We start from the raw sequence: 57,671 nt of genomic DNA, 5'->3' as shown, positions 1-57,671 counted from the left end.
CTCATTGAAGTCAACGGAATAAAACTCTATGCTTACCACGGTTGCCTGGAGGAAGAAGGAAAGATCGGCGGAAACTACATAGTAGATGTTCGCATGAAAACTGATTTCCAGCAGGCAGCTTTGAGTGATGAGTTGAGCCAAACCATCGATTATGTGCATATCAACGCGATCGTTACACAGGAAATGGCTATCCGTTCCAAATTGATCGAACACGTTGGCCAGCGCATTGTTTCACGTATTGAGCGGGAAATCAACGGATTGATTGCCTTGCGAGTGAAAGTTACCAAGATTTGTCCTCCCATAAACGGGGATGTAGATAACGTAGCGATTATTATTGAGTCGGGAACTTTTTAAAAAGATTCAAAGTTCAAAGGTTTCAAGAGTTCAAATAGAAAGGAAACATCTTCGCTATTTTCATTGGAATTAAAGAAAAATTACTATTTTTGCCGGCACAAGATGGTCTCGTGGCCGAGCGGCTAGGCACCGGTCTGCAAAACCGTATACTCCGGTTCGAATCCGGACGAGACCTCGAAAAGCTTCGCATAACCGCGAAGCTTTTTTGTTTTACAACATATTTAAACCGTATACTCCGGTTTCCCGTAAAGATTTTCCGTTTTGAAATGGTGTAGGTACGCGACGCATCGCGTACCTACAAGAATGAAAACCAAAACGATTTATAACAAAAAAGCACCCGTCAATGGACGAATGCTTCTTTCACTTTGTTTCAGTATACGTGTAATTATTAGCGTCTTAATTCGAACAATTGAATGTCCCTGAAGCTTTTTCCGTTTTGATCTTTTCCTGTAACGATCGCAGCATAACTTCCGTTCGGTGCTTCGTCTCCGGATTTATCTCTACCGTTCCATCCCTCGCGTTCGCCAGGAATATTTGAACGGAACATTTCACGGTTGTTTTGATCAATGATTACCAATTGGAAATCGCGGATATTCTCAGCTTCTACGAAGTAATAATCATTACTTCCATCAGAGTTCGGTGTAAAAATACTCGGGAACTTCGTCACTTTTGCCTGTAGATCAGCAAAAACCGGTTCTTTCGTATTCTCCGGATGCTTCACAACCGGCGTTTCTTTATCTTCCTTCTTATCAACAGGAGATTTTTTCGAATCCGTTGTTCTATCTCCTGGTTCTTTTTTACCGTTGTCGGCAGGAGTTGTTCTGTCTTCCTGTTTCGATTTATCAGCCTTTATTGTTTCAGCAACATGATCATCAGCTATAATGAATCGATCATCCGGTTTCTTGTATTCCTTGTCAGTTGGTTTTATTGCCTGCTGAATATCATCCGATGATTTATCGTCCACCACTTCCGGTTTGGTATAAATAGTATGTGGTGCGAATTTCGTGTTCTCCGGTTTGTGCTCGTCCTGACTTGCTACAGTCGTATTTTGAGAAATTTCCTTCGGAGAATCTGCTTTTTGATTCACTGTTTCTTCACCTGAATTCAAAGCAACAACAGTAGTGACCACACCTACAGTTCCAACTGCAGCTGAGCCAATGATCCATTTTGTCAAAGCAGAAAGACCTTTTGTTGCAACCGTTGCCGTTGAAGCAACACCTGCAGCAGCCATCTTAGCCTGAACACCAGCCCACAGATCCGGCCTTACCGGAGCAGTCTGGTTTTCAAATGCCTTCGAAAACAGTTCTTGTATATTATCTTTTTCAATCACGTTCTAATAATTCTAATTGAGTGCGTAGAAAAGCCCGTGCACGCGAGTATTGTGATTTGGAGGTATTCTCCGTTACTCCCAATGTATCTGCTATTTCTTTATGCGAATAACCTTCTATTGCAAACATGTTAAATACAATCCGGTATCCGTCAGGCATTTCATCGATCAACTTCATCAATTGTGCCAGGTCCATTCCATCAAACTGATGGTCTGTAAAGGATACTTTGTATTGAACCTCTTCGACTTGTACGTCATCCAATAACTTTTTGTTCTTCCGGATAGTATCCAAAGCTGTATTGACTACAATTCTTCTGATCCATCCTTCCAGAGATCCTTCCATTTTGAAATCCACAATCTTCTGAAAAACCTTTACAAAACCATCTTGTAATACGTCTTCAGCTTCCTGGTTATTTCTCAGGTAACGCTGGCAAACTGCCAGCATCTTGGGAGCAAACTTATCAAACAACGCCCGCTGTGCTTTTGAATTTCCTTTGGCGCATTCATTTACCAATGTTAAATCATCCATAGCACTTGCTGTATCAATAGACTCTAAACTACCAAAAAAGGTTGCACGAGGCAGGTTTCTTCAAAATAAAAAATTAAATTAGTCGTACTTTAGCACCCCATGAAAATAAGTATTGCCTCCTTGTTACTGATTGCCGTATCAGCGACATCTGTATATTCTCAAAAAATAGCCCTTCTTCCGGGATCTTATTCTGCTTATCTTCAATTGAATGAGACCACCCAATTGCCCGTGCATTTAACTGTGGAGAAAAAACAGAAAAGAATGCTGCTGGTTATTCACAATGCGGAAGAGCGCATTGAACTTACCAACGGAATTAAAAAAGGAGATACGATTGTTTTGCCTTTTCCAAGTTTCGATTCCGAATTGAGATTCATTACGGACAAGAAAAAGGAAATTCGCGGATTCTGGTTCAATTATAACAAAGGTGCAAACTACAAAATTCCTTTTTTCGCAAACTTCAATCCAAAACCCCGGAAAAAAGATGCACCGGGCGGTGATTTAAACGGAAAATGGGAAACGCATTTCTCTCCGAAAACTACGGATGAAGAAAGTGCTTTGGGAATTATCGATCAGAAACAAAATCACATTACCGGTACTTTCCGCACAGAAACCGGAGATTACCGCTTCCTGGAAGGAGTGATTGAAAATTCGAAATTCTATCTTTCTGCTTTTGACGGTTCACATGCTTTCTTATTGAATGGTTCCATCAAGGATCACCGTGTGCAGGGTTATTTCTACAGCGGCAAACATTATTCTACGGATTTCGTAGCCACTTATAACCCGGATTTTGAACTACGCGATCCGGATTCCATTACGGTACTTAAGCCAGATCACACTCCTTTCAGTTTCAACCTGAAAACAGTTAACGGAACGGATTATTCCTTTCCGAATGCCGAAACACGGGGAAAAGTTGTGATTATTCAAATCATGGGAACCTGGTGTCCGAACTGCATGGATGAAACCAATTACTACAAAGAATTGTATGAAAAATACCATTCAAAAGGATTGGAAATCATTTCGATCGGATATGAAGCAGCAGATTCTTTCGAAGAACAGGCAAAGAAAATCCTTACTTTAAAACAGCGCAAAAATCTCGACTTCACCTTTTTGGTAGGAGGGAAAGCTTCCAAAGGAATTGCTTCCGATCAATTTAAAATGCTCAACGAAGTCATTTCTTTCCCAACATCTATTTATATCGGAAGAGACGGCGAAGTAAAACGCATCCATACCGGGTTCAATGGTCCGGGAACAGGAGATGTTTATACGGAATACGTGAATAAAACGAATGCACTGATCGAATCCCTGCTGGGGAAAAATTAATTCAACCGGATTCTTTTCGGATTGTCTGAAAGTTCCCAGGCAGTGTAGAAAACCAATCGTGCTACTTTTTCCACTTTGGAGAAGATGATTTTCTCTACATCATCCGTTGGCTGGTGATAATCTTCGTGTACTCCGCTGAAATAGAAAATCACCGGGATGCTGTGCTTTGCAAAATTGTAATGGTCCGAACGGTAGTAGAATTGATTCGGGTCTGACAAACTGTTGAACTTGTAATCCAACTTTATGCGCGTATATGTCTCGTTTGCTTTTTCATTCGCATCGTGCAAATCGTTGCTCAGCATATTCGACCCGATAATGTAAATGTAATTCGTGTCCTTTTCATGACCGATATCGTTACGCCCGATCATATCGATGTTTAAATCGGCAACAGTATTTGCCAGCGGAATAACGGGATGTGAAGAATAGTAATCCGAACCGAGCAACCCTTTTTCTTCCCCTGAAACCGGCATAATCAGAATGGAACGTTTCGGACCTTCCCCGTTTTTCTTTGCTTCCATAAATGCTTCGGCCAACTCCAACAAAGATACTGTTCCGGTTCCGTCATCATCCGCACCATTGTAAACAACTCCGTGATCCACACCGATGTGATCGTAATGCGCAGTAATCACCACTACTTCTTTTGAAAGTACCGGATCACTTCCTTCTATATATGCCAATACATTCGAACTTGTCAACCGCTCTTCCTGGGTATTCAATTCTCCGCTTACCGTAAAAACAGGTTTTGCCGGTTTCGCAATTTTTCCCTTTCCCGACAGGAATCCGTTTGATTTCTTCTTCAAAGGTTCCAGGGAAGATTGGTTCACAAACAGGATGGGGAATTCTTCTTTTCGTTTTTCATCTGCCAGGTACATGGTTTTCGTGGTTACGTAATGTTCCATGTATTCATATAAAGTAGTATATTGATCGGAAACCAGTATAATTCCTTTCACTTGTTTCGGCAGATCTTTTTTAAGTGCAGCAACTTCTTTACGCACTTCCAGGCTTTTCATCACGTACACTACGTAACACGGTTTCTTTTCCGCCTGTTCCAATTGATCTACCGTATAAACAGGAAGATTATCCAAAGTAGTTCTGGATTTACAGGCGTAATAAATAAAGTCTGTTTTGAAATTCAGGTTCAAACCGTTTAAACTCAGAGTTCCTCCCGGCGTACTTTCTATGACATCGAAATATTGTTCATAACCCGACATTCCCGGAGCAACAGAACATCCCAGTTTTTTAAAATAAGCACTCAGGAATTCAGCTGTCATTTTCTGACCTTGTTTCCCGGTTTCTCTTCCCATATATTCATCGGAAGCTAAAACGGTGAGGTTCTTTTTCAGATCTGCTTCATTAATATAGGAACTGTATTTTTTCGCTATATCAACCTGCTGGGAAAAGCAAACGCATAAAGCACTTGAAAATAGTAGACTGGTGATTCCTTTCATACCTTATTTATATAATTGAAAAGTGAGAAGTTAAAAGTCCTTTTTCACTTCTCACCTTTTAACTTTTAACTTATACCGGGATTTTATCAATTCGTTTCTGGTGTCTTCCTCCTTCGAAAGCCGTATTCCAGAAAATATCCACCATTTCCAACGCTTCCTCCACGGAAACAAAGCGTGCAGGCAATGTCAGGATATTAGCATCGTTGTGTTCACGTGCCAATTGTGCAATTTCTTTCTTCCAGCAAAGTGCTCCGCGAATTCCCTGATGTTTATTAACAGTCATGTTAATTCCGTTGCCGCTTCCGCAAATCACAATTCCTTTTGATCCTTCATTGGCTTCTACATGATTTGCAACCGGGTGACCGAAATCTGCATAATCAATGCTTTCTTCGCTGTAGCATCCGTAATCCTTTACTTCGTAACCTAAGGATTCCAAATGTTTAATAACTTCTGATTTCAATTGAAATCCTGCATGATCTGCTCCGATCGGAATGATTTGTGACATAATACTGAAAGTTTTGTCAAAGTTAAGGCTTATCAACAAATGGAACAATCAATTAACAACAAGAAAAAATGCATTCGCTGAAAGGCTTGATTTCCTTGATAGTACAAAAAACAGTTTTACACACCTTTTAATTCCGGATTGTCAATATCTGTTGGAAAGATTCAATAACTATTTCTAGGATATCCGAACTATTTCATCATATGTACAAGTTTTTGAATGAAGCACCCAAAAGTTTGGTGAAATTATCGCTCTTTTATCCCCATGTTAAACACATATTAACAGCGTTGAAAGGAAGTATTTTATACACATTAACAATTCCGCCTCAATTGTTGATATCTGCGTAAAGTATTGTCACAGAACTTCAAATCGACGTTTTCAATTGTCAATAAATCCATCGAATGAACTCATAAGTTTAAAAAACGAATCTTTCGGATGAAAGTTTTACACGAATTAACACCCCTAATAGATATAATAGATTTCTTTTTAAAAAAGATTTTTATTCTATTTATTTTGTTTCTCCTCCTTGAAGACTAATTTGCACAATTCATAGTTAAAGTTTATATTCGAATAGACGAACGAAAGTTAGGCGTCTACTAAATATTTAGAACAGATTGTAATTAACGGTTAAAATTAATTACTTTTGACTCCAAAGCTGTAAAGAATGACGAAGGCTAATGTGTTAGTTGTAGAAGATGAATTCATTGTTTCGAAGGATATCCAGTCAAGTTTGAAAAAGCTTGGGTACCACGTTGTTGGTGCAGCTCCTTCGGGTGAAAAAGCATTGGAATTATTGGAAGCAAATCAGCCTGATATTGTCTTGATGGATATCATGTTGAAGGGAGAAATGAACGGGATCGAAACAGCTGAAATTGTTCGTAACCAATACTCCATTCCGGTAATTTACCTTACAGCTTATGCGGATGAAGCCACTTTATCCAAAGCAAAAGTTACCGAACCTTACGGGTATATTCTAAAGCCTTTCAAAGAAATCGATTTACATACGTCGATTGAAATGGCACTTTATAAACACAAAAAAGAACAGGAAGTAGAACGCGAGCGCGACATGCTTTATTCGTTGGTTGAAAACAAGGAAAAAGATTCCCTGAATGAGTTCATTTTTGTAAAATCCAACAGCAAATTGGTGAAATTAAATATGAACGATATTTATTTCATCGAAGCATTAAAGGATTACGTAGTTATTAACACCAACGAAACACGTTATACGATTCATTCCACGATGAAAGATATCGAAACGAAATTGGGTACGGACCAGTTTATTCGTGTGCACCGTTCGTTCATTGTTCGCCTGGATAAAATTGCATCGATCGATTTCCCGAACCTGCAGCTGGAAAATGATCGCAAACTCATTCCTATCGGTGGTTCCTACAGAGATGAATTGACGAACCGTATCAAAATGCTTTAACGAACAGCTGGTTCACAGTTTCTGAAATACATTTCCCTCAATAATTGGTTGCGTATACACTTTCATAAGAAGTGGTATTGAAATATTCAGTAGCATTGGTAAAAATTGCTTGCTTATGAAAATTCGTCTACTCTCCATTTTATCTCTTGCTGTTTTTACAGCAACCGCCCAAAATAATCCCGACCGGATTTTACATGTCAAGTTCGAAGACGGAACAGCCGTATATGCAAAAGACGGAAAATTAGTTTCCGAATTTGCGTCATTTCCTGAACTGGCACAATACGGGTATTGGGAACCGTTTTACAACATTCCGGAGGAACTTTTGGATACCTATTACCTGAAAGCAAAGCAAAACCTGAAAAAGAACCTTTCGGACCCGCACACACTGTTCGAATTTCATCTGAATGCGAATGCAGACATTCAATCGGTGAAAAAGGAATTGGAAACACGTTTGTATGCGGTTAAATACGTTAGTATTCCTCCTAAATTGAGCGTTCCGGCCGTACCGAATCTTCAACCGACCCAACTTTACTTATACGACCAGGATCCGGGAATTCATGCGCAGGAATTTTGGAATGCTTATTCGATTTATGGAGCGGGTGTGAAAGTGTGTGACGTAGAATACCTCTTCAACGAGAACCACGAAGATCTTCCTGCTGTCACTATCATCGGACCGCAACCGGAAGATCCGGGTTACGGACCGGATCACGGAACAGCTGTTTTGGGTGAAATCGCTTCTTTGAATGACGGCATCGGAACAACCGGGATTGCTTATCAAAGCCAATTGTATTTTGCGGGAGCATACATCAATGAGGTGTATTACCTGGAAGAGGCGTTGATCAGTACGTTGAGTCAGCTGGACCAGGGTGATGTTGTTTTGATTGAGCAACAGATCATGGCTTTTGAAGGAACGCCAGACGAAGGATTTGCACCTGTTGAATGGTACGAACCTTTTTACGATGCAATCCAGCTGATTTCCGGAAATGGTTTGATCGTAGTGGAAGCAGCAGGAAACGGGAACCGTAACCTGGACGATCCGATGTTTACAGTTGATAATGGGGGGCACTATCCTTTCCTGGAGGAAAACTGGTCGGAAGCTATCATGGTTGGCGCCGGAGCAGTTGGAATTGATGATACTCCGCGTTCCCGTTTGTGGTTCTCCAATTATGGAAGCCGCATCGATTTACAGGGAAACGGGGAAGGAGTTGTGACAACGGGTTACGGTTCTGCCTACGCAGCTGAAGGATTAAACAAAGAATATTCGGATGATTTCGGAGGAACTTCCGGGGCTTCGCCGATCGTGGTCGGAGCAGTAACACTTTTGCAGTCGCTTTCCAGGGATTTAACCGGAAACAGCTTATCGCGGGATGAGATTGCGAACATATTGGTAACTACCGGAAAACCACAGGTAGCCGGAGTATTGTTCCCGGTTACTGAAAAAATAGGCCCTTTGCCGAACATTTTTGCGGCAGGAAACTATTTAACAGACCATTTGGGAGTAGAAGCTTATAATGAAAATGCCTTTTCCGTTTTCCCGAATCCGAATACCGGTTCTTTCTCTGTCTATATTCCCAGCGGGACAGTAAACCAACTGACCCTGAGAGATGTTTCGGGGAAAGAAATTCAGATCGACCGTGTAAAAACAGGTATGGGATTTGAGTTAAGAACGAATAATCATTCGTCCGGACTTCAGGCGGGGATTTATTATCTATCGGTAATTTATAAAGATGGAACGGTAGTTACCAAACCGGTCCAGATTCTTCCATAATTTACGTTTATATGTTTAAAAAGCAGGGGATTTAAATTTTAAATCCCCTGTTGTTTTTATAGGGGTTTTCTTATTTTTAATCCATGGAAAATCTAATGATCACTTCCGACAAAAACCTGCTGGATGTAGCTTACATCACCGATTTTATTTCTAAAACGTATTGGGCCAAAGACCGCAGCCGGGAAACCATGCAAACCTGCATTGATAATTCGCTGAATTTCGGTGTTTTCCTGGACGTGAAACAAATAGGATTTGCGCGTGTTGTAACGGATTACGCGCAGTTTGCTTATTTATTGGACGTGTTTATTGACGAAGCACATCGCGGAAAAGGATATTCGAAACGGTTGATGGAACACATCCTGGAAAATGACTCTCTGAAGAATGTCAAAGTATGGCGCCTGGCTACTACGGATGCACACGGGCTTTACAAGCAGTTCGGGTTCACGGAATTATCGAAACCGGAAAACCTGATGGAATTATTCCGCTAGAAAATCAAAAATTTTTCGGCTCCGCCGGGAAAATAAACAGATCAGAAATGAAAAGAAGACTTTTACTTATTCCGGTAATTCTGTTCCAGATAATCAGCTGTTCTGATTCCGCAAAAAAGGAAAATAACCAGTTCAAAACAGAACAACTTTATAAAGGATATTCCACTAGCGGCGGATATTTATGTTACCTGAAAATTTCACCGGATAACAAAGTGCTGTTTACCTACCAAACAGAAGGAAACAGTGCGTACGGAGAACATTCCGGGACCATCAAAGCCATCAATGATTCAACGTTCCGCATCAGGTGTAAACTGACATTCGGACAGTTTGTGTGTAAAGCACCGAACCTGGATTCTTTGATGATCTTCGTTGATCCACCGTCACTGATCGATAAAAAATCGATCCTGGTACAATACGAGAATGAGGATTTGATGAACCAAAAAAGAATGACTGGTTCGCAGCTTGCTTTTGCCTTCGATGAAAGGCTGTTTAACGAATATACGCCGGCATCCATTTTAACCGATCATACCCATCCGATCACCAATGAACCATTAATAGTCGAAGCCGTTTTTGGAAGTGCCTATGATTTTGTACAGGGAGATGAGGTGAATTTTGACGTCGTTATTTCGGGAGATTCCTTGTACACGGTCGAAGAAGATGCGGTTTTTCAGACAGGAGCATTCCGGCTAAAAAAACAAAAAAATTTAAAGTAATTTACACGAATTTGGCTATCAATCCGTTCTGAAACAGGATATTTACAGTTTACGACAAAAACCAAAAACCATGAAGCGAACCCAACTGATATACATTTTACTTACGCTGATCTCTGTTTCCTGCGGCGCACAGGTTCAAGCGGATTCACCGAAAACAGAAACCGTAAGAACGATCGCACAGCCAAAACTGGTCCGCAGCCAGGGAACGGACGAATACGCCAATGTGCATTGTTCGCTGGAAGACAAAAACGGGAACCTGTGGTTTGGTACAACCGGAGAAGGGCTTTATAAATACGACGGAAAAGAATTTACGAATTTTCTGGTAAAAGATGGGTTGAGCAGCAATCATGTGTGGTGTGCTTATGAAGATAATACCGGAAAGCTGTGGTTCGGTACGGACGACGGAGTTTGTTGCTACGATCCTGCATCTCCTTCAAAAGGCTTTACGACTTATCGTTTGGAAGGTAAAATCTCTGCTGTGGATTACAAACACCAGAAAAATCCCGTTCACGCCATCTACCAGGACAAAAGCGGACAATTTTGGTTCGGAACAGATCATGGCGTGTTTAAATCGGTGTTACAGACAAACAAAGAATCCTCAGAAAACGAATGGTCATTTGTTCCGTTTTTTAGCGGGAACAATTTGATCGTCAACCCAAAAAACCTGCATCTGAGAGGTATTTCAGCAATTATCCAGGACCAATCAGGGAAAATGTGGTTTGCTTCCTGGAACAATGAAGGCGCCTGCTCTTTTGACGGAAAAGCGCTGACCAATTTCGAACCCAACGGCGACAACATGGTGTATTCCCTGCTGGAAGACAAAGCAGGAAATTTGTGGTTCGGAACTCGGGAGCACGGAGTTTGCAGATACGACGGAATCGGTCCGCAAAAATCCTACACCAATTTTGCAGATATTGCCACATTCAGTACCAGCAGTATTGCTTCCATGGTCGAAGATAAAAACGGACAGATCTGGTTCGGAACAGAATTCGGAAGCGGATCTCTTGAAGATAAAAAGGGCGGTGTATGGCGCTACGATCCGAAATCCAATGCCTTCACCAATTTCACCGTGGCAGGCGACGGATTGACAAACAATTCGGTTTTTACCGTTTTGAAAACACGCTCCGATGATTTCTGGTTCGGGACCCGCAACATGGGTTTGTGTAAATTCGATCCGGCAGCGAAAGGAAAGAAATTTGTGGTATTTTCAGAATAAAGAGAAGATGAGAAAAGTCAGCGCGATAGTAGTTTTTGCCCTTGCAGCAATCCTTGTTTCCTGTGAAGGAAAATCCGGAGATGCGGATAAAAAAGCGGATAATATTTCTACAACGTATTCTTCGGACGTTGAAAAGTTGGGAAAGCTGATTAACCTGAAAAAATACAACCCGACGGAAGTAACATTTAAGCACACGGTAATCGATAATTCCGGTGAGAAAGACCGTGTTTCGGTTCCGGGACCATCCGATTATTCGCTGCAGGCGGTGCTTTATTTTGATTCTGCAACCTTCGAAAGCATGCTGGATGTAAGCAGGAAATCAAACTATACACCAACCGATTACAGCCAGGAAGATTTTCAGTTCGATTTTCTCAGCAAGGAAATTTCCGAAGAGTTGGATCGGTCAAACAAAAACTACCACGGCCTTCCGGATCTGTTTTTCGGATCAGGCGGAAGTATCTGGATGCTGGACAAAAAAGTGCTGCTTCTGAGTTCAAGCCGATAAGATCAAAGCATAAGAATAGTATCTGCGGTAATCTATTAAATCTGCGAGCTTTTAGCTCACGCAGATTCTATTGATTTCGCGGATTTATCATGATTCATTCTGTTTCATTACTTTTGTCCCATAAAATAATATCCGCATAGCCGGAAACCTGCGACTACCGAACCTGAATCATTCATTTTGCCGGGGAATTTTCCAGAAAGGAAAGTCGTGTTTGATTAACAATTTAAACAACAAAAAATGGCAAAAAAACTAGACAAAATTATTGTGATTGACGTGGAAGCCACGTGCTGGAATTCCGCTCCACCAGTGGGAATGACCAACGATATTATCGAATTCGGGATTTGTCTGCTCGATGTTCATTCGGGAGAGATTTCCGATAACCGTGGAATCCTGGTGATCCCGGAACGTTCGGAGATCAGCGAATTCTGCACGGAATTAACAACCATTACTCCGGAGATGATCCGCCGGGAAGGAATTTCTTACAAAGAAGCGTGCGCGATCATTCGAAAGGAATACGACGGACAGAGCAGGGCGTGGGCCAGTTTTGGTGCTTACGATCTGAAACACATTCAGCGCCAGTGTTCCGAATTAGGTGTCGGTTATCCGCTCGGACCTTCACACATCAACGTGAAAACACTTTTCGCCCTGAAAAACAAACTGGGTCATGAAAAAGGAATGGACGGAGCACTTCAACACCTGCAGATCAAACTGGAAGGAACGCATCACCGCGGAGTTGACGATGCAAGGAACATTGCGAAAATTCTCCGGACGCTGTTGTAATGATTCTTCTTTCAGGAAAAAATCCTCACTCTGTTTCTCATTGAATCCGAAACGATCAGCCGCGGCTGACTGCTTTGAATTTTCGTCCTGAGATATTCTGAAAGAAGTTATTTTTAGAATAAATATTCAATATGCGACTGAACCCAGCAATTTATTTACCCCTTTTCCTGGTATTGTTTTCCTGCGGGAATCCGACCCCGAAAGAAGAGAAGGCAAGCACCACTAAATCGGAAGCTGTAAAACAGGCAGAACCAACTCCTAAAGAATCCAGGGAAGTGGAAAAACCGGACAAATCGGCCGTGAATTTGAAAAAGCAATTTGCGGGTTATGAGTTCCGGTTCGGGTACAAAAAATACGACCCGGATAGCTTCGATAATCCGGGCTATCTAACCGTTCTCCGCGACGGAAAAATCATTTTCGAAGACACCTTTGAAGGCGAAGGAGACGTTTCTGTGAAGTCCCTGGGGAATCACAAACTAGCCGGGAAGAAACTCGTTTTTACGCTGAATTACGGAACAGCTGCCTGTGATTATACCCAAACTTCCAACTATTATGTGGTCGATACCGATCACAAGGTTCATGGGCTGAAGAATTGCTATTCTTCCTGCGGCGGAGATGGGTATGCCTGTCATATTTTCACGCATATTTTCCCGGAAGATTCACTGGGCAAGCCGAATACGATTTTCTTCGCCGAAGGATTTGTCTACAACGAGCACGACCAGGAAGACCAGATCGATACCACACAGATTTCTTTTTCGAAAGGATCGTTCAAAATGAAAAAACTGACAAACCACCTGAAACAGGAGAACTAAAACGATGTTCTGGAAAACCGGTTCTGATTAATTAGTCCGCAACCGAAACCAATTCCAGGTCAATTGTGCGTTTTTTCGGGCTCACTTCCGAAATCTTTACACGCACCGAATCCCCGAAATGGAACGTTTTCCCGGTTTTCTGGCCAACTATCGTCATGGTCTTTTCATCGAATGAAAAACGGTCTCCCGGAATTTCCTGCAGCGGAACCATTCCTTCACAAGCGTTTTCGGTCATACGCACAAACAGCCCGAATTCTGCCAACCCGGAAACAATTCCGTCGAATTCTTCCCCGATCTTGTCGTGAACAAACACGACCTGGAAGTACTTATTGGATTCGCGTTCTGCTTCCGTCGCTTTGCGCTCCGTGCGCGAAATGCGCTTACAGATATCTTCCAGTGCCTGGTTGTATTTGTGCGGGCGGTGTTCCAGGCATTCCAGCAGAATACGGTGTACCATCAAATCCGCATATCGACGGATTGGTGAAGTGAAGTGCGTATAATATTGGAAAGCCAACCCGTAATGACCGATGTTGTCTGTGTCGTAAGTGGCTTTAGCCATGCTCCGGATTGCCATTTGCTGAATGATGCTGTATTCGTTTTTCAAACGGATATCGTTGAGCAATTTATTGATGCTTTGCGCTGCTTTCTCCGGGCTCGTAAATTCCAGGGAATAGCCGAATTTATCTAAAAATAAACTGAATAATGCGATTTTCTCCGGATCCGGCTTGTCGTGAACGCGGTAAACGAACGGCACGGGATCTTTCCCTTTTTGCGGCATCCCGACATACATCGCAACCCGTTTATTGGCCAAAAGCATGAACTCTTCAATAAGCTGATGCGCGTCTTTCGAAACCTTCACTACCACATCCACCGGTTCTTTGTTTTCATCCAGTTTGAAACGGATTTCTTCCGAATTAATCATCAATGCACCATTCTTAAATCGCTCTTTTCGATAGATTTTTGCGATATTATCTAAAATGTGCAATTCTTCCTTGTAGGGACCTTCTGCTCCTTCCAGGATTTCCTGTGCATCTTCATAAGCAAAACGGTGATCGGAATGAATGACTGTTTTCCCGAACCATTCTTTGTATAATTTTCCTTTTTCATCCAGTTCGAAAACTGCTGAGAAAGTAAACTTATCTTCCTTCGGTCGTAGGGAACAAACCATGTTTGAAAGCTGTTCCGGAAGCATCGGGATCACGCGGTCTACCAGGTAAACGGAATTTCCGCGCTTGTAAGCTTCCTTGTCCATAGCAGAATCGGGCTTCACGTACTGGCTCACGTCTGCAATGTGTACACCGATTTCGTAGTGGCCATTTTCGAGTTTCCGGATCGACAAAGCATCGTCAAAATCCTTGGCGTCAACCGGGTCGATGGTAAAGGTCAGGATATCGCGGAAATCACGTCTTTTGGCAACTTCCACCGGATCGAGCTCAAGAGTTACCTGTTCAGCTTCGCTCATCACGTCGTCACCAAACTCGATAGGAATTCCCTGGCTCACCAGGATAGAAATCATCTCGTTGTCGTGGATCGAATTTCCGCCCAAAGTCTGGATCACTTCCCCGAAAGGAAACTCCGCAGATTTCGGCCAAACGGTAATTTTTACCAGCGCTTTATCCTTGTTTTTGGCTTTATTCAATTTCTCGAACGGAATGTAAATCTTCACGCCCGTTTTGGTATTGTCCGGAATTAAGAAAGCGTGTTTGTCGTAAATGTGAATCGTTCCCACGAATTGAGTCCGTTCACGGGAAACCACTTCCATGACCTTTCCTTCCGGCCTGTTGCCGCTCTTTTTGGTCAATGCAACACGAACAATATCTCCGTGAATAGCATGCCCGATGTTGTGCGGAGCAATGAAGATATCCGGTTCATTTTTTCCAACGGTCACGAATCCGGAACCACGCTGTGTAAGCTCCAGTTCTCCTTCGATAGTTTCGGTCGTATTGGAATAGCCATAAGTTTCGTGTCCGCTTTTACGCAGGAAACCTTCCGTTTCCAGTTCTCGCAGCAAAGCCACCACCAGTTTGCGGGACTCGCTGTCGTGAATATGCAGCAAACTGCACACCTGTTTGTAATTCAAAAGGGCGTCCTGGTGCTGTTCAAATAATTTTCGAATAATATGATATAGTCCGGTCTTTAACTTCTTGGTCGATTTATCTTTTACTTTTTTTGTTGGTCTTTTTTTACCCATAATTTGTCTTGTACTGTAAAAATACGAAACCGAAACGACATTCAGCGGTTTGAAACCTCCAACCCAAATTATTGTTTTACAAATGTCAAAACCGTTCCTGAAGAAGAAGTAATGAAATAAACACCGGCTGTAAGTTTACTTAAGCTAATAGTGTTACCGCCAGCTGTTAACTGTTCGGTTTGAATAATCTTTCCGGAAATATCTGCGAATTGAATGGTCACACTTTCCGGAGTTTCTATGAATAGATTTTCGAGGACAGGGTTCGGATATATCTTCAGGCCATTTTGTTCTTCGGATTCCAATCCTACAGTTGTTACAGTAATACAACCCGATGTTTCCGTACAACCGTTTACGGTGATTTCCACCGCGTAATTCCCATTAGTTGCCGGAGTAAAGGATTGTGCTGTTGCCCCGGGAATAGGAGCATTGGCATTGTCGCAGTCCAACCACTGATAAGTTGCCCCGGTTTGATTGGAACTCAAAGTAATTCCGTTAACGGAAACGAGCGTATTCACAATGACGGTGAGGTTTAAAGTAACAACTGAATCACAGCCATTCGCTCCTCCATTCGGAATGGTATGGGTTGCGACAGTACTTGTAGCGTATGTTTGCCCATTTCCGTTCGTCCAGGTAAAAGGGCCGCAAACCGTTTCAGAAACCGTTGAAGTTGCCAGCGGAATCACAGTCAAATTCAAGGTAATAACGGAATCACAATTGGCGGAATTTGCAAGTGTAAATGTAGCGGTATCGGTTGATGCGCTGTAAGTGATGCCATCAATCCAGGTGTAAGGGCCGCAGGAAATAATGGAATCCGTAACAGAATCCGGTTGACAGGGTTCGAGTTTCAGGATAAAAGCGTCGTAGCTACCAACGGAAGTCAGGTTGAATATTCCTGCTCCCGGGTCAAAATCGGTTGTTCCAACTCCGAAATATCCGGTTGTGTATACATTTTCGGATGCGTCGACAGCAATATCATTTCCCGAGTCCCAGTTCAATCCACCCAGGGCTTTTGCCCAAATAAAATTTCCGTTCGGATCAAAACGGGTGATAAATGCATCGTAGTTTGCAACTGCGGTAAGGTTTTTAATTCCTGTACCCGGGTTAAAATCAATGGTCCCGAAAAAATATCCGGTTGAATAAACATTCCCTGAAGCATCTGTTGCAACGGATTCCCCTACAATGTGACCGGATGTTGCACCGATATTTTTTGCCCAGACAAAATCTCCGTTCTCATCCCACTTCGAAATAAAAAGATCATATCCTCCGGAAGAAATAGAAGTAAGATTATAAGTTCCCGCTTCCGGATCAAAATCAATCTCCCCGTCAAAAGAACCTATGGTATAACTATTTCCCGTTCCATCAATGGCGATGGATTTTCCAAGAACAAGGCCATTTCCTTCTATGGCTTTTACCCAGATAAAATTTCCGTCGGGATCCAGTTTTGCCATAAACGTTTCGAAAACAGATGCAAGAAGGTAAGAGATTCCTGTTCCCGGATCAAAGTCAATTGCTCCTGTATAATAACCGGTAGTATAAATATTCCCTGATGCGTCAACGGCAGAAGATGTAACGGTATGCTGATCTGCCCCTTCAAAGCACTTAACCCACAAGAAGTTTCCGTCTATATCTAATTTTAATACGAAAATATCACCGCTACCTGCTGTTGAGGTAACAGAATTCGTTCCCATTCCGGGATCAAAATCAACGGTTCCCTGAAAATTTCCAGTTACAAACACATTTCCGGATGCATCCAAAACGGTTGACTTTCCGGTGTCTTCAGTTGTACCTCCTATGCCTGCAGCCCAGAGAAAATTTCCATTCGTATCCAGTTTTAGGACGAAAACATCACTACCGCCAACGGAAGTCAGGTTATAAACGCCCGTTTGCGGGTTAAAATCAACGGTTTGCTTAAAAACGCCCATCACGCATACATTCCCGGATGCGTCCAAAGCAATGGAAGAACTGTTGTCATAAGAAATTCCTCCTATACTTACAGCCCAGAGAAAGTTTCCGTTCATATCCGTTTTTGAAATAAAAACATCTGCATCTCCCTGTGAGGTCAGGTTATAGATCCCTGGCCCCGGATCAAGATCTATAGTTTCCTGAAAAGTTCCGGTGGTATAACTATTTCCAGATGCATCCGTGGTAATTGCATTTCCATAATCGGAATACATTTCACCAAAACCGGTTGCCCACTCAAAAGCAACACTTTGGGAATAAAGGCTGTTGGTTGCAAAATAACCGAAGGAAAAGAGAAGGTAGAACAGTGTTTTTTTCATAGAAATTGATTTTTTGGCAGTCTCCGGAATTTTTTGAATTCCCTCTTAATTCGGGAGGTTGTGTAAAAATAAGATTTATTACCTGCGAAGATGCCTGATTTTAAGCTTAAAATTTTAACTTTGATAGAAACTGAACAAAAATTTATAACAATGAATAAGCGAATTGAAGCGGCATTAAATGATCAAATTCAAAAAGAATCCTCTTCCTCTCAATATTACCTGGCAATGGCTTCCTGGGCAGAAACAAAAGGTCTGAACGGGATTGCAAAGTTCATGTATGCACATTCAGACGAAGAGCGTTTCCACATGTTGAAGCTGATCAAATTCGTTAATGAACGCGGAGGAGTAGCTGTTGTTCCCGCAATTCCGGAACCGCCAAGAGAATACGATTCCCTGGAGCGCGTTTTTGAATTGTTGCTGGAACACGAGGTGGGGGTTTCTGAAAGCATCAACAACGTAGTTGACGCATGTTTGCAGGAAAAAGATTATTCCACACACAATTTTATGCAATGGTATGTTTCCGAACAATTGGAAGAGGAAGCACTGGGAAGAAGTATCCTGGATAAATTGCGTTTGATCGGTGGCGATAAAGGAGGTCTTTACCTGTTTGACCGCGATATGGAAGCTGCAGGAGCAGCAAAAAGTGCCGGTACTGAACAGAAAGCTTAAAGCCTGACAGTGAAACTTTTTCAGTGAATTATTCGTTGAAATAAACGAAATTAAGTACTCTATGCTCGTTCGATTACTAGGAATTGGAGCTGTTGTTGCGTTTGCTACTACTAGCGCGGTAAGTCAAGTATCGTATCGTTTTAGAAATTTTTCTATTAACGATGGACTCTCACAGAGTTCCGTGACGACTATTGTGCAGGATGAAGCCGGGACTTTGTGGCTCGGAACGCAGGACGGTTTGAACCGGTTTGACGGACAACAGTTTGAAGTATTTACCTCAGATGATACTCCCGGATTGGGAAGTTCCTATATTCACTGCGGTTTAAAAGACCAAACCGGTCAATTGTGGTTCGGAACGGCAGACGGTATTTCGATCTATGATCCCAAAAAAGAAACCTTCCGGTCGCTTCTGGCTTCAGACGATAACAACCTTTCCATCGAAAGTATTTCGGAAGAACAAAACGGCAACATTTGGGTCGGTTCTTCCACAAACGGACTGGCAAAGTACGATCGAAGCACCAAAAAAATAGCGTTCCTAACCGGTGCGATTCCTTCCAAACGCATTCATTACATCAAGTTTGTTTCGAAAGATCAGCTGGTAGTTTCCTTTGAAGATGTGGGTGTGTATGTCTACAACGTGAAAACAAAAACATGGAAACAACTCACACCGCCAAATGGCCAGAAAACGTGGCTGGTTTCCGATGTAGAACCTTTTACCGAAAGCAGTTTCGTTTTATCCAGTAACGAAGGCCTTTGGTTATTCGACAATCAGAGCTACAAACTGATTCCGTTCTTAAAGTTTATCGGGAAAGATTACGGGATCGAAGAGTTCTCGGATGTGTATGTGAAATCGGTTAACGAATTCTACATCGCAACGGTAAACAACGGGTTGATCAGCGTGAACAACACCCGTGACGGTTACCGCATTACACTCAGTAAAAAAGACATTTTCCAGAAGAACGCGATCCTGTTTAACGAGCTCAACGAATTGTTTTGCGATGAGAACGGAACGATCTGGATCGGAACACTGAGAGGTTTGAGTGGATTCAACCCGAAAAACGATTCGTTTTTTGGTGTTGGTCCTGCTGCCAACCTGAACACAGGCTTACCTTCCGAAAGTGTTTGGGGATTTGCGGAATCAACTGATTTCTCCAAAGTTTACATCGCTACCGATTTTGCCATTTCCGAATTGGACCGCAAAACTGGGAAGTTCAAGCATTATTACATTTCGAAATCCGAAGATTTCAATGAAAACAGCATTGTTTCAATTCACCACATTACAGACAATCATTTTTTGATCGGCGCCAATGACGGATTGTATGAATTGAAGATCAAGAACGGAAACGGGGTATTTAAAAAGATCAACTACAAAGGCATTTCGAATCCTTCCGGTTTTCAGCGTGTTTATAACATTACTCCTTACAAGCAGTCTCAGTTTTTCTTGGCAACAAAAGGAGGTGTTTTATTGTATGACCTTAAAACGGGAGAATTCAAACCTTTTGTATACGACCCGAAAAAGCCCAAAACCACCATTGGTGCCGGGGTTTGCCGGGTTGCCTATAAAGGATTGAACGACACTTATTATTTTGCAACGGGAGTCGGGGGAATCAATATCCTTTCGGCAGACAAAAAAGGGGAAGAGCGCATCGTTCCTTACCCGATGAACAAATCCATTCTGAAGGCAAGCCGAGACGTAATCTCCAGTATTTACCAGGAAAATGAAACAACCCTGTGGCTGGGTTCTTCCGGATCGGGATTGCTGAGACTCAACCTGCAAAGCGGGAAAGTTACGGCGTACACGCGCAAGCAAGGTTTGCCGAATAATTTTGTTTACGGGATTCTTCCTGATAAACGCGGGAACTTGTGGCTGAGTACCAACAAAGGACTATGCAAATTCAACATTTCCGAAGAAAACTGCACGAATTATTCGGAAGTAAACGGATTGATGAGCAACGAATTTAACACCGGTGCTTACCTGCTTTCCGGGAACGGGGAAATGTATTTCGGAGGAATTGAAGGATACAATTTTTTCAACCCGGAGAATTTGCAGGAACTGAAAGACAAAGTATACGTCAACTTTTTGAAATTCCGCTTCGATGACCAATGGTTGAAACCGGGCGACAAAGATGCACCGTTCAAGCAATCCTTTTTTTACCATCCGGATATCAAGCTGGGATATAACGAGCGTAGTTTTACCATCCGCTTCTTACCCACAGACTTGATAAACCGCGACCTGCTGCAATTCAAATACGAATTGGAAGGGTTGGATGAAGGTTCCGTTTTCCTGGGTTCTTCGAGTGAGATTCACTTCACATCCCTGACTCCGGGATCTTATATCCTGAAAGTATATGTGAAAAGTATCGACGGAAACTGGGTCCAGGCTTCTTCGCAAATGAATATCGAAATCGCCGCACCGTTTTGGTGGAAATGGTGGTTCTGGGTCATTGTTCTGATCGTTTTGACTTTGTTGATTATCATTTTCATCCGTTCACGAATCGATTTGGCTAGAAGAGACCAGGTTCGCCTGGAAATGAAGATCGTGGAAAGAACAAAGGAGATCCGAGCTCAGAACATGAAGATCGAATCTCAGAAAAAAGTCATCGAAGAAGAAAAAACGAAAGTAGAGGAACAAAAACGCTTGCTGCAGATCGAAAAAGATAAAACAGAAACCTTACTCCGGAACATCATCCCGGAATCTACTGCAGAAGAGCTGAAAACAAAAGGAAGAGCTTCGGCCCGGGCATACAAAACGGTTTCGGTATTGTTTACGGATTTCGTCGGGTTTACCAAGATTGCAGAAGGGTTGAAACCAACCGATCTGGTAAACAAACTGGACGTATATTTCCGCAAGTTCGATGAGATCATTGTAAAGAATAACCTGGAGAAAATCAAAACCATCGGTGATGCATACATGTGTGCCGGAGGTGTTCCGGTGAGAAACAACACCAACCCGATCGATGCGGTATTGGCCGCGCTCCAGATCCAGGATTACATGAATACCCTGCGGGAGGAAGCGTTGAAAAACGGGGAAGAATATTGGGAATTGCGCCTCGGGATCAATACGGGGGAAGTGACCGCCGGAGTAATCGGTTCGGAAAGATTGGCCTACGATATCTGGGGAGCTACCGTGAACCAGGCACAACGGATGGAAATGATGGGCGAACCGGGAAGAGTGACCATTTCGGGATCAACCTTTAAACTCATAGAACCCTATTTTGAATGTACGTATCGCGGAAAGGTAAAAACAAAGAGTAAGGGCCTGATCGAAATGTTCACGGTGGAACGCATCAAACCGGAACTTTCCATAAACGGTGAAGGACTTTATCCGAATGACCGTTTCCAGCAGATTGTCAACCTGCATTTATACAGTAGTATCAATTATTACAAAGCAGAACGGCACATCATCAAAGTGCTGGAAAAAGGTTTATCACCGATGCTTCACTATCATAGTATCGAACACACGAAAGACGTGGTGCGGGCGGTAGAGCGTTATGCTTTACTGGAAGGAGTAACCGATGAAGGGTTATTCCTCTTGAAATCCGCTGCGACTTACCACGATGCGGGGTTTGTGGAAAGCTATGAGAAAAATGAACCGATCGGAGCGCGCATGGCGGAAGAGATTCTTCCGAAATACGGGTACTCGGATCAGCACATTGCCCAGATCAAAGAACTGATCTTCGTGACACAGATTCCGCATCAGCCGAAAAATAAACTGGAACAAATCATTTGTGATGCCGATCTGGATTACCTGGGAAGAGATGATTTTCATGAAATTTCCGACAGGTTGAGAAGAGAGTTGCGTGAACACGGAAAAATTGAAGGTGACAGACAATGGGACCACATGCAGGTTGCATTCCTGAATATGCATAAATATTTCACCCCTACAGCAATTGCCAGCAGACAGGCCAAGAAGATGCAAAACCTCAAAGAAGTGGAAGAGCGCCTGGCAAGGAACGAGTATAAAGATTGATCGGGTGACTATTTGATTAGGTGAAATAAAAAAACAAGCCTATTTTTGATAAAAATTTGACGATGAAATTTGGTGTTTTCGGATTAGTGGTGTTGTTGATTTGCAGCTGCGGGAAAGATACGGTAGAACCTTCCAACAATATTGAGGGAACCTGGAGATGGCTTTCCACCGTACAGGATTCGACTTTCGGGGAAGATACGTCTACTTCTTCAAATACTCAGGTTTTAAACCTGTTGGATTACAAGAATATGGATTGGAAACGAAACGACACCACTTATTATAATGGCGTTTATATCTATGGCATGAAAATGTCGCAGACGCTGGGAGTCAAAAAACTCATGATGAAATTGAGCGGTATTTCCTATGGATTTATGCTAAACCATGTCGGAGACACACTTTGGGTTCAGGAAGACCGCGTAGGAGGATTCACCTACCGGTTCTATAAAGACTAAAAAAGGTCTTCGATTCTGCTCAGGAACCCTGGAAGATAAAACAAAACCCGTTCAGAATATCCGAACGGGTTTTTTATTGCTGTTGATTTATTTCTTAGCTGAATAAAACGCTGCTTCCGTATTTTCCTGCAACAGGATTTACGATCAATGTCGGGATCTGTGCATCATTTGTAAGGATGTACTGCTCATGGTTTGCAGTAATTACACCCAGCATATTGTTGCGGTTCAAGTTCATGATCGCGATCAGATCGGCATCCAGAGATACGGCATGCTTCACCACTTCTTTATCAAATCCGCTGTTGGGAACAACCTTCGTGGTTACGTCAATACCTCTTTCGTGGAAGAAACGAACGGCAAATTGAATGTTTGCTTTTACCTGGTGGCGCAAGAACTCATCCGATTCGTCCGGAGTAATTACGTGAACACGTGATTTAAAATAAGTAGCGATGTTGGCAACATAAGCCAGCTTTTGCTTCGTTTCTTTATTCAAATCCAACGGAACCACGATGTCGTCATAACCCGTGTCTCTGATCGGTTTTTCCTGAACAACGATAAAAGGAACCGTTGAATGTGTAATTACTTTCAGGGCATGGCTTCCCGTGATGTGCTGCCACCCGGTTTGACCGTGCGTACCCATGAAGATCAGTTCCGCGTGATTCTCCGATGCAAAATCGCCGATATCATCAAAAATATTTCCTACGCGAACGTAAGGAGTTATTTTTATTGGTCCCTTGTGCTGTTCTACAACGCCATTTAATTTTTCTTCTGCCTCACTAACAGCCTTGTCTTTTGCTACAACATGTAACAACAAGATCTCAGCACCGGTAATTTTTGCAGTGTTAATTGCATGGTTCAGAGCATTTTCCGCAACCGGGGTAAAATCATGGGGAACAATAATGGTCTTTTTTTCCATAAGGAGTATTTGTGGGTTTTATATAGTAGTGCAAATGTAATCAAAGCATTAGAAGCATGATTCTATTTCCTGATTCAATATTAAAAATAAGACGTTAATAAAACAATAAGTCGTGGTTTTTTCTCACTTTTGTAGGATTACAAAAAAGGAGAAAAGATGCCAATAATCGGGAAATTACTGAAGAAGACTACCGAATTCTCGGCGCGGAGAAATGCGTTGAAAGGACTTGATTTCAAAGACCAGATTAAAGTTCTCTCAAAACTTTTAAAATTCGCCCAGGAAACAAAATTTGGCTATCACTATGATTTCCAATCTATTCTGGATTCACCCAATTTGGTGGAGGAGTTTCAAAAAACAATTCCGATCCGCGACTATGATCAGTTCTATCAAACTTGGCTGCACCGTTGCCTGGATGATGAGGAAGATGTTATCTGGCCGGGGAAAATCAAATATTTTGCACTTTCTTCCGGAACAACCGGTTCGCCAAGCAAACGGATTCCCGTTACCAAACAAATGATCCGCTCGTTTCAGCGCAACACGATCAAGCAATTTACGGCGACAGCCGATCTGAACCTATCCGATGGGTTTTATCAGAAATCGTTTATTGGGGTGGGTGGATCTTCCAAACCGGAAAAAAAAGGAAAGCACTTTGAAGGTGATCTGTCGGGTATTCTGAAGAAACACACTTCGGTTGTATTGCTTCCACTTACCAAACCGGATGCGGAAACAGCAGCAATTAAGGACTGGAACAAAAAGCTGGACCGGATGGTGGAAAAAGCGCCGGAATGGGATATCAGTTCCATTGCAGGGATCCCGAGCTGGTGCATCATGCTCATGGAACGCATCATTGAAAAATACAAAGTAAATACCATCCACGATATCTGGCCAAACCTGGAGCTATACCTTTCCGGTGGAGTATTCATGGAACCATACCTGCATCGTTTTGAGAAAGTATGTGGCAAGAAAGTACATATTCTGAATACCTATCTCGCTTCCGAAGGCTATTTTGCCTACCAGAAAAGACCGGATAGCAATGGCATGCAATTGCTGCTGAAATCGGGGATCTTCTTCGAGTTTGTTCCGTTTAACCGCGATAATTTTGATGAGTATGGAAACCTGAAACCGGAAGCGAAAGCGCTGACTGTTGATGAGGTAACAACCGGGGAAGATTACGCGCTGGTGATTTCAACAAACGCCGGACTGTGGCGCTACCTGGTTGGAGATTTAGTCCAGTTTGTAGACCTGGAACGTCGTGAAATCCGCATTACCGGGCGTATTAAGCAATATATGAGCCTGGTCGGGGAGCACTTGTCTTTGGATAATATCAACACTGCCGTCATGAAAGCCGGTGAAAAGCTGGATGTGGCTATCCCGGAATTTTGTTTGTATGCCAATTCGAAAGAACAGCGGCATTATTGGTGTTTCGGTACAGATAAACCGATGGACAACGAATTGGTAATGAAAACCGTAGATGAATTCCTGTGTGAGCTCAATGACGATTATGCTTCCGCCCGAAAATACGATACCCTGAAAAAACCGGCTTCTTATCAAACAGATGTCAAGAACTTCTATAAATTCATGGAAGAAAAAGGAAAACTGGGATCACAGAATAAATTCCCGCGCGTGATGAACGAGCACCAGGCAAAAGAATGGAGGTTGTTCCTGGGAGTTTAGGCTGAAATCCTATTTTTTGCCACGAATGCACGAATTATTGCTCGGCTAAAGCACTCACCACGTACATTATTTTTGGTTTAATTTATTTGTAATTGAAGAAGAGAAGACAAGGGCGACTGGTAAGCGCCCTTAAAATTCGTGCATTCGTGGCAAGACAAAACCCAGTGCTTCTGAAACCTTTCGTGGATTAAGATTGAGCCCTTTTCAACTCACGTTCGCGCATTTTCGATTTGTAAATCGCATTGGCAATCACCACCACGATAATCATTGCAGAGCCGGCATAAAAATTCCCGTTCAGTAATTCATCCTCATGCAGGATCGGAATGGCCAGTAAAATGGTGTAAACCGGTTCCAGATTAATGCTTAGGGAAACCGTAAAAGCTCCCAGTTTTTTCATCACCTCGATGGTGGCAACAAACGCAAAAGACGTACAGCAAATACCCAAGAAAAGCAGCCAGGCAAAGTCACTTCCCGACATGTTAAACAAGTTGCTGTCCAATTTTCCATTGTATAAAAGCATTCCGGAAAGGAAGACCAAACCGATTCCCATTTCGTGCAATGTAATGGCTGATGAAGGAACTTCCTCGGCCAGTTTCGCATTAAAAACGGAGAAGAAACCGGCGCAAAGTGCAGAAACCAATCCCAAACCAAGGGCTAAATATTGGGTTTCATCAAAATCGGAAGAAACGAAATAGATACCGAATATCACCAGCGCACCGAACAGGAATTCAATCCAGGAAAATTTCTTTTTGAAAACAATCGGTTCGATCCATGTGACGTGCAGGGTTGCTGTTGACAAACACAAAATTCCCAAAGACGCGGTAGAAAGTTTGATGGCGCTGTAAAAAGTGATCCAGTGCAGAGCAACAATAATCCCGGTACCGAAAACCTTCAGCATCGCTTTCCGGTTGTGTATACGCATGGGCATCTTCAGGAAATAAAGCCCGATCAGCAAAGAAAGGAATGCAATCAGGATCCGGTGCCAAACCAAATATTGTGCATCAATGTGAATGAGTTTCCCCAAAATTCCGGTGAAACCCCACATGAAAATGACCAGATGCATTAAAATATAATACCGGAACTTTTGAAACATGACTCAAAGTTAGGGCTTATTTGGATTTCCGCTTTGTTTCTTTCGACAAATTCACCCGAAACGCGGGTAAAGGTACCGGACAGCAATTGTTCGATACCTTTCCGCCCGGCTATTCAATAACCAGTTTTATAATTTCTGGTCCGGCATATACCAGGTAAGTTCCCGAAGCAAATGCAGAAAGGTCCACAATACTTACTCCGGAAGTTGTTTCTCCTGTAAGCAGGGTTTTTCCGGATAAATCTGCGATTCTGAAAATACCGTCATTTTCCCGGAATGAAATGGTTACCTGCCGGTTTGCAGGATTGGGCCAAATGGCTGCAGTTGAGATGGCTTCTTCCGCTATTCCCAAAGATGAAGGAGGATATTCGATAATAAAGTAAAGTTGATTGGAAAGGAACACATCGTTCCATTGGCCCGATTGACCTAGCGGCCAGTCAGTAACAGCAATAGCCAAACCGTCCTGGTTATTCCAGTTATCCGGTTCGTTGCCCCAATTTTCATAACTGCCGTTTACAGGTGTACCATTGGAAGTTCCTATCCAGAAGGGCGACGTTTGTGCATCATTGTCCCCGTTCCAAACCCAATTTCCTTCTGAAGAAGCATCATTGCCTCCCAGCCATAGGTAGGATGCACCTCCTCCGTCGGGAGCTACGGTTTGTGAATGATCGAAAAACACATTGTTGATTTCCATAAATACAGCGTCCTGTTCTGCCTGAGAATTGATCTCAACAAGCTTGCCTCCGCGGGAAACAGCACAAGTGGCAGCATCCTGCCAGTTCCGGGTTTCAAGTACAATCTCGTAGTTTGAACCATTGAATTCGAAAGGACGGATAAGAAATGAATCCAGAGTGCATTGCGCATTTGCTGAATGGACGCTGCAAATCCCCAGCGCGATTAATAAAGGGTAAATTGTTTTCATACGATGGAATTTAATTGAATAAGACCGATAAACCGGTATTTCGAAATTAAACCATCGGTATGCGTAATGAATTATGAAAAAACGGGTTTTAATTATGGATTTCCGTCAAACAGGGTCCTTCCATTAAACGAATTACCTGTTTGCCCCGGTTCTTTGAACAAATTCCTGAAACAACGGTTTCTGGTCAACGCTGAAGGCCATTGCCCTGGTATGAAACACATACAACCTGTTTTTCACTACACAGAAATAAGGTTGTGTGTTGAAAAAAATCAGATCGCCCGAACTATGGATAGCTTGAATGGCTTCTTTGGCTTCTTCCTCTGAGCGAAATATCCATTCTTCAATAACTCCATCCGGGAAAAGGTCACCATCCTGCCTGAAATAAAAGAATCCCCAAACACCGGTTGTCTTTTCAAACAGGGGCAATTTATCCGGCAATTCATTTTGTAAGAAACGGATAATCCGGCTGTTTTCCATGGAAACGGGATAGAAAGGCTGTTTGTCGAAGTGTTGAACAGAATCGTAAATTAATTCTTCGTAAAGTCCTTTTACGACCAACCGGCTGGTGTCGGTACTCCGGTTCCTGGCTATGAATTCCGAACAAAATTGCACCAATTCCGGGCTTGGCGGATTGGAAGGTTTGTTGGTATAAGCGCCATTAGTGCATGAAACACTTAACAAAAACAGGTAGCAGCAATAAACAAAGCGTTTCATCCGGATTCGATTGGTCATTAAATTTAAAGTTTTTTTCCACCCGGGACTAAATCGATCCACCCAAACCTAAAAGCTATTTCATATCTTTGTATAAAACAGCAATTATGTCACATATCATCACATTGAGCGATTTTATAATGGAACGTCAGGCGGAATTCCCGGGTTCATCCGGAGAATTATCCCGTATTTTGAACGATATTTCAATTGCATCAAAAATTGTGGCAAGAGATGTCCGCAGAGCCGGTTTGGTAGATCACATCCTGGGAGCCCATGGAGATGTGAATGTTCAGGGTGAAGAACAGCAAAAACTGGACGTAATTGCTGACACGCAATTCATCAAAGTGTTCGAATCAAGCGGTGAGATCTGCGGAATTGCTTCGGAAGAGAACGATGATTTCCTGGCATTCACTACCGAGCGTGCACAAAGCGGAAAATACATTGTATTGTTCGATCCTCTGGATGGTTCTTCCAACATCGATTGCAATGTTTCTATCGGAACGATTTTCTCTATCTATAAACGCATTTCTCCGAAAGGTTCGCCTGCAACACTGGAAGACATGCTGCAAAAAGGAACACAGCAGGTAGCCGCCGGTTACGTGTTGTACGGATCGTCTACCATGCTGGTTTACACTACCGGACACGGAGTGAACGGATTTACACTGGACCCTTCCATCGGGGAGTTTTGTTTGTCGCACCCGAACATGCGCATGCCTGAAACAGGCCGTATTTATGCGATGAACGAAGGAAACATCCACGAATGTGAACAGGGTGTAAAGGATTATATTTCTTTCTGCCAGCAAGTGCAGGCCGATGGAAAACCGTATTCCGGAAGATACATCGGTTCGTTGGTAGCAGATTTCCACCGGAACCTGATCAAAGGAGGAATTTACATTTACCCGGTAACCAATCAAAGCCCGAAAGGAAAACTGCGTTTGCTGTATGAATGCAATCCTTTGGCATTTGTGGCGGAACAGGCTGGTGGAATGGCAACAAACGGAACAGAACGTATTTTGGACCTGGAGCCGCATCAATTGCATGAACGTTGCGGATTCTTCACGGGTTCCAGGCAAATGATGGAAAAAGCGATCGATTGTTTGGAAAAAGCACGTGCAAAAGCATAGATGTTTCTTGATTTCCGGAAAATAGAGAATCTCCATATTTTACTGTGGCTGCTCAAGGATATTTGCTGGGCAGCTGATCTGAAATGGCTGGGAACGATTATGATCCTGCCAACGATTTCCGTGGCATTTTGGCTGACCTGGAAAATGCGTAAGTCGTATTCGGAACTGATGCACAACCTGGCGGTAATACTCTGGATACTGGCAAATTCCACCTGGATGATCGGTGAGTTTTTCTTCGAAGACGGAACACGGCCGCTCGCATTGATTTTCTTCGGAAGCGGGTTGATTTTGCTCTTCATCTTTTACGGTCAGCAACTTTTTTCGCTGCCAAAATCCCGTAAAGAATAGCGGAATTATTTCATCGTACTCACAACCGTGATCGAAGGAAGGAACCGGGTTGTTTGGTCCTCACTGTAGGAAGAGCCTTTGTTTTCCAGCAACCGCTCGCTCAGTTCCGGGTAAACCAGCGAATTACTGACTTCCAGCAACCGTTTTTCGGGTTGTCTCAAAACCTGTTGAACAATGGTCACCGTATCGCGGATAATGGTGGAGGCTGTCCGGAAAACCGGGATTTCACGCACAATGGTATCGTGAATGATTTTCCCGGAAGAAGCTCCGTTGGTCAGGGAAATTTCCAGCGGATTTTCCGGAAAGCGCCAGTTCAGCGAATAGCTTTTCTGGTTCCCGGCCAGGAAAAGCAGGACGAGACAAGCAGCACCGATCAATACCTGGTAGAGCGGAACGGATCTGTTCAAAAAGTGTTTTTTGGTTTTCGGAAGAGCGAGAGCACGCGGTTCTTCATCGCTGTATTCCAGTTCGGCTGTAGCTGCAATCACATTCCGCTGAAGGGTGTATGCTGCTTCTGTGAGGTGCTCCAAAACAAAAGCCCGTTCTTCTTGAGTGAGTTCCTCAAAAGATTTGGATTCGATCAAATCGAATAAGCGTTCGTGTTGCTCTTCCATATCAATTCAATTTAAAGAGTGTTGTTTCAAAACTGGGATCAAAATGCTTCAGCTGATCCGTGATTTTTTTGGTTGCATAAAACAACCGCGATTTCACCGTTCCTAATGAGCTTTCGGTGATTTCCGCAATTTCGTTTAACGGGAAATGCTCCAGGTAGCGCAGTACGAATACTGTTTTGTGGTGGTGTTCCAATCCGTCGATACTGTCCTGCAATGCTTTTAAGAACAACTTTTTTTCCAGTAAATTTTCCGCCAGGCCGGTTGGGTGATTGATTTCAGGGTGCAATGAAACCGTTTTCCCATGATGCCGGTAAGCGGTTTTGCACATATTGGAAGCAATGGTAAAAATCCAGGAATAGAATTTCTTTTCCGGATTGAACAGGTGTTTTTTCTCTAGTAGTTTCAGGAATAGTTCCTGCACAAAATCCTGCGCCAGGTCCACATCCTTGTTCAGCATTTTGATGAAATAACCCAGCAGTTTTTTGCTGTACCGGCGATGCAGTTCCTCCAATGCAACAGGAGAGTGATGGTCCATTACCTGAACCATCAACTCTTCGTCGCTTTGTTGTTTATGATGTAAACTTTTCAAGGATACTTAGGCTTTTTCACTTTTCAATTATCTCCATCACAACGCGAAAGCCGACTGTGGGGTCTGGGTTTGAATAGCTTTGTGTTTTATCAAAGGTACAATCTTCAAACAAGTCGTACCAGGATCCTCCCAATGCTTTTCCTTTGCTGCTGGTCATTTCGGAAACATTCCCCAGGGTATTGAAGAATCCCATTTTGTTCGGGTCGTAACTATGTACCTTCACCTGGTGGAATCCACCATCTTCAAAAAAACGGTCATTTGATGTACGAATATTCCCTAAATAGCATTTATCACAAGTTTTAATCTGATTATTCGGAAACGGGGTGATTGCTTTCGGATCACCGGAACCTGCTGCTGTTCTCCATTCCTTTTCAGTTGGTAAACGGAATACAACTTGCGTATAGGTTCTTTTGCGTTGCAAATTATATTGTTTTGTCAGCCATTCACAATAAGCTTTTGCTCCTTCATAAGACATGCAGACAGCCGGATAGTTTTTGTAAGCGGGATGCCAATGATACATATCCTTCATCGGATCATTGAAACTGATGGCGTATTTTCCCTGGACCCATTGAGTAGAATCATACAAAGCAACCTGGTACAATTCTGTTTGACCGGAAAGTTTCAGGTTGTTCAGGAACCTGTTGTAATCTCCGTTTGTAACTTCATACTTATCCATGTACACATTACCGCTCACGGGAACCATATTATTTTCCAGTGTTTTCAAATCCAGAACTGCTGAAAGAATGGACGCCGGCTTTTCCCTCGAAGAAAGAAGTTCGATGACTTCACTTTGCTGACCACTTTGTTCGGCCACTTTTAACAGCAGGAGTTCCAGGTTTTGTTTTTTTAGTGTTTCTTCACTTTCATCATAATGCTGGTATAGTTTGATCATGGAAGGAACATACATCCCATTGAATTCCATTGCTTTCAAATCCCCGATGTTACAGGCAAATACTTCTTTCAGGTAATCCAGCAAATACCGCTTTTCATAGTTCCTGCGAATGACAGTGGTGTTGTCAAAATTTGATTCGCTGTATTTATAAGCCAATCCGGTAAGATATAATTTGTCTCCGAATCCTTTTTCGAACTGGTTGATCGCTGTTGTAGCAACATACACGGGTCTTTTTCCCTGAAAAAAATGACGGTATATCTTATCTTTATTCTGCAGGTATTCCTCATCGGTTGTAGCTTCTTTCAATGTCAGTGGAGGATAACCCAATTCTTTCAACAAACGGTTTCTATAACCTTCCAATTCGATTAATGAAGTGTTGACGACCGTAACGTCTTTTCTCATTTTTTTGACGGCCTGCATAATCCAGGCGGCATAGGTATCATTGTCTCCGCAAGTAAACAAAACGGCATTTTCATCGAGTTCCGACATCACATTGTATCCCCAATTGAGCAGACCTACGGGCAGTTCATTGATGGCAAACATTTTCTGGCCGTAAAGATCGAATTGCTCCTGGTTGCGTTCCATAGCAAAGTGAATGAGCATTTCATCCAAAAGTCTGGGATCATCCGGGTCGATGGCAGCAGCTTTAAGAAGACCTTCCGGATTTCCCCAAGCTCCTTCATTTTCTATAAAAGGAATGAAATAGCCTTCAAAAGTATTGGGCATAGCTTTTTGAACTTCCGCCGGAATCTGTGCACACAGATCGCGGTATTTCTTTCGCTGTTCCGAATCATGCGGGGTGGTATTTCGAAGTGCGCGGGCAGCAGCATAATAGTTCGACCAGGCATTTCCGTCTCCCGGGTTTTTATCCACCTCTGCTTTCCAGAGTTTGAGCTGATCTTCGTACCATTTTATTCCTCTCTCTTCTTTTGCAATACTGTAAACAGTTTCCGGTTTTTGATTCGCTTGTCCGTCTTTTTGAGCAAAGGAATGGAAGCAAGTCAAAAAAGTAAGTCCGATAAATATGTGTTTCATGTCTTTCAATTAAAAAAATCAGCGCTTGACTATTGGTTCTAAAAGGATTACTCAACCGGTATTCAAAGGTTCATTTAAAAACGAAGATTTTTTAAAAAAAATGTTCTGAAAAAACAAAAACCCTCTGTTTCCAAAGGGTTTTGCGTAGATAAAGAAACAGGAAATCTTATTCCTTTACAAAGGATTTCCGGTCGTATTTTTCACCGGAACTAATTTCAAACAGGTAGAAACCATTCTTTAAAGAATCCACCGGAACGATGCTGTTTTCCAGGTTTCCTGCTTGTACTTCTTTTCCGTCCAGGGTCAAAATGCGGTAAATACCTGTTGTTACACCTTCCACATGGAGCTGGTCTTTGGCCGGATTCGGATAGATGGAAACTTTCAGTTTTTGTGCTTCCTGAATGCTCATTAATTGGGTCTCGCAGTAGAAATTCTGACTATCATAAAAATTCTGGATGTGATTTGCGACCTGGAATAAGCTGTCAACACTTGCCGTTAAGTTTCCGCTTTTTCTGGCAAAAATGGCCGCATGGTTGTAACAAAGAGATCTTCCCGGCCAGAAATTCGCTTCGTCGTGTCCGATCACTGACCGGCGGTCTCCCGGGGCATTCCCCAGGCTCACTTCATTCCATGTGCCGCCCAGTGGATAAAAGCCAGAGTAAATAAACGGATTAGGCTGATTAAGATCATCTATTAATGGACTTCCATCCGGCAAAAGACCCTGTAAGACATTGTAGTAAGCTGCCGGACTGTTTAAGCTGGTTGGACCGGTTAATGGAATATGTGAATTCAGTGCTCCCTCCAGGTTGATAATTCCTGCAGCAGGCGGCATTGATCCAAAACCCGGATTTCCCGAGAAGTCGGCATCGTTTGAGGTTCCGTTGTAAACATAAACGAGGTTGTCGGAAGGTAAGCTTCCGATATAATCGTCGTGCGGATTTCCCAAATCGAAATCGATTAAGTGTCCTGCATGAAAATGATACAGGGTTTGTGTGCCGCGATTGAAAAGTGTTGTTTGAAAAAAAACGGTGTTGGTTAAATTCTCATCCGAAGGATCTTCGTATTGGTAGAACATCATGTGGACTTCTAATCCGATGGGTTCTGTTCCGGAAGGATGAATACCGTTTCCGTCGTTTATAATTGTATAGACCGCTTTGTCTCCTCGGATCAGCGGGTAATCTCCGTTTTGCGGTTCGTAAATCTGATCGCCGTCTACATCGTGAAAGGGCGCAAGCAGCGGACTTTCCCCGTTTCCTGTATTGCCATTTCCCGGCCATCCGGCTATAACAGCTGGAACCACATAACCTGCATCCATCCAATGTGCGATGTGATTGTCAATCTGCACTTTGGTAATGTCCCACAAAGAAAACTGGTATTTATCAAGATACGATTGCGAACTGTAATTGGCAAAGTTCATCAAAAAAGGGCCGGGCTTGAAATCGGAAGTCATGTATTGGGCGACAGCTCCTTTCAGGAGTCCGTTGATGTCTTCACCGGCCGCCATGAACGACATGGCATAAATGGAACTGACGGCACTGTCTTTCGGGACAATATATCCGCCCGGTGTTCCGGTTGATGTCGGGTTGTGAAAAAAGGTCCCGTTATTCGAAACGGAAAACTTAACGTTTGAATTGGTTGTACTCAAAGTAAGAGATCCTTGTCCAAGCGCTCCTCCTGCTACGCCTGAAATCACCAATGAGGTAATGATTGCTTTCATAAAATGAGTTATTAAGTGAATAATAACACTGAACGTCTGTGGTTTAGATCCAGTTGGGAAAAAAGCGGATCTATTGATGGAACGGGCCTAATCGGTTATTCGGAAGGAGAATCGACTGATTTAAAAACAATAAAGCCATCCGTGTAAACGGATGGCTTTCGTGGACATACTACTACTACTTATTACACCACACCTAAAGAACTTAAATAGGATTGACCGATAAAACCCGGATAACAGGTTTTAAGGAATAAGACCCATTTCCCTGAGTCACAATACTTTTCTCTGCATCAAAATCGAGTACTACTTCATACTGCGTATTCGGAGCAAAGTTTGAATTCAAATTAATTTTTAAACCGGATTGCTGTGCCGACGGAGTTGCCAATGGAAAATAAAGGCTATCTACCATGACTGTATTCTCGTCACCAAGAATCAAACGGAATTGTTGTAAATCTCCGGAAGGAAGCGTTCCCGCATTCACCAATGTTGCTGAAACATCATTTTGTAAAGTCAACAAATCATAAATACCTGCAACTGTGGGAAGGTTGATCCAGCCCTGAGTGCTGTGATGCACCTGCACCTGTAAAACCTCTACATTCACTTGCTGGAAATCACCGGGTGCGTCCACCATCTTCACAGTCATCTGACTTGTTCCTTCTTTCTTCTTGCACCCAGTAGAAATTCCCAACACTCCCACTAATGCCAACGCCACAAAATATGCTGTTGTTTTCATAATCTTCATTTTCGTTCGTGCCAAACGCAACGTAAAAGTTGTGCCAAAAATGAAACACACTGATTTAGCGGGAATTTTCCCGATTTATAGCGGCGCTATCTTTTCAAAATGAAAAAAATCCTTCCTTTTTGAAAAGAGCTATAAATGTCAAGCTTCGTTTTAGATACACTTCTAAGTATTTTGGAAACACTCTGTCAAGGGCATTGTCTGAATTTTGTGTCATCATTAAACAGAGAACATTTATGAACACAACAAATCAAACAAACACTCCGGCAGGAGTAGAAAAAAAGGCAGTCACATTTAAATCTAACGGACTGACCATCGCAGGTATGCTATATCTTCCGTCAGATTTTCATCAACCGGGGAAACTTCGCCCTGCAGTTGTGGTGGGACATCCGGGAGCAGGAGTAAAAGAACAGGCATCCGGACTTTATGCCGGATTATTGGCAGAAAAAGGGTATGTGGCTCTTGCATTTGATGCTGCCTACCAGGGAGAAAGTGAAGGGTTCCCTCGCAATTACGAAGATCCGGCACAGCGAACCGAAGACATTAAGGCGGCGGTTACATGCTTGTCTTCCACGTCAGAAATAGATTCGGAAAGAATCGGTGTGCTGGGAATTTGTGCTTCCGGGGGATATGGTGTAACAGCTGCAGCAACTGATCACCGGATAAAAGTATTGGCGACAGTTTCAGCCGCAGGAATAGGGCACCAGCTGCGAAAAGGGGGCGATGGCTTACAAAGCCCGGAAGTAATTCAAACACTGTTGAACTATGCAAAAATGGACCGGATTAACGTGGCAGAAGGCAGGGAACCAGGTGAATTTCCAATTTTTCCTGCGTCATCCGAAGAAGCAAGAGCACTTGGAGAACACGTTTATGAAGGTTGGGAATATTATTGCACGGAAAGAGGTTTCCATCCGCGTTCTGCAAAGACGTTTACCTGGAAAAGTGTAGAACTTGCTGCCGGTTTTGATGCTTTCCGTTTTGCGGAGATGATTGCACCAAGACCTTTATTGATGATCGCCGGATCGGAAGCAAAGACGTTGTGGATGACACAGGAAGCAATGGAGAATGCTCAAAGCCCGAAGGAACTGGTTATAATCGATGGGGCAACACATGTAGATTTGTACGATAAGATGGAATTTGTTGCACCGGCAGTAACCAGGATTGTTGAATTTTATGATTCGAATTTATAATGATTCATTAGTCGAAGCCTCTTTGTTAGAATAGGAGGCTTCGATTTTTATTCCAAAGAGTTTGTACATTTAAAACATGAAGAAAATGGCAGCCACTCCACATAAGATCAATTCCATATCGGATTTGCACAGGTTGCTTGGACTTCCCAAACCATTGCACCCGATGATTAGCCTTGTTCAAAATTGTAATGTAAATGTGGTTAAAGACGAGTTTCCGGAAACGCTGGTGCTTCATTTTTATAAGATATCTTTTATTGAAGATATGCGTGGCAAAGTGAAATATGGACAAAGTTACTACGATTTCGATGAAGGAGGTATGGTGTTCGTTTCACCCGGACAATTGTTAACAGCAGAACCCGACGCCGATGAATATAAAGGGTTTAACCTGTTTGTGCATCCTGATTTTTTAAGGGGGCATTCTATTGCATCAACTATCGAAAAACATCATTTCTTTACCTATTCGGCGAATGAAGCATTGCATCTTTCAGACAAAGAGCGGACAAGAATTATGACCGTTTTTAAAGGAATCGAAGAGGAGTTGGAATCGGGTATAGATAGTTCGAGCCGGGATGTTCTGATAGCACAACTCGAATTGTTGCTCAATTATAGCAGCCGGTTTTATAAACGTCAGTTTACAACTCGTCAAGTGTTGAACAATGACTTATTAGTGAAGCTGGAACAGTTACTGGACAACTATTTTGAGAATGAGATGACCTTGACAAACGGTTTGCCGACCGTTCAGTATCTTGCCGGAGAGCTTCATGTCTCCCCTCATTATTTAAGTGATATGCTTCGCTCACAGACCGGTCAAAACGCTCAGCAGTTGATACATAGTAAGTTGATCTCACGTGCAAAGTTATTACTTAGCAACACCAGCCTCACGGTAGCCGAGGTGGCTTACCAATTAGGGTTTGAATATCCACAGTCGTTCAATAAGTTGTTTAAACAGAAGACTAGTGTTTCACCGTTGGATTTCCGGAAGACTTTCAGATAAAGAATCCTGCTCGCTAATTAATCGTAATTTCTATTTTCAGTTCAACCAAAAATCACGAACTTTGCAACAACATTACAAGGGGGTACAGTGCGCTGTGTCCCCTAAACTGTTTATTCAAAATATGGACCAGGCACAATTTTTACAACGATTCAAAAAACTCAAAGGACTCGATCAAACAGCAGATTTATTGCAACAGGCAGAAATTCGCATTCATTGGAAAGGACTCATCGGTTCTTCCAAATCAATAGCGACTGCTTCCGTCTGTGAGCAGGTTCCGGGAAATCATTTATTCATTCTCGAAGACAAGGAAACGGCCGCATACTTTCTCAATGACCTGGAGCAATTATATCCCGATAACAAGCACATTTACTTTTACCCGGCTTCCTACAGAACGCCCTATCAACTGGAAGAAACAGACAATGCGAATGTAGTTGCACGCGCAGAAGTGCTGGAAAAGGTCAATACCGGTAAAAACACGTGGGTAGTTACTTACCCGCAAGCCTTATTCGAGCGTGTTCCGACCCAGAAAAAACTGTCCGAGAATACCATGCGGGTAGAACGCGGGAAAAGCTATTCCATCGACTTTTTCAATGAATTCCTGTTGGAATACGGCTTTGAACGGGTGGATTTCGTTTACGAACCTGGCCAGTTTTCGATTCGCGGAGGGATTGTCGATATTTTCTCGTTTTCAAATGACCAGCCTTTCCGGGTGGAGTTTTTCGGAGATGAGGTAGATTCTATCCGCACATTTGACCCGGTTTCCCAATTGTCAGTTGGAACGCATACCCATTTTTCGGTGGTTCCGAATGTACAGCGCCAATTGGTTTTGAACGGTACCGGAACATTTTTGGAATTCATCGGAAAGCAAACAACCATCTGGCTGGCTTCCAACGACCTGGTGAAAGCTGCTTTGGAAAAAGATTACGAGAAGGCCGTAAAAATTTACGATTCATTGCCGAAAAATACCATTAAGCACAGCTTGCCAGGCGAATTGTACATGCATCCTTCCGACTGGAAGGAACAGCTTCCGGTGCATGCTATTGTAGAGTTCGGTCCGGAATATGCTTTCAAAACTTCGGAAGTTGTGACATTCGAAACGCTGCATCAGCCGACATTCAACAAAGATTTTGACTTGTTGAAGGATGATTTGATAGCGCGTAAAAAAGCAGGAGCGGAGAACCTCATTTTCTCCAACCAACCGAAACAGATCGAACGCTTGTACCAGATTTTCGAGGATATCGGTGCGGAAGTGGAATTTGAACCGATGAACATCGCCCTGCATGAAGGATTTATTCTTCCGTCGCTAAAGCTGGTTTGCTATACGGATCACCAGATCTTTGAGCGTTATCACCGCTTTAAACTGAAAGAAGGTTTCCGCCAGGCGAAACAAGCGCTTACTTTAAAGGAAATATACAACCTGCAAAAAGGCGATTATGTGACACACATCGATCATGGTGTGGGACAATTTTCCGGTCTGCAGACCATTGATGTGAACGGAAAACCCCAGGAAGCGATCCGGTTGGTTTACAAAGATGGGGATGTGTTGTATGTGAGCATTCACTCTTTGCACCGCATTTCGAAATTTACCGGGAAAGACGGAGCCGCCCCGAAGATGAATAAATTGGGAACGCAGGCCTGGGCAACGCTGAAGCAGAAGACCAAAAAACGCATCAAGGAGTTGGCTTTTGATTTGATTCAGTTGTATGCAAAACGCAAAAGTCAACCCGGATTTGCGTTTTCACCGGACACTTACCTGCAAAACGAATTGGAAGCTTCGTTTATGTATGAAGACACTCCCGACCAATTGAAAGCAACCCAGGCTGTGAAGGAAGACATGGAAAAACCGATGCCGATGGACCGTTTGGTCTGCGGAGATGTAGGCTTTGGAAAAACGGAAGTTGCCATGCGCGCGGCGTTCAAAGCGGTTGCCGACAGCAAACAAGTAGCAGTTTTGGTTCCGACAACGATCCTGAGCCATCAGCATGCCCGCAGTTTCAAGGAACGTTTCAAGAATTTCCCGGCAAACGTGGATTACATCAATCGTTTCAAGTCTGCGAAGGAAATTACGGCAACCTTGAAAAAAGTGGAAAGCGGGGAGATCGATATTTTGGTTGGAACGCACAAGATTGTCAGCGACAAAGTGAAATTCAAAGACCTTGGATTGATCATTATCGACGAAGAGCAGAAGTTCGGAGTGGCGGTAAAAGACAAGTTGAAAACCCTGAAAACGACGGTCGACACCTTGACGCTTACTGCAACACCAATCCCGAGAACACTTCAATTTTCGTTAATGGGTGCACGTGATTTGAGTATCATCAATACACCGCCGCCAAACCGTCAGCCGGTCCTGACGGAAGTCATTACCTTCAACGAAGAAAATATCCGGGATGCGATTTCGTACGAAGTAAGTCGTGGCGGGCAGGTTTATTTTGTGAATAACAGGCTGTCAAACATCAAGGAAATAGCAGGAATGATCTCGCGTTTGTGTCCGGGAGTGCGTGTGGCGATTGGACACGGACAAATGGATGGAAAGCAGCTGGAAAAAGTGATGATGGATTTTATCCAGGGAGAATACGACGTTCTGATTGCAACCACCATTATCGAATCCGGAATTGATATTTCGAATGCGAATACGATCATTATCAACGATGCGCACATGTTCGGTTTGAGCGATTTACACCAGTTGCGTGGTCGCGTGGGCCGTTCCAACAAAAAAGGGTTCTGCTACCTTATTTCGCAGCCGATCAGTCTCCTCACTTCCGAAGCGCGTAAACGTTTGGAAGCTTTGGTACAATTCTCCGATCTGGGTTCCGGGTTCAATATTGCCATGAAGGATCTGGATATTCGCGGAGCAGGAAACCTTTTGGGTGGCGAACAAAGCGGATTTATTTCCGAAATCGGTTTTGAGATGTACCAGAAAATCCTCAACGAAGCCATGGACGAATTGAAAGAAGAGGAATTCAAGGACCTTTACGACGAGCGCAATACCGAAACGATGGGAGCGCATTTCGTCAAAGACTGTGTGCTGGAAACCGACTTCGAGTTGCGTATCACGGAAGATTACATCAACAATGTGAGCGAACGTTTGAGTATTTACCAGGACCTGGACAACCTGGAAACCAAAGAAGAGATCGAGAATTACAAACAGCAATTGATCGACCGCTTCGGGCCGCTTCCGCGCGTAGTAAAAGAATTGCTGCGTTCGTTCGAGTTGCGCTGGCTGGCACAGGAAATCGGTTTCGAAAAATTGGTCATCAAACAAGGATCCATGATCGGGTATTTCGTTTCCAATCCGCAGAGCAAATACTACGAATCACCGATGTTCACACAAGTCTTGAAATACGTTCAGAGCAATCCGAAAGACTGCAAAATGAGTGAGAAAAACGACAAACTGCGTTTAATCTACAGTCATGTGATGAATATGGACCAGGCGTTTGAAAGGTTAGGGGAGATTGTGAATCAATCAATTTAAATCCAATGATGATCTGCAACTTCTAAATTACTTTTTGGTAATCCTTTTGGTGATTAATTCCTTTGATTTGGTTTTGAACACCAGGAAGTAATCGCCGGAAGAAAGATCCGCCAGATCCATGTTAAATTGGCTTTTTTCGATCACTTTATCCGATAGTTTTTTGCCTTCCATGGAATAAATTGATACTGCTTCCACGATCGATTTCGCAGAAATGTCTATTGAATTGTTTGTGGGATTGGGGTAAATAGTCAGGTTCTCTTCTTTTCCGGACAATTCTTCCAGGCTTAAAATCTGAACGGCATTTAAATAAAACGTATCCACTATAAAAGGAGCGGACGGGTAAGAACAAACGGTTGAAGTGTCGTGTAAAGTATTGATCTCTAAAGCAAAAGGAAACGGTACGCTTATGGAAATAAGTGTGTCATAAGGCAAGGCTATTTGATTCAGCGGGCATCCTTTGAAGTATAAACTGATTACCTGCGTATTATTCATATCATTCAGGGCCGCGATCGTGAGATGTGACAAATCCATGTATGGCTTGATGCCTTTGACATAAACCGTGCTTGTCGGGTTGCCGATTGTAACCGATACGCTATCAATTGTTTGGGAGAAACAAAGGACAGGCGCCAACAATAAACTAAGTAAAATGATCTTTCTCATGTTAGTTGTTTTTAAAGGCAAGACAGGATTGGATTTTTCCTGCCTTGCCTTTGGTAATAGAATTATTGTACTAAAATATTTTTGTAGTCAACAACATTGCCATCGCAAATCAAGACCACGGCATATTGGCCCGGCACGTAGTTTGAAACATCAATTCTTTTGGAAGTTTCAGACGTGTTTAACAGATACTGATTCGATGTTCCTGCAAACAACGGTACGATCATCACATAGGCCGATTGTGCTTTTTGTGCTCTGTAATCGATATTGATGATGCTGCTTGACGGGTTCGGTGAGATGTTGGTAATTGCATATTCTTTGACTTTTACCTCCACTTCGTCATAATCCTTAAATCCATCAAGAGAAGCAATTACCTCCAGTTTATACTTGGTTGTAACTTCCGGAGAAACTGTAAAGTCTTCACCGGTATAAACCAGGTTACCTTTTTCATCGTACCAGTTATAGACAGCCTGCTCGCCGATCGGATAAGCGCTTAGCGTAGTGCTGTTCAGCTGTTCTATTTCTTTGTCACCACCTGCATCAGCTACGAAAAGGGTTCTTTTCTGCTCCTTATAGATTTTATAGGTTTCTCCACCCACAATCCGGTTATCCGCACTCGTTCGCTGAATAACAGAAAAATCAAACTCATTTTGGTTCGTCGCTTGCTGGGTCAGGAAATTGAAGCTGACATTGATTAAATTTCGTTCATTTGGCAGGAACGGCAAATTTTTAAGCGCAGAATGATGTCCAAAAAGCTGTACCAGATGCTCCTGTGGATTCACTACTTCCACATTTTCGGCTTGATAACCGCCCTGTGCCCATTTTGCCCACAAAGGTGCGTCTAGCTTTACCTTAATTTCCGCCTCTTGGGTGATCGGATTTCCGGTAATCCAGGTAGGATTTGCGAATTCAATCGTGTATACTCCTCCCTGGTTCCAGGCATCACCGACCAGCACGGTAGCACCGGTGTGGATCGTTCCTCCCGGTGAAATATTGCTAGGATTCAGATCTACTACAGACAAGTTTTTCCAGACGATGTTGTTATTGTTATTTACATTGCTTCCCAGATTCGGTGTTTCAGCAACGGTCATCGGATCTCCGGATGCAACAATTCGTGACAACAAACAAAAGTGATGTGGCTCTTCTGCCCAAAACAGGGATGGATCGGTTGTTAAACCGCCAACATAATTTGCAGGATTCGGCGGATCCCATTGGAATGTAATAATAGCAGCATTTCCCGGCTGAATGACCGGCAAAGTCGCTGTTCCGATCACACCTCCAAGCGGGAAACCTCCGCTGGTTAGTATGGAGCCATTCCAGTTGGCCGGCCATGATAAAGCTGTTGCAGCCTTCGCCCAATTCAAAGTTATCTGTTCCGTTCCGGTAGATGCCACACATCCTCTGTTTCTCACTCTCACATATACGTAATCGTGATTTCCCGGAAGCGTATAATATTCCGGATCCTGGTGCACCTGATTCGCGATCCCGTCATTTTGCCTGCGTACCCAGATGTCTTCACTTTCCCAGAGGTTGGTAACATTGCTCGGCTCAAACCCCATGTCCCAGGGTTTATCTTTGGAATACAAATCCAATCCCGGATCACTGATGGAAAATCCTGTAATACTTTGAATCCAGCTGGCGTAATTTCTTACGTTGGTGTAAACGGTCGGCAATTGATCTTTCGGCCAATATCCCCAGCTTGAAGCACCCAGGTTAATTTTGTTCCCATTTTTATCAATCACTGCCGGCCCACCACTATCACCCGGCCCTGCTCCTGTTCCGGAATTGTAGAAGGCAATCATATTCGACGAAATGTTTGCAGTGTAAGCAGAATTATACGCTACGTTGATCGCCATTGCAGTTGCATTCGAAACAAAAGGAATCGATAAGCCCTGTAAAAAAGTTGCAACACCACAGCTATTACATGTGATTCCCCAACCGGATAAATAAACAGGATTCCCTGCAGTATAATCGGCCGGTTTGGTGTTACAACTGTTTGCGTATTCAATCGGCATGACATTGTTATTGAATGTCAACGGCGAAGAAAGGTGCAGCAAAGCGATATCATTTTCCGATGTGGAACTATTGTAGCTCGGGTGTGTATAGATCGCATCTACGGAAATATTCTGGCCGGCACTGCTGGTCTGGTCGTTGCTTCCTGCATGGATTACCGTATTGGATGTGGTTGCTCCGCCTAATACAACGCAGTGTGCAGCGGTAAGGATCCAGCGGTCGGCAATAATAGAACCTCCGCAGGCATGGCTTCCGCCTATTTCCATGGAAACCTGGTAAGGTGCAGCTGAGATCGGGATCGTTGTTCCACCTAAAATATTGGAGGTTCCGTAACCCCAGGAATATCCCATGCTTCCCGGTGGAACATTTTTGGTCTGTGACAAAGCACTTTCGCTGAAAAGGCAAATCGCCGAAACAACTAAAAGGTATTTAAATTTCATTTTGATTCATTTTAATGTAAATAGTAATTTGATCGTAGTAATTTCTAGTGAAATCCACAGATCAGGGAGGATGCCTGGATCTCCTGTTGAGTGATAGTGTGTGCCAGTTTGTTTTCATAGTCATCATAAAACATGTTGCATGAAGCCTGCATGAACGGATCAGCCCATTCGATTGCAAGCCCTGCCCCGATCGAGGTCATAGGTTCTATTGACTATGTCGGTTTACCCGACGAGCATTATCAATTAGTGGTGTAAAACGGGCAAAGCCATATTACTACCAACTTACGCAGTACATTTTTAGATTAAAAACCATCTGATTGTTCAGGCGACTATCCGGTGTTACGGATTGGCCGGTTAAATAACGGATGTGAATAGTTGTGAGCAACCCGGTCATTTCTTCCGGATAGGTCTAATGTATGACCTTATTTCACTGATACCCAATAAATTTACTATTTTAACAAGAAATACACATTGTGTTAAAAAAGACCAAACAAGGCTACTCACCATTCATCGAATAATAAAATCTTCAGATCCTCACCGGATCAGACTATTTTCCTTTTGCTCAATCACATCCACTCTTAAATCAATGCCTTTCGCACCCGCTTTTGGGAGTCAAATAAAAGATGTAGTTTCCCCCAACTTTAATTACTGCGTACATGAAATCAATCTTTCTGACTATCGGATTGCTACTATATTCTTTGAATAGTTCCGCACAGGCAAACCACCTGGGTTGCAAACACGATGATCCGACCACCATATCACTCAAGCAAGCGAAATCACTTATAGAACACGCTCAAAAATCTACAGATCTGAAGATTATCCCGGTGGTTTTTCACGTGCTTCACCAAAATGGTTACGAAAATATCTCTGATGCACAGATAGAAGATGTGATGCGCATCCTGAACGAAGACTTTCAAAAACTGAATGCAGACACCTCGTTTGTAACAGCTCCTTTTGATACGATCATCGGGAAGGTGAATTTCGAATTCCGCCTGGCAACCATCGACCCCAGCGGAAATCCCACCACCGGAATCGACCGGATTTTTAGCCCCTTGACCAATATGGCAAATCAATCTTCCATGATCAATCAGTGGGATCCTTTGAGCTATGTCAATATTTGGCTTGTGAAAAGCTTTTCCTACCAGGGAGTTGCCGCATTTACTTCTAATCCGTTGGTAAGTATGGATCCTTGTGCACAGGGAATCATGATGCTTCATAATTATACCGGTTCCGTTGGAACGGCATCCCCATTTGTAGGTCATTCCCTGACGCACGAAATGGGCCATTACTTTGGGCTGTTCCATACCTGGGGAGATCAGAATTTGGGCCAGACCTGTAATTATTCGGATGGGATAACCGATACTCCTGTTTCAAAAGGGAATAGTTCCTGCCAGCCAAATATCAATTCCTGCGACGATACCAATGATGCAGCCAGCTTCGGGTATTGGGGATTTGACCCGAGAGACAACGTTGAAAATTTCATGGAATTTTCTTTCTGCACCAGAATGTTTACGAATGGCCAGGTCGAATTGATGCGCAATGTGGCAGAAAGTCCGTTTTACGGAAGAGATCAGTTATGGACCAATGCGAATCTGATAGCAACCGGAACAGGTCCGGGAGTACAGCCTGCTTCAACAGCTTTGCCACACTCGAATTTTTCCATTTTGAGTAACAACACAAGTGGAAGTCCCTATACTTACGGAATGATCTGTGCAGGTGATGATGTCCAGTTTACTACTCAAAACGGATTAGTTCCTTCTGCCACAACTACTTATTCCTGGTCATTTCCCGGAGGTTCTCCCGCGACTTCGACCATTGAAGACCCTGTTGTTACCTATGCAAATCCCGGGTACTATGATGTGACCCTAACGGCAACGAACCAGAATGGTTCAACCACTACCACCCGAACCGCAATGATCTATGTGAGCGGAAGCTGGCCGGAATTTACAGGTCCGACCGTACAGGATTTTAATGCTTCAAGCGCTTTTTGGCAGAGTCAGAATATGCAGGACGATAACGGATACTTCCAGCGGATTCCCACAAATGGAGTTCAGAATACCGGTTGTTTTCTGCTGGGAAATCATTACGAAACGGATAGTATGAATTGTTACCAGGGAGATCCGGCACAGATCAATCAAAGCAAAGACAACCTGGTTTCACCTGCTTTCGATCTTTCCACATCGACCGGACTTGAGGTTTCTTTCGATTACGCTTACGGATCGGCCGCTGCTCAGAATGCCATTACAGAAGTGTTGAAGGTTTATGCTTCCCGCGATTGCGGAAAAACGTGGGTGTTGAAACAAACAATTGTGGATACGGCACTCGTTACTGCTTTTGCTTCTCAAAGTTCTAATTTTGCACCCGCCCCCAATCAGTGGAAACATGTTTCGTTTCCTTATACTTCGCTGTTGACCGATACCAAAACGCGTTTCAAGTTTGAATTTGTTGCGTCGAATCATTCCAACAATCTATACATCGACAACTTTGTGATTGACGGCGTTTTGGGAATTTCGGACAATAAATTAACAGGAATTGAAATTTTCCCGAATCCTTCACAGATGGGAGGAACAATCACGATCTCCGGTTTGAGTGCTTCGAAAGCGCATGTGAAAATCAGCGACCTGCAAGGGAAATTGGTTTATCAAAAGGAATTGAATGAAAACGAGGTTCAATTGAACACAAATTTGAAAGCAGGGTGTTATTTGGTGGAAATTACCCAAAACGGGTCTAAGTCGCTCACGCGATTGATTGTTGAATAAGTAAATCAGGATGGTTAAGCCATAGTTCGTTTCGATAGCTATAGAATTCGGGAATCCTCGAACGCTCGAACAGGATTCACTAACTTTGAAGAACGATACAACATCTTTTTATGAAGTTCTCCAGTAGAAAAAGTGTCTTATTCCATATTCTTGTCCTCGGCTTCTCAGCTTTAGTGATTTCATTTTCAGTTTTTGGAATTGTTTTTGGCTGGCTGGAAAAACCGGATTTCTGGGTCTTTATACCTGTGAGTCTCATCGTTACTTTGCTGTTGTGGATTTATTTCGGAACGTATTACCAGTTAACCGAAACAGAATTGATTTACCGCAGCGGCCCCATTAGGGGGAAAATCCGGATAGATGCAATCCGGGAAATCGAAAAGGGAAAAACACTTTACACGGGAATGAAACCGGCTACCGCTTCAAAAGGATTAATTATCAAATACGGTAAATACGACGAAATCTATATCAGCCCCAGGACCAATGACTCGTTTATAAAAGAAATTCTGAAGCTGAATCCCGAGATTGTAATTTCTGACTAAATAAAAAACCCCGGCGATGAGACCGGGGTTGGTGTGCATTATAAAATTTCGTTGAGCGAAACATTACTGTTGTAGAAAGAAACGATTTCGTTCCGGCTTCCGTCAAAGTAAAACTTCAAAATGTAGTCCGCTAAATAATCGCGGTACTGCTCGCGGCCAATTTTCGGAAGGTAAATGTAACCTCTTCCCATTGGTTTGTGCTTGATGAATTTTTTTCGCTCGAGGATTCTTACGATAGTTGAGACAGTGTTGTAAGCGGGTTTTGGATTCGGATACATGTCAACAATTTCCTTTACTGTTGCTTTTTCCAGTTTCCAAAGTCGTAACATGACTTTCTCTTCAGCGGGTGTTAGTCTTTCCATGTTATAATAATTTGTGGTAATGTGACAAATCTAACAAAAAAACTGTATCCTGCAAACTATTTACTTATAATTTTAGTTTTAATTTCAAGTCCTTGGATAAACCGTCTTTATTTAGGTAAATATTGATGGTTTTCAAACGGAAATAATTCTCGGAAACATACAGGTATCCTTGAGGTAAATTGTCTGTCCCCCAGGAGTTTTTAACCAGGAAGTAACGGGTTCCGTTTTGATCTTTAAATAAACCAACGATGTGCATTCCGTGATCGTCTGTTGTCACTTTTCCGTCGTAACCGTCCTGGCGCAATTCCTGTGTGATTACTTTTTCTTTTACAGGCTCCAAAAAGGCATTGGATGTTTTAGCAGCTCCTGCATCGTTGAAAGATTTGTTGTCTTTTCCACGTGTTTGAATAGTAGATTCATCTTCCGGTACGATTGCAATTCCCTGGCGGAAGTTGAAACCTTTCTCGGAAACGTCTGCTCCCCAAGCCAATGTGTAACCGTTTTTCAAGGCAGTTTCTGCAACAGTTACCATGTCTTCCAAAGGAACGTTGTAGCTGTCTCCCCAGGCCCAGTTGTCAGGAATGGCGATCTCACAAGGCTCATAGAACGGATCGTTGCTGAAAGAAGTGATCGAAACATAATCGTTCATTTTCAAACCTAAAGAACTGGCGTAAGTCATCGGAGTGTATTTCTTTCCTTCGAATGTAAATTCTGTCACATCCGGACCTAAATAAGCATCCAGCAAAGAAGAAAACGCTTTTTTCCACTCTTTCCCGATTCCGTGTCCTTTTTGTACTTCAGCAAGAACGGTCTGCATGAAGCTGTTCAATACGGAGAACAATTCTTCGTGGTTGTAAGTTGTTTTTCCGTTCATCAACCCGGTGTAAACACTTTTTGGAACAATCCCGTAGCGTTTGATTACGTAAGGAATATCATGGAAGGCTCCACCTTCACTGAAGTTGATTTTTCCGTCCATGCGGATATAACGGTCAGCTTTTGATTCGTAAGCTTTACGAACAATATACATTTCAGATAGTTCCGCAGGATTTTTATGCCCCAGACGGATCAATTCACTTTCGAAGAAGGAAAGGGATGAAAAGCTCCAGCATGTTCCTGTCATTCCCTGGTTTTCCACCGGATTTGCATCCAGCTGAACAACTTTGGTGAATTGGTACTTACTATCTGTGGCGTTTGTTACGGTTTGTCCAAAGGTAATTTGGGTACTCAGAGCCAGCGCTCCAAATAAAAGATGTTTTCTCATTTTTCTAGTTTAATGGCCCCTAAAATAGGAATTTAAGCGCAAACACACTTGTTATTTAGTGTATAAGTTGAAAGCGCCTGCCGGGAAGAGAACGGACCAGGCCTTTGAATTCCAGACTCAATAAGTCACTGGAAACTTCACTCACGCTCAAAGAGGATAAGTAACCGATGGTGTCTAAAGTGAGCTCCGGTTTTGTTTTCATCACAGCGATAATTTTTTCTTCGCGCAGGTTGAGGTCCACAAACAAAGATCGTTGCTTGCCGGAAGATGGTTCTTCTGTTTCCCAATTCATGCTCCGGATCAAATCCTCCGAATTCCGGATCAGTGTTGCCTGGTTTTTTTGGATCAGGCTCAAACATCCTTTCGAATAGGGCCTGGAAATATCTCCCGGATAGGCGAAAACATCCCGGTTGTAATCCGAAGCCAGTGAAGCGGTGATTAAAGAACCTCCTTTGTCTCCGCTTTCAATAACAATGGTGGCATCTGTCAAACCGGCAACGATCCTGTTTCTCATGGGAAAATGTTGTGGTTCCGGTTTTTGTGATGGAATGAACTCACTGATGATTCCGCCGGTTTCCAGCATGCGATCCGCAATTTTCCGGTGTTCGCCCGGATACATCTTCGCCAGGCCATGACCCAATACGCCCCAGGTAGGAAGGTTGTGTTTCAAAGCTTCGATATGTGCATAAATGTCTATTCCGTAAGCCATCCCGCTAACGATCGTTATATGCTGTGCAGCCAGGCCTTCAATGAGTTCGTGCGTAAGTGCTTTTCCATAATCCGTGGCATGGCGTGTACCCACAATGGAAACCAGTTTGTCCGGATTCCACTCGATGTTGCCCTTCGTGTAAAGCAACAAAGGGGCGTCTGCGCATTGCTTCAGCCTGCGCGGGTAGTTTTTCTCGGTGAAAAAAACGGTTTTTCCACCGATGCGTTCCAGTTCCAGGAGTACTTTATCTGCTTCCGTCAACGCATTCAGCCTCAGTTTCATGGAAACAAAATCTGCGGGAATACCGGGAATTTTTGCCAGGTTCAGGCGCTTTTCCGCGAAGAATTCCTCCAGATCATTGAAATGTGAAACGATTACCCGTGCTCTTCGACTTCCGATACCACTTAAAAAGGTAAGTGCAATTTGATGATGAATAGTTGTAAAATTCAATTTTTTGGTACTTTGGTCTCTTGAATATAAGAAAAAACACCCGTATGAAACAAGTGCTACTTCTACTTTTTTTAACCCCGATCACACTTTTTTCTCAACAAATTGTCGGGACTGTTTTTGACGAAGAAACCAACGAAAACGTTCCTTTTGCCCAGCTGGAAATTGTAGGTGGAACGAGTGCTTTTGCCGATGAAAACGGGCAATTTTCAATTACGGTCGATTCCTTTCCGGCAACGTGTATTATTTCAGCAACAGATTATTATCCGGATACAATTACGATTACTTCCACTCGAATCGAAACAATTCGCTTAAAACCTCTTGCACCGGTTCAGGATATCGGGCCGGTTGTCGTAGCAGCGTCCCGCAGAAAACAATCTGTGCAGGAATTGACCATTTCCCTGGACATCATTAAACCGGAACTCATCGCCAATAAAGGAATTACGGACCTGGAACAGGCGGTAGACCAGGTTCCGGGTGCTTATACGATGGACGGACAGGTTAGTATCCGGGGTGGAAGCGGGTTTACATACGGGGCAGGAAGCCGGGTGTTGGTTCTGTGGAATGAAATTCCGCTGCTTTCTGCGGATGTAGGAGATGCCAAATGGAATTCCATTCCGATCGAGAATGCACAGCAAATTGAAGTTATCAAAGGAGCTTCTTCCGTATTGTATGGCTCGGGAGCTTTAAACGGGATGATCTCATTGATTGAACGCGAACCGACCGAAAAAGCCAGCCTGAACGTACAAGTACAGGGAGGAGTTTATGATAATCCGAAACGTGCCAGCCTGAAGTGGTGGAATAAAAATCCGGCGTTTTACCAGGGAGATTTGACCTTTTCAAAGCAATTCGGGCGGTTTGGTCTGACAATCGGTGCTTATGGCTACACCAATGATGGTTACCGGCAGGGAGAAACCGAAGATCGCGGAAGATTCAACGGAACGATCAGCTACCGGCCTAAAAAGATCAAAAATTTCAAGGCTTCACTTGGTTGGAATGCCCAATTGCAAAAAGCAGGCAATTTCATTATCTGGCAAAGCGACTCGCTGGCTTACCAGCCGTTTGGAGGTGCAGATACGAGTGTGGCCGGTTCGAGTTTAACGTATAATCGTGGCGTGCGTGTGTCTGTAGACCCAAGTGTCAAATACGTAGATAAATTCGGGAACAGACACCAGTTGAGAGGCCGGCTTTATTTCATCGACAACAAGAATTACACGAACCTTTCCCAAAGCTCCAAATCGGAAGTTTGGTACGGCGATTACCAGTTTCAGCGTGGCTGGAACAATAATTCCTGGGTGTTGACAACAGGAGTTACAGCCATTGCCAATGAAGTCACATCGTACTTATTCGGAGATCACAATTCCCTGAACGGAGCATTGTACCTGCAGGGAGAGAAGAACTGGAAGAAAGTGAATATTGTTGCCGGAATCCGCGGCGAGTATTTTGAACAGGACGGAAGACAAGGAGATTCGTATTATTATTTCGGAAAAGACTCTACGAAGAAAATGCCGATCAGACCGATCCTCAGAGCCGGAATTCATTATGCGGTAGCAAAACATACGCATTTACGCGCTTCCTTCGGACAGGGAGTTCGCTATCCGAGTGTTGCCGAAAGATACACGACCACTTCGGTGGGCGGCTTGCTTATTTTCGCCAATCCCGCTTTGAAACCGGAAACAGGCTGGGCGGCGGAACTTGGTGTGAAGCAGGGAGTGAAGATCGGAAACTGGAAAGGATTTGTGGATGTGGCCGGTTTCGTTAACCACTACGACAACATGATGGAGTTTACCTTCGGATTTTACAAACCGGATTCGATTCCCTTCAGTTTGAATCCGAATGCTCCGGGATATTTCAAAAAATGGTTCGGATTCCGCGCGCAAAACGCTGAGTCGGCGGAAATTACAGGTGCGGAAATTTCCATCTCCGGCGAAGGCAAGATCGGAGAAGTAAGAGTATTGACCTTGTTGGGTTACACCTACATGAATCCGATCTCCAAAAACCGGGATTCTGTTTACCGTTCCACATTTTCGGATACAACATCCAATATGTTGAAATACCGTTTCAACCACTTGGCGAAAGCAGATATCCAACTGGAGTACAAAGGAATCAGTATCGGAGGATCAATGCGTATGAACAGCTACATGAAGAACATCGACGCGATTTTTGAAAACGGGTTTTTGGGCCAGGAAATCCTTCCGGGACTGAAAAATTACCGCTCTGAACACAACGGGGTTTCCATCGTTTTTGATGCGCGTATCGGTTATTGCTACAAGGAGAAGTACAAAATTGCGTTTATCGTGAACAACATTGCAAATGCGGAATACATGACCCGGCCGGGAGATATCCAGGCTTCGAGAAGCTTCATGTTGCAGTTGAGTTATAAGCTGTAGGAAAGTTCAAAGTTTAAAGATCAAAGGTTCAAAATCTTAATAGGAACAAACCATACAATTAAGAACCTAAGTACGGAAAATCGCAACTTGTTTTTAATGAGCAGTTTGTTTCTTTGGAGCACAAACTTACAGGATGAAAAAGCGCTTATTTTTTCTCATCTGCGGAATGCTTGTATGTTCCTGCACCATTACAAAACGCCATTTTGGAACTGGATACCATGTGGAATGGAACCGGAAAATCAAAACATCACCTGATCCGGAAGAGGAAAGCAGGGGAAAGAAATCGACGGACATTAGCGCCGTGCAGAAAGACACGCTTGAACCGGAATCTTTGCTGACAGATATACCTGAAAGTCATGAGCAACTTGTCGTTACTTTAGTACCTGTGACTGAAGTGGAACAATTGGTCGAAGACGAAGAGAAAGAATCCTCGTTAAAATCCGAAATAAAAATTCAGACGAGTCGGGAAATCAACAGGAGCAAATCCAAAGTAACGAAAGAAACCGATGATGAGACAGAAGAAGAGCCGAGATCGGGAATGCATCCCTTGATGTGGGGAATTTGGGCGATGTGGAGTATCGCGATTGCCTGTATGTTCTTTGTGACTTTTTATGCGGAAGCTTTAATAGGTGTCGGACTCGGTTTTTTCATCGCGATGATTTTTGCAATCATTGTAATCCGTGCTCTGCGCAAGCATCCTGAAAAGTACGGATTTAAAGGATTGACTTATGGTTTTGCAATACCAGCTATTGTATTTGGTGGAATAGCCCTTGCAGGGTTACTACTTTTTCTTGGAGGAGGATACGGAATTAGTTATTAACTAGCTCCGAAAAACTGCTTGATCACCTTCGCTTTTGCTTTTCCAACAACAGAAGCTAAACTTTCTTCGCTTTGTTCTTTCACGCGCTTAACGGATTTGAAAGTCCGGATCAGGTCCTGAACCGTTTTTTCCCCGATTCCCGGAATGGTTTCCAATTCGTTATTCAAGGCACTTTTGCTTCTGCGGTTGCGGTGATGCGTAATCCCAAAACGGTGCGCTTCGTTTCGCAGGTGCTGAATGACTTTCAGGGTTTCTGAACGTTTGTCGAGGTAAAGCGGCAGGCTATCGCCCGGATAGAATAGTTCTTCCAACCGTTTCGCGATACCTATAATGGCAATTTTTCCGCGAAGACCTAACTTTTCCAGAGATTCCAGTGCTGCCCCTAATTGTCCTTTTCCACCGTCAATAATGATCAATTGAGGCAAGGGTTGATCTTCTTCCAATAATCTTCTGTAGCGGCGGTAAACGGCTTCCCGCATGGTGGCAAAATCGTCCGGTCCTTCTACTGTTTGTACATTGAAATGGCGGTAATCCTTTTTGCTGGGTTTTGCATCTTTGAAAACAACACAGGCCGAAACCGGGTTCGTTCCCTGGATATTCGAGTTATCGAAACATTCGATATGAACGGGAAGTTCTTTCAAACGCAGGTCCGTTTTCATGGTTTCCAGGATGCGGTTGGTGTGTTTTTCCGGATCTTTGATCTTTTCCTGTTTGATCTTCTCCATGCGGTAAGACCGGGCATTTCGAAGGGACAAATCAATCAAAGCTTTTTTATCTCCACGCTGCGGAGCGAAAAAGCGAACACCTTCCATCTCCCAGTCCACGTCGTTTTCAACCAGAATTTCTTTTGCTTCACTCTGAAAACGCTCCCGCAATTCCGGAAGCACAAAAGTGATGATATCTGCCTGCGTTTCATCAAGCTTCCGCTTGACTTCTACCGTAATTCCATGAATAATCGCCCCGTGACTGATCACCAGGTAATTCACGAAAAACAGGTCGTTGTCTTCCACCATGGAAACCACATCTACATGGTGAATCGTCGGGGAAACAACCGTTGATTTGGCCTTGTATTTTTCCAGGATCTCAATGCGCGTTTTGATATCGTGCGCTTCCTCAAACCGGAAATCAGCCGAAGCCTGGTTCATGAGTTGCTTCAGGTTCTGAATCACACTGGAAATATTCCCTTTCAGAATTCCTTCGATCTGTTCGATCATCCCATTGTATTCGGAAGCTTTTTGTTTTCCTTCACACGGACCTTTGCATTTTCCGATGTGGTATTCCAGGCAAACCTTGTAGGCATTTTTTTCGATCTTATTGGCTGAAAGATCCAGCGCACAGGTGCGCAGCGGGAACAAATCCCGGATCAGGTCCAAAAGTGTGTGCATGACTCTTCCGCTTGGATACGGGCCGTAATAACGCGAACCGTCCTTTACAAGAATGCGCGTAGAAAAAACCCGCGGAAACGGTTCTTTTTTGACACAAATCCAGGGATAGGTTTTATCGTCTTTTAACTGGATATTGTATTTCGGAAGGTATTTCTTGATGAGGTTGTTTTCCAGCAAAAGCGCATCCATTTCCGACTCCACCACGATGTATTGGATATCGGCAATCTTCCTGACAAGCAGGTACGTTTTTGCCTGTTCGTGGTTTTTTTTGAAATAGGAAGAAACCCGTTTTTTCAGGTTCTTCGCTTTTCCCACGTAAAGAATGGTCCCGTTTTTATCGAAATACTGATACACACCCGGCTTATCGGGAAGTGTTTTCAGTTTTAATCCGATATCTATTTTTTTATCATCCACTATGTAAAGTTAAACAAGAAGTGTGAAAATCGGGATATGCGGTGTTTATAAATAAACGCTTGACAGTGGAAGTTTTGGGAATTAGTCTATTTTTGTATAAATGTCAATGGTATGAAAAGAGCAATTGTATTTTCTTTATTATTAGTTGCCGGAGCAAGTTTTTTGATGAACTGTAACGGGTCCAAAAAATTGGGATCGGGGATCAATCTGTTCCCCATGGAACAAGACAAGCAGCTGGGAGCGCAGGTAGCAGCTGAAATCGACGGAAATCCGAAAGAATATCCGTTATTGGATTCAGCTTCCAATAGAGAAGTATACCAGTATTTGTACAAAATCCGCAATACCATCCTGAATTCAGGCCAGGTAAAGCACAAAGACGATTTTGCATGGAGATTGCGCATTATCAAGGATGACAGTACTCTGAATGCATTTTGTACTCCCGGAGGATACATTTATGTTTACACCGGAATTTTGAAATACCTGGACAACGAAGCTCAATTGGCGGGCGTATTGGGTCACGAAATTGCACATGCTGATTTCCGCCATTCCACACGACAGATGACGCAGATGTACGGAGTGGAAGTATTGCTTGCGATTGTTGCAGGAAATCATCAGCAATTGTCGCAGATCACTGCCGGATTGGTTGGTTTGAAATTCTCTCGTAACCACGAATCGGAAGCAGATAAAGGTTCGGTAACTTACCTTTGTCCGACGGTTTATGCTGCAGACGGCGGAGCGGGGTTCTTTGAAAAGATCAATGCTGCCGGAGGTTCGCGCACACCTGAATTCCTGAGCACACACCCGAACCCGGAAAATCGAATTGAGAATTTTAAAAATTACAGAATAGAAATGGCCTGTCAGGGAGTGAATGATTTTGCTTCAGAATACAAGAAGGTCATTGCTAAATTACCTAAATAGATTTATGCAGTTATTTCTCGGAAACGGAACCTATGTTTTAACGAATGAAGGAATAGATTGTTCTATTCCGTTGGAAGGATCGGAACAAAATGTCCGTGCCTGGTATGTATCACCACCTGTAATCGAACCTGTTCGCGAGAACGGTTGGGTAGGAGCAGTTGCGGAAGGCGGAAGTGTGAATTTTCGCTCCATTCAATTCAATCCGCATGGCCATGGTACACACACGGAATGTTTGGGCCACATTACTTCCGAAGTGCATTCTGTAAACGGGATCGTCGATAAACTGCTTTACCACGCGGTTGTGATTACCGTTGCACCGGAAATCCGTGTACAAGCCGACGGATCCGTTGATCGTGTGATTACTGCTGCAACTGTTTCCGGTTTGTTGAAGGGACTGAAAAGTGAGGCCTTGCTGATTCGCACGCTTCCGAATGAAGCCGGGAAAATGCACCTGAATTATTCGGATACGAATCCGGCTTATTGTGATGTGGATATTTTGCCTCTTTTAGATGAGTTGGGAATCATTCATTTGTTGATAGACACGCCATCTGTTGATCGTGAAAAAGACGGCGGTGAACTGGCTTTTCATCATGGATATTGGGGTGTTCCCGACAATCAGCGATTCGACCGGACCATTACGGAAATGATTTATATTCCTGACGATGTTCCGGATGGTGAATACATGTTGAACCTTCAAACGGCACCTTTCGTAAATGATGCAACGCCGAGCAGGCCGGTTTTGTTTCCGCTTCATCGGAATGCAGAGGATTAAAAAAACTATATTTGCTTAGAAATTAAAAAATGGCGCTATTTTTGGTGTCTCAAAACGACAAATTTTTTAAACATGAAACGAATTTTTGCTTTTGCTGTTTTGACACTTCTTCTTGCGAGTTGTGCTCAAAAAATTCCTTACACAGACCAGGTAAAACAGGATTTTGATTTAACACCGGAAAATATGACGAAGGTTCAGTTTTATACTTCTTCGAACATTATTCTGGAGAAAAATCAGTCTTCCGGAAACCAGGGAACGGGAAGTTCGGGGGAATTGGTTGTTAGTTCATCCAAAACACAGGATCGTGTGATTATTCCTACAAATACAAGAGGAGTTTTTGAAAAAATGGGAGCAAACAACGAAGTAGTTGTTCGTTTTGAAGTTGGTTCCGGCCGTGTAGTGAAGTTCGCAACACGTGCAACTCAGACAAGTGGTAAATACTACCTGGTTGCAGATTGGAAAAACAACGGAGGAACCATGGAATATGGTGGTGAAACTTATACCATTGCTTCAGGAGGAAGCAGCGCATTTTTACAGGTTCGTTTGAAAAAACTTCAGAAGACAAAACGTAAAGACCGCGTTGTTAAAGGAATGAAAGTTTAACAACAAAGAATCAGATATCGGGAACGGGAACACAATTTGTGTTCCCGTTTCTTTTTAACTTTGCAGGGATGAATTTTTTAATTGAACATTACTCCGTTTGGAAAGCACTGCACATCATTTTTGTGGTGAGCTGGTTTGCCGGGTTGTTCTACATGGTACGATTGTTTATCTATCATACGGAAGCCAATACAAGACCGGAGGATGAAAAACGGGTGTTGCAGGATCAATTCAACATCATGCAAAACCGCTTGTGGTACATCATCACTACTCCGGCTATGATTGGTACGGTTCTTTTCGGAACACTCATGCTTACAGCGAATCCTGCGTTATTGAAAATGCCCTGGATGCATATCAAACTGACTTTCGTTGCGGTTTTATTGGTTTATCATTTTATCTGCCAGGGAATTATGAA

49 protein-coding genes and 1 tRNA gene (2 of these 50 running past the window's edge) are annotated in these 57,671 nt (G+C 43.2%); 28 read left to right on the top strand and 22 right to left on the bottom strand.

Annotation, left to right across the window (positions count from 1 at the left end; translation table 11 throughout):
* A protein-coding gene (folB, locus tag ABDW02_RS12905) for a dihydroneopterin aldolase (protein ID WP_343635027.1) crosses the window boundary here: on the top strand, positions 1 to 354 show its 3' portion. The gene continues 9 nt to the left of window position 1, outside the view; only the last 354 of its 363 coding nucleotides appear in the window; the start codon falls outside the window, past its left edge; the stop codon is at positions 352 to 354.
* 104 nt (positions 355 to 458) lie between these two features.
* Positions 459 to 529: transfer RNA gene (locus ABDW02_RS12900), tRNA-Cys, on the top strand.
* 213 nt (positions 530 to 742) lie between these two features.
* Here ABDW02_RS12900 and ABDW02_RS12895 read toward each other — a convergent pair.
* Positions 743 to 1,684 carry a gliding motility-associated C-terminal domain-containing protein gene (locus ABDW02_RS12895; RefSeq protein ID WP_343635025.1) on the bottom strand — a complete coding sequence of 314 codons (942 nt, stop codon included), beginning with the start codon at positions 1,682 to 1,684 and terminating at the stop codon, positions 743 to 745.
* Positions 1,677 to 2,210 (bottom strand): RNA polymerase sigma factor, encoded by a 534-nt coding sequence (locus tag ABDW02_RS12890; protein WP_343635023.1) that lies wholly within the window; start codon positions 2,208 to 2,210, stop codon positions 1,677 to 1,679. The genes ABDW02_RS12895 and ABDW02_RS12890 overlap by 8 nt, the downstream gene beginning before the upstream one ends.
* Positions 2,211 to 2,309: 99 nt before the next feature.
* Between ABDW02_RS12890 and ABDW02_RS12885 the strand changes: the two genes are divergently transcribed.
* Positions 2,310 to 3,530, top strand: a complete 1,221-nt coding sequence (locus ABDW02_RS12885; protein WP_343635021.1) for a TlpA disulfide reductase family protein — start codon at positions 2,310 to 2,312, stop codon at positions 3,528 to 3,530.
* Here the strand turns inward: ABDW02_RS12885 and ABDW02_RS12880 are convergent.
* Together ABDW02_RS12880 and rpiB are read right to left on the bottom strand one after the other, a co-directional pair.
* On the bottom strand, positions 3,527 to 4,978 hold the full coding sequence (locus tag ABDW02_RS12880; RefSeq protein ID WP_343635019.1) for a M28 family peptidase: 1,452 nt from the start codon (positions 4,976 to 4,978) through the stop codon (positions 3,527 to 3,529). The genes ABDW02_RS12885 and ABDW02_RS12880 overlap by 4 nt on opposite strands.
* Positions 4,979 to 5,048: 70 nt before the next feature.
* Entirely contained in the window at positions 5,049 to 5,483 is a 435-nt protein-coding gene (rpiB, locus tag ABDW02_RS12875) for a ribose 5-phosphate isomerase B (protein WP_343635017.1), read from the bottom strand.
* A gap of 661 nt (positions 5,484 to 6,144) precedes the next feature.
* Here rpiB and ABDW02_RS12870 point away from each other — a divergent pair.
* The 8 genes from ABDW02_RS12870 to ABDW02_RS12835 all read left to right on the top strand — a co-directional run bounded on the left by ABDW02_RS12870 (position 6,145) and on the right by ABDW02_RS12835 (position 13,188).
* Positions 6,145 to 6,906 (top strand): response regulator, encoded by a 762-nt coding sequence (locus tag ABDW02_RS12870; RefSeq protein WP_294670642.1) that lies wholly within the window; start codon positions 6,145 to 6,147, stop codon positions 6,904 to 6,906.
* 115 nt (positions 6,907 to 7,021) lie between these two features.
* Positions 7,022 to 8,674, top strand: a complete 1,653-nt coding sequence (locus ABDW02_RS12865; RefSeq protein WP_343635013.1) for a S8 family peptidase — start codon at positions 7,022 to 7,024, stop codon at positions 8,672 to 8,674.
* A gap of 83 nt (positions 8,675 to 8,757) precedes the next feature.
* Positions 8,758 to 9,162 (top strand): GNAT family N-acetyltransferase, encoded by a 405-nt coding sequence (locus ABDW02_RS12860; protein ID WP_343635011.1) that lies wholly within the window; start codon positions 8,758 to 8,760, stop codon positions 9,160 to 9,162.
* A 47-nt stretch (positions 9,163 to 9,209) separates the two neighbouring features.
* Positions 9,210 to 9,875: a hypothetical protein gene (locus ABDW02_RS12855; protein WP_343635010.1), complete on the top strand. Its 666-nt coding sequence runs from the start codon at positions 9,210 to 9,212 to the stop codon at positions 9,873 to 9,875.
* A 70-nt stretch (positions 9,876 to 9,945) separates the two neighbouring features.
* Positions 9,946 to 11,091 (top strand): two-component regulator propeller domain-containing protein, encoded by a 1,146-nt coding sequence (locus ABDW02_RS12850; RefSeq protein WP_343635008.1) that lies wholly within the window; start codon positions 9,946 to 9,948, stop codon positions 11,089 to 11,091.
* A 7-nt stretch (positions 11,092 to 11,098) separates the two neighbouring features.
* Positions 11,099 to 11,596 (top strand): hypothetical protein, encoded by a 498-nt coding sequence (locus ABDW02_RS12845; RefSeq protein WP_343635006.1) that lies wholly within the window; start codon positions 11,099 to 11,101, stop codon positions 11,594 to 11,596.
* Positions 11,597 to 11,833: 237 nt separating this feature from the next.
* Positions 11,834 to 12,376 (top strand): 3'-5' exonuclease, encoded by a 543-nt coding sequence (locus ABDW02_RS12840; protein ID WP_343635004.1) that lies wholly within the window; start codon positions 11,834 to 11,836, stop codon positions 12,374 to 12,376.
* A gap of 131 nt (positions 12,377 to 12,507) precedes the next feature.
* Complete coding sequence (locus ABDW02_RS12835) at positions 12,508 to 13,188, top strand: hypothetical protein (protein WP_343635002.1); 681 nt, start codon at positions 12,508 to 12,510, stop codon at positions 13,186 to 13,188.
* 31 nt (positions 13,189 to 13,219) lie between these two features.
* Here ABDW02_RS12835 and rnr read toward each other — a convergent pair whose 3' ends face one another.
* Positions 13,220 to 15,379, bottom strand: coding sequence for a ribonuclease R (gene rnr / locus ABDW02_RS12830; protein ID WP_343635000.1), 2,160 nt, complete (start codon positions 15,377 to 15,379; stop codon positions 13,220 to 13,222).
* Positions 15,380 to 15,447: 68 nt separating this feature from the next.
* A complete protein-coding gene (locus tag ABDW02_RS12825) occupies positions 15,448 to 17,658 on the bottom strand; it encodes an SBBP repeat-containing protein (protein WP_343634998.1) in 2,211 nt (736 codons plus the stop codon).
* A gap of 150 nt (positions 17,659 to 17,808) precedes the next feature.
* Between ABDW02_RS12825 and ABDW02_RS12820 the strand changes: the two genes are divergently transcribed.
* The 3 genes from ABDW02_RS12820 (at position 17,809) to ABDW02_RS12810 (ending at position 22,749) form a co-directional block, all read left to right on the top strand.
* Positions 17,809 to 18,327: a ferritin gene (locus ABDW02_RS12820; RefSeq protein ID WP_343634996.1), complete on the top strand. Its 519-nt coding sequence runs from the start codon at positions 17,809 to 17,811 to the stop codon at positions 18,325 to 18,327.
* Between the two features lie 181 nt (positions 18,328 to 18,508).
* A complete protein-coding gene (locus tag ABDW02_RS12815; protein ID WP_343634994.1) occupies positions 18,509 to 22,297 on the top strand; it encodes an adenylate/guanylate cyclase domain-containing protein in 3,789 nt (1,262 codons plus the stop codon).
* A 62-nt stretch (positions 22,298 to 22,359) separates the two neighbouring features.
* Entirely contained in the window at positions 22,360 to 22,749 is a 390-nt protein-coding gene (locus ABDW02_RS12810; RefSeq protein WP_343634992.1) for a hypothetical protein, read from the top strand.
* A gap of 94 nt (positions 22,750 to 22,843) precedes the next feature.
* Here ABDW02_RS12810 and ABDW02_RS12805 read toward each other — a convergent pair whose 3' ends face one another.
* Positions 22,844 to 23,662 (bottom strand): universal stress protein, encoded by an 819-nt coding sequence (locus tag ABDW02_RS12805; RefSeq protein WP_343634990.1) that lies wholly within the window; start codon positions 23,660 to 23,662, stop codon positions 22,844 to 22,846.
* Positions 23,663 to 23,818: 156 nt separating this feature from the next.
* On the opposite strand from ABDW02_RS12805, the gene ABDW02_RS12800 reads away from it, so the two are divergent.
* Positions 23,819 to 25,336, top strand: coding sequence for a GH3 auxin-responsive promoter family protein (locus ABDW02_RS12800; RefSeq protein WP_343634988.1), 1,518 nt, complete (start codon positions 23,819 to 23,821; stop codon positions 25,334 to 25,336).
* A 187-nt stretch (positions 25,337 to 25,523) separates the two neighbouring features.
* Here ABDW02_RS12800 and ABDW02_RS12795 read toward each other — a convergent pair whose 3' ends face one another.
* From ABDW02_RS12795 to ABDW02_RS12785, 3 genes are all read right to left on the bottom strand, one after another.
* The gene (locus ABDW02_RS12795) at positions 25,524 to 26,429 is read right to left on the bottom strand and encodes a DMT family transporter (protein WP_343634986.1); all 906 of its coding nucleotides are present in this window, start codon (positions 26,427 to 26,429) and stop codon (positions 25,524 to 25,526) included.
* A 109-nt stretch (positions 26,430 to 26,538) separates the two neighbouring features.
* A complete protein-coding gene (locus tag ABDW02_RS12790; protein ID WP_343634984.1) occupies positions 26,539 to 27,348 on the bottom strand; it encodes a lectin-like protein in 810 nt (269 codons plus the stop codon).
* Positions 27,349 to 27,480: 132 nt separating this feature from the next.
* The gene (locus ABDW02_RS12785; RefSeq protein ID WP_343634982.1) at positions 27,481 to 28,062 is read right to left on the bottom strand and encodes a hypothetical protein; all 582 of its coding nucleotides are present in this window, start codon (positions 28,060 to 28,062) and stop codon (positions 27,481 to 27,483) included.
* A 104-nt stretch (positions 28,063 to 28,166) separates the two neighbouring features.
* Between ABDW02_RS12785 and fbp the strand changes: the two genes are divergently transcribed.
* A complete protein-coding gene (gene fbp, locus ABDW02_RS12780; RefSeq protein ID WP_343634980.1) occupies positions 28,167 to 29,183 on the top strand; it encodes a class 1 fructose-bisphosphatase in 1,017 nt (338 codons plus the stop codon).
* A complete protein-coding gene (locus ABDW02_RS12775) occupies positions 29,184 to 29,531 on the top strand; it encodes a hypothetical protein (RefSeq protein ID WP_343634978.1) in 348 nt (115 codons plus the stop codon).
* 5 nt (positions 29,532 to 29,536) lie between these two features.
* Here ABDW02_RS12775 and ABDW02_RS12770 read toward each other — a convergent pair whose 3' ends face one another.
* The 5 genes from ABDW02_RS12770 to ABDW02_RS12750 all read right to left on the bottom strand — a co-directional run bounded on the left by ABDW02_RS12770 (position 29,537) and on the right by ABDW02_RS12750 (position 35,108).
* Positions 29,537 to 30,145: a hypothetical protein gene (locus ABDW02_RS12770; RefSeq protein ID WP_343634976.1), complete on the bottom strand. Its 609-nt coding sequence runs from the start codon at positions 30,143 to 30,145 to the stop codon at positions 29,537 to 29,539.
* A gap of 1 nt (position 30,146) precedes the next feature.
* Positions 30,147 to 30,734 carry a sigma-70 family RNA polymerase sigma factor gene (locus tag ABDW02_RS12765; protein WP_343634974.1) on the bottom strand — a complete coding sequence of 196 codons (588 nt, stop codon included), beginning with the start codon at positions 30,732 to 30,734 and terminating at the stop codon, positions 30,147 to 30,149.
* Between the two features lie 16 nt (positions 30,735 to 30,750).
* Positions 30,751 to 32,661: an SUMF1/EgtB/PvdO family nonheme iron enzyme gene (locus ABDW02_RS12760; protein WP_343634972.1), complete on the bottom strand. Its 1,911-nt coding sequence runs from the start codon at positions 32,659 to 32,661 to the stop codon at positions 30,751 to 30,753.
* Between the two features lie 166 nt (positions 32,662 to 32,827).
* Positions 32,828 to 34,378, bottom strand: a complete 1,551-nt coding sequence (locus ABDW02_RS12755) for a T9SS type A sorting domain-containing protein (RefSeq protein ID WP_343634970.1) — start codon at positions 34,376 to 34,378, stop codon at positions 32,828 to 32,830.
* A 202-nt stretch (positions 34,379 to 34,580) separates the two neighbouring features.
* The gene (locus tag ABDW02_RS12750) at positions 34,581 to 35,108 is read right to left on the bottom strand and encodes a DUF4382 domain-containing protein (protein WP_343634968.1); all 528 of its coding nucleotides are present in this window, start codon (positions 35,106 to 35,108) and stop codon (positions 34,581 to 34,583) included.
* 242 nt (positions 35,109 to 35,350) lie between these two features.
* Between ABDW02_RS12750 and ABDW02_RS12745 the strand changes: the two genes are divergently transcribed.
* The 3 genes from ABDW02_RS12745 (at position 35,351) to mfd (ending at position 40,770) form a co-directional block, all read left to right on the top strand.
* Complete coding sequence (locus tag ABDW02_RS12745) at positions 35,351 to 36,304, top strand: alpha/beta hydrolase (protein WP_343634966.1); 954 nt, start codon at positions 35,351 to 35,353, stop codon at positions 36,302 to 36,304.
* A gap of 76 nt (positions 36,305 to 36,380) precedes the next feature.
* A complete protein-coding gene (locus ABDW02_RS12740; protein ID WP_343634964.1) occupies positions 36,381 to 37,298 on the top strand; it encodes a helix-turn-helix transcriptional regulator in 918 nt (305 codons plus the stop codon).
* 121 nt (positions 37,299 to 37,419) lie between these two features.
* A complete protein-coding gene (mfd, locus tag ABDW02_RS12735) occupies positions 37,420 to 40,770 on the top strand; it encodes a transcription-repair coupling factor (RefSeq protein ID WP_343634961.1) in 3,351 nt (1,116 codons plus the stop codon).
* A gap of 27 nt (positions 40,771 to 40,797) precedes the next feature.
* Here mfd and ABDW02_RS12730 read toward each other — a convergent pair whose 3' ends face one another.
* The 3 genes from ABDW02_RS12730 to ABDW02_RS12720 all read right to left on the bottom strand — a co-directional run bounded on the left by ABDW02_RS12730 (position 40,798) and on the right by ABDW02_RS12720 (position 44,080).
* Positions 40,798 to 41,430: a T9SS type A sorting domain-containing protein gene (locus ABDW02_RS12730; RefSeq protein WP_343634959.1), complete on the bottom strand. Its 633-nt coding sequence runs from the start codon at positions 41,428 to 41,430 to the stop codon at positions 40,798 to 40,800.
* A gap of 62 nt (positions 41,431 to 41,492) precedes the next feature.
* The gene (locus ABDW02_RS12725; RefSeq protein ID WP_343634957.1) at positions 41,493 to 43,880 is read right to left on the bottom strand and encodes a DUF1986 domain-containing protein; all 2,388 of its coding nucleotides are present in this window, start codon (positions 43,878 to 43,880) and stop codon (positions 41,493 to 41,495) included.
* Positions 43,881 to 43,924: 44 nt separating this feature from the next.
* Complete coding sequence (locus ABDW02_RS12720) at positions 43,925 to 44,080, bottom strand: hypothetical protein (protein ID WP_343634955.1); 156 nt, start codon at positions 44,078 to 44,080, stop codon at positions 43,925 to 43,927.
* Positions 44,081 to 44,536: 456 nt separating this feature from the next.
* Here ABDW02_RS12720 and ABDW02_RS12715 point away from each other — a divergent pair, with 456 nt between their 5' ends.
* Positions 44,537 to 46,639 (top strand): M43 family zinc metalloprotease, encoded by a 2,103-nt coding sequence (locus ABDW02_RS12715; protein ID WP_343634953.1) that lies wholly within the window; start codon positions 44,537 to 44,539, stop codon positions 46,637 to 46,639.
* A 110-nt stretch (positions 46,640 to 46,749) separates the two neighbouring features.
* Positions 46,750 to 47,178 carry a PH domain-containing protein gene (locus tag ABDW02_RS12710; protein ID WP_343634951.1) on the top strand — a complete coding sequence of 143 codons (429 nt, stop codon included), beginning with the start codon at positions 46,750 to 46,752 and terminating at the stop codon, positions 47,176 to 47,178.
* 38 nt (positions 47,179 to 47,216) lie between these two features.
* Here the strand turns inward: ABDW02_RS12710 and ABDW02_RS12705 are convergent, their stop codons facing one another.
* The 3 genes from ABDW02_RS12705 to dprA form a co-directional block, all read right to left on the bottom strand.
* On the bottom strand, positions 47,217 to 47,540 hold the full coding sequence (locus ABDW02_RS12705) for a BlaI/MecI/CopY family transcriptional regulator (RefSeq protein ID WP_343634949.1): 324 nt from the start codon (positions 47,538 to 47,540) through the stop codon (positions 47,217 to 47,219).
* 64 nt (positions 47,541 to 47,604) lie between these two features.
* Positions 47,605 to 48,801 carry a C1 family peptidase gene (locus ABDW02_RS12700; RefSeq protein ID WP_343634947.1) on the bottom strand — a complete coding sequence of 399 codons (1,197 nt, stop codon included), beginning with the start codon at positions 48,799 to 48,801 and terminating at the stop codon, positions 47,605 to 47,607.
* 55 nt (positions 48,802 to 48,856) lie between these two features.
* On the bottom strand, positions 48,857 to 49,960 hold the full coding sequence (dprA, locus tag ABDW02_RS12695) for a DNA-processing protein DprA (RefSeq protein ID WP_343634945.1): 1,104 nt from the start codon (positions 49,958 to 49,960) through the stop codon (positions 48,857 to 48,859).
* Positions 49,961 to 50,004: 44 nt separating this feature from the next.
* Between dprA and ABDW02_RS12690 the strand changes: the two genes are divergently transcribed.
* Both ABDW02_RS12690 and ABDW02_RS12685 read left to right on the top strand, forming a co-directional pair.
* Positions 50,005 to 52,347 carry a TonB-dependent receptor gene (locus tag ABDW02_RS12690; RefSeq protein ID WP_343634943.1) on the top strand — a complete coding sequence of 781 codons (2,343 nt, stop codon included), beginning with the start codon at positions 50,005 to 50,007 and terminating at the stop codon, positions 52,345 to 52,347.
* Between the two features lie 133 nt (positions 52,348 to 52,480).
* Entirely contained in the window at positions 52,481 to 53,167 is a 687-nt protein-coding gene (locus tag ABDW02_RS12685) for a hypothetical protein (protein WP_343634941.1), read from the top strand.
* Here ABDW02_RS12685 and uvrC read toward each other — a convergent pair.
* The gene (gene uvrC, locus ABDW02_RS12680) at positions 53,164 to 54,966 is read right to left on the bottom strand and encodes an excinuclease ABC subunit UvrC (RefSeq protein ID WP_343634939.1); all 1,803 of its coding nucleotides are present in this window, start codon (positions 54,964 to 54,966) and stop codon (positions 53,164 to 53,166) included. The two genes, ABDW02_RS12685 and uvrC, sit on opposite strands and share 4 nt — an antisense overlap.
* A gap of 111 nt (positions 54,967 to 55,077) precedes the next feature.
* On the opposite strand from uvrC, the gene ABDW02_RS12675 reads away from it, so the two are divergent.
* From ABDW02_RS12675 to hemJ, 4 genes are all read left to right on the top strand, one after another.
* Positions 55,078 to 55,884 (top strand): M48 family metalloprotease, encoded by an 807-nt coding sequence (locus tag ABDW02_RS12675; protein ID WP_343634938.1) that lies wholly within the window; start codon positions 55,078 to 55,080, stop codon positions 55,882 to 55,884.
* 4 nt (positions 55,885 to 55,888) lie between these two features.
* On the top strand, positions 55,889 to 56,656 hold the full coding sequence (locus tag ABDW02_RS12670; protein ID WP_343634936.1) for a cyclase family protein: 768 nt from the start codon (positions 55,889 to 55,891) through the stop codon (positions 56,654 to 56,656).
* Positions 56,657 to 56,728: 72 nt separating this feature from the next.
* Positions 56,729 to 57,259 carry a hypothetical protein gene (locus ABDW02_RS12665; protein WP_343634934.1) on the top strand — a complete coding sequence of 177 codons (531 nt, stop codon included), beginning with the start codon at positions 56,729 to 56,731 and terminating at the stop codon, positions 57,257 to 57,259.
* A 68-nt stretch (positions 57,260 to 57,327) separates the two neighbouring features.
* Positions 57,328 to 57,671: the 5' portion of a protoporphyrinogen oxidase HemJ gene (gene hemJ / locus ABDW02_RS12660; protein WP_343634932.1), read on the top strand. Its footprint extends 205 nt past the window's final position; only the first 344 of its 549 coding nucleotides appear in the window; it begins with the start codon at positions 57,328 to 57,330; its stop codon lies beyond the right edge, outside the window.

The sequence above is a fragment of the Fluviicola sp. genome (assembly GCF_039596395.1).
Classification (GTDB): domain Bacteria; phylum Bacteroidota; class Bacteroidia; order Flavobacteriales_D; family Crocinitomicaceae; genus Fluviicola.
Note: the sequence above shows the minus strand (reverse complement) of the source record. Positions and strands in the feature narration are given on the sequence as shown.

Coding starts and splice junctions, on each gene's coding strand:
- ABDW02_RS12865 (WP_343635013.1), top strand. CDS start 7,022: ATGAAAATTCGTCTACTCTCCATTTTATCTCTTGCTGTTTTTACAGCA.
- ABDW02_RS12755 (WP_343634970.1), bottom strand. CDS start 34,378: ATGAAAGCAATCATTACCTCATTGGTGATTTCAGGCGTAGCAGGAGGA.
- rpiB (WP_343635017.1), bottom strand. CDS start 5,483: ATGTCACAAATCATTCCGATCGGAGCAGATCATGCAGGATTTCAATTG.
- ABDW02_RS12725 (WP_343634957.1), bottom strand. CDS start 43,880: ATGAAATTTAAATACCTTTTAGTTGTTTCGGCGATTTGCCTTTTCAGC.
- fbp (WP_343634980.1), top strand. CDS start 28,167: ATGTCACATATCATCACATTGAGCGATTTTATAATGGAACGTCAGGCG.
- ABDW02_RS12785 (WP_343634982.1), bottom strand. CDS start 28,062: ATGAAACGCTTTGTTTATTGCTGCTACCTGTTTTTGTTAAGTGTTTCA.
- ABDW02_RS12760 (WP_343634972.1), bottom strand. CDS start 32,661: ATGAAACACATATTTATCGGACTTACTTTTTTGACTTGCTTCCATTCC.
- ABDW02_RS12775 (WP_343634978.1), top strand. CDS start 29,184: ATGTTTCTTGATTTCCGGAAAATAGAGAATCTCCATATTTTACTGTGG.
- ABDW02_RS12860 (WP_343635011.1), top strand. CDS start 8,758: ATGGAAAATCTAATGATCACTTCCGACAAAAACCTGCTGGATGTAGCT.
- ABDW02_RS12665 (WP_343634934.1), top strand. CDS start 56,729: ATGAAACGAATTTTTGCTTTTGCTGTTTTGACACTTCTTCTTGCGAGT.
- ABDW02_RS12890 (WP_343635023.1), bottom strand. CDS start 2,210: ATGGATGATTTAACATTGGTAAATGAATGCGCCAAAGGAAATTCAAAA.
- ABDW02_RS12870 (WP_294670642.1), top strand. CDS start 6,145: ATGACGAAGGCTAATGTGTTAGTTGTAGAAGATGAATTCATTGTTTCG.
- ABDW02_RS12750 (WP_343634968.1), bottom strand. CDS start 35,108: ATGAAAACAACAGCATATTTTGTGGCGTTGGCATTAGTGGGAGTGTTG.
- ABDW02_RS12770 (WP_343634976.1), bottom strand. CDS start 30,145: ATGGAAGAGCAACACGAACGCTTATTCGATTTGATCGAATCCAAATCT.
- ABDW02_RS12730 (WP_343634959.1), bottom strand. CDS start 41,430: ATGAGAAAGATCATTTTACTTAGTTTATTGTTGGCGCCTGTCCTTTGT.
- ABDW02_RS12670 (WP_343634936.1), top strand. CDS start 55,889: ATGCAGTTATTTCTCGGAAACGGAACCTATGTTTTAACGAATGAAGGA.
- ABDW02_RS12820 (WP_343634996.1), top strand. CDS start 17,809: ATGAATAAGCGAATTGAAGCGGCATTAAATGATCAAATTCAAAAAGAA.
- ABDW02_RS12845 (WP_343635006.1), top strand. CDS start 11,099: ATGAGAAAAGTCAGCGCGATAGTAGTTTTTGCCCTTGCAGCAATCCTT.
- mfd (WP_343634961.1), top strand. CDS start 37,420: ATGGACCAGGCACAATTTTTACAACGATTCAAAAAACTCAAAGGACTC.
- ABDW02_RS12805 (WP_343634990.1), bottom strand. CDS start 23,662: ATGGAAAAAAAGACCATTATTGTTCCCCATGATTTTACCCCGGTTGCG.
- ABDW02_RS12700 (WP_343634947.1), bottom strand. CDS start 48,801: ATGAGAAAACATCTTTTATTTGGAGCGCTGGCTCTGAGTACCCAAATT.
- ABDW02_RS12885 (WP_343635021.1), top strand. CDS start 2,310: ATGAAAATAAGTATTGCCTCCTTGTTACTGATTGCCGTATCAGCGACA.
- ABDW02_RS12880 (WP_343635019.1), bottom strand. CDS start 4,978: ATGAAAGGAATCACCAGTCTACTATTTTCAAGTGCTTTATGCGTTTGC.
- ABDW02_RS12710 (WP_343634951.1), top strand. CDS start 46,750: ATGAAGTTCTCCAGTAGAAAAAGTGTCTTATTCCATATTCTTGTCCTC.
- ABDW02_RS12825 (WP_343634998.1), bottom strand. CDS start 17,658: ATGAAAAAAACACTGTTCTACCTTCTCTTTTCCTTCGGTTATTTTGCA.
- ABDW02_RS12840 (WP_343635004.1), top strand. CDS start 11,834: ATGGCAAAAAAACTAGACAAAATTATTGTGATTGACGTGGAAGCCACG.
- ABDW02_RS12810 (WP_343634992.1), top strand. CDS start 22,360: ATGAAATTTGGTGTTTTCGGATTAGTGGTGTTGTTGATTTGCAGCTGC.
- ABDW02_RS12715 (WP_343634953.1), top strand. CDS start 44,537: ATGAAATCAATCTTTCTGACTATCGGATTGCTACTATATTCTTTGAAT.
- ABDW02_RS12790 (WP_343634984.1), bottom strand. CDS start 27,348: ATGAAAACAATTTACCCTTTATTAATCGCGCTGGGGATTTGCAGCGTC.
- ABDW02_RS12835 (WP_343635002.1), top strand. CDS start 12,508: ATGCGACTGAACCCAGCAATTTATTTACCCCTTTTCCTGGTATTGTTT.
- ABDW02_RS12705 (WP_343634949.1), bottom strand. CDS start 47,540: ATGGAAAGACTAACACCCGCTGAAGAGAAAGTCATGTTACGACTTTGG.
- ABDW02_RS12745 (WP_343634966.1), top strand. CDS start 35,351: ATGAACACAACAAATCAAACAAACACTCCGGCAGGAGTAGAAAAAAAG.
- ABDW02_RS12720 (WP_343634955.1), bottom strand. CDS start 44,080: ATGACCTCGATCGGGGCAGGGCTTGCAATCGAATGGGCTGATCCGTTC.
- ABDW02_RS12800 (WP_343634988.1), top strand. CDS start 23,819: ATGCCAATAATCGGGAAATTACTGAAGAAGACTACCGAATTCTCGGCG.
- ABDW02_RS12850 (WP_343635008.1), top strand. CDS start 9,946: ATGAAGCGAACCCAACTGATATACATTTTACTTACGCTGATCTCTGTT.
- ABDW02_RS12690 (WP_343634943.1), top strand. CDS start 50,005: ATGAAACAAGTGCTACTTCTACTTTTTTTAACCCCGATCACACTTTTT.
- ABDW02_RS12685 (WP_343634941.1), top strand. CDS start 52,481: ATGAAAAAGCGCTTATTTTTTCTCATCTGCGGAATGCTTGTATGTTCC.
- ABDW02_RS12795 (WP_343634986.1), bottom strand. CDS start 26,429: ATGTTTCAAAAGTTCCGGTATTATATTTTAATGCATCTGGTCATTTTC.
- ABDW02_RS12675 (WP_343634938.1), top strand. CDS start 55,078: ATGAAAAGAGCAATTGTATTTTCTTTATTATTAGTTGCCGGAGCAAGT.
- rnr (WP_343635000.1), bottom strand. CDS start 15,379: ATGGGTAAAAAAAGACCAACAAAAAAAGTAAAAGATAAATCGACCAAG.
- ABDW02_RS12740 (WP_343634964.1), top strand. CDS start 36,381: ATGAAGAAAATGGCAGCCACTCCACATAAGATCAATTCCATATCGGAT.
- ABDW02_RS12855 (WP_343635010.1), top strand. CDS start 9,210: ATGAAAAGAAGACTTTTACTTATTCCGGTAATTCTGTTCCAGATAATC.